Here is a 57,149-nt window from a genome sequence, read left to right as displayed (position 1 = left end):
GCCGAGACGCCTTACTGCGCCGGCAACCAGTTCACGCTGGCCGATGTCGCCACCGGCTGCGCGCTGGGCTGGCTGGCCTTCCGCTTCCCCGAGATCACCTGGCGCGACGATTACCCCAACCTGGCCCGGCTGTTCGACAAGGTGTCCGAACGGCCTTCGTTCAAGGACACCGTGCCGCATTGACGGGCACACGCATCACCATTGAAAAACGGCGCCGCGGCGCCGTTTTTCATGAGACCTTCAAACGCGATTGTTAAAGCGTCATTCCTCTTCGCCCAACTGCGACTGCAGGTAGTTCTGGATGCCGATCTTGGCGATCAGGTCGAGCTGGGTTTCCAGCCAGTCGATATGTTCCTCGGTGTCTTCCAGGATCTCCAGCAGAATGTCGCGCGACACGTAATCGCCCAGCGCTTCGGCGGCGGCGATGCCTTCCTTCACGGTCTTTTGCGAGATCTGCTCCAGCTGCAGGTCGCAGCCCAGCATTTCCTCGGTGTTCTCGCCGATCATCAGCTTGTGCAGCGCCTGCAGGTTGGGCAGGCCGTCCAGCATCAGGATGCGGTTGATCAGCTTGTCGGCATGCTTCATCTCGCCGATGGACTCGTCGTACTCCTTCTTGGCAATACGCTCGAAACCCCAGTGCTTGTACATCCGCGCATGCAGGAAGTACTGGTTGATCGCGCTTAATTCATTGGTCAGCTGCGCATTGAGCAGCCGGATGATGTTGGCGTCGCCTTTCATTGAACCCTCGGAAGTTGTATGGATGAAACGCCGAACCGGCAGAGTGGCACGTGTGGCAAGCGGTTCCGGCCAGTGTGCCTGCATGATAACCGATAGCCCCGTCAGGTATCAGCCCACATCCGCAACAGGTTGTGATAACAGCCGGTCAGCTTCACCACCGGCGGCGTGTCGCCGTCCGTGCCGCGCAGCGCCAGGATGGACATGTCGAGGTCGAACAGCAGCCGGCGCTGCGCATCGTCGCGCACCATGCTCTCCACCCAGAAGAACGCCGCCAGCCGGCAGCCGCGCGTGACCGGCTCGACGCGATGCACGCTGGAGGCCGGGTACAGGATCAGGTCGCCGGCGGCCAGCTTGACCGACTGGCTGCCGAAGGTGTCCTCGATTACCAGCTCGCCGCCGTCGTATTCCGCCGGTTCGGACAGGAAGAGCGTGGCCGACAGGTCGGTGCGGACCCAGGCGCCGGTAACCGGCGACGTGCGCACCGAGTTGTCGACATGGTTGCCGAATGCGTTCGACGCGCCGTCGTAGCGGTTGAACAGCGGCGGATAGGTCTTCTTGGGCAGCGCGCCGGTGATGAACAGCGCGCTGCGGCCCAGCGCATCGAGCACGACGGCGCGCGCCGCATGCGACGCCGGCGCGTCTTCCGGCAGCTGGCGATTGTTCTTGACCTGTTCCGACTGGGTGCCGGCGGTGATCTTGCCGTCCGCCCAGTCGGCGCCCTCCACGATGGCGCGGCAGCGGGCCAGTTCGGCAGGCGAGAGGACTTCAGGCACGCGCAGCAGCATGGCGGCAATCTCCGTTCAGAACTTGGTGGACAGCGTCAGCTGCGCCACGCGGTCGGTGCCGGGAACGATGTGGCCGGCATACACGCCTTCATAGTAACGGCGGTTGAACAGGTTGAAGATGTTGAGCTTGAGCGCCCACTTGTCGAGCTGGTACTCGGCCATCGCGTCCCAGCGCACATAGGCCGGCGCCTCGTTCGAATTGTCTGCATTGCCGTAGCGCTTGCCGACCGCCTCGACGCCGCCGCCCAGCTTGAAGCGCTCGGAGACCCGATAGGTGCTCCAGATATTGGCCGTGTAATTCGGCGTGTTGATCGGGCGCTTGCCCAGCGTGTTCTGCTGGGTGCCGGTGGCGGCGTCGATGGTCGCCTTCATCAGCGCCAGACCGCCGAACAATTCCCAGTTGGGCGTGACGCGGCCGGCAACCTCGAACTCGACGCCATCGGTATGGCGCTTGCCGGTCAGCAGGTTCTGCTCGATGCTGACAGCCAGGTCGGTATTGCGCTCATTGGTCTTTTCGGAGCGGAACAGCGCGGTGCGGAACATCACGTTGCCATCCAGCAGGTCCCACTTCGCGCCGATCTCGATGTTGCGGTTCTTTTCCGGCGGCGTGTTGGTCGAGCGGTCGTCCAGCGCGTACAACTCGCCCGACGGGTTGAACGACGTGCCGTAGGACGCGTAATAGGACGCGGTGTCCGTCGGCTGGTAGATCAGGCCGGTGCGGTAGCTCCATTGCTTGTCGTCGCGCGACAGCGGGCCGGCGGGCGCGGTGCGGTCGTAGTCGGCCGAGAAATTGTCATGGCGCGCACCGACCAGCACTTTCCACTGCTTGGTCAGGCTGACCATGTCCTGCGCATAGATGCCGACGGTGTTGGCGGTATAGCTGACCGGATTGATGCGGGTGCGGTCGCCGTAGCCTGCCGGCAGCACCGGGTAGGAATTGACATTGCCCACCGTCGCGGCAGGGTTGCCGGGCGTGGTGTTGTAGTTCCAGCGGTTCGCTTCCTCGCGCACCAGCTCGACGCCGGCCAGCATCTCGTGCTGCATGCCGCCGAGGTTCAGCTTGGTGTTGAAGTCGGTCTGGCTGGTCAGCGTGTGCTCGACGCCGCCGCGGCGCTGCGCCTGGCGGGTCACGCCGGTGGCGTCGGTGACGAACCTGGTGTTGGCGGCCAGGCGCGGCGCGATTGCCCACAGGTCGCGGTCGTAATCGGCCTTGCGCAGCACCGTGCGCAGCGTGGTGTCGTTGCTGAAGCGGTGGATCCAGCTGGCCGTCGCCATGTCGGTGTCTTCGCGCTGGTAGTCGACGTCCGGCAGGCCATAGAAGGTGTTGATGGGCACATTCAGAGGCTTGCCCTGGAAGTAGGGCACGCCGAAATCGGGCGTGCTGTCGCCCTTGAGCTTGTAATAGGACAGGTTGAATTCGTCCCTGGTGCCGATGCCCCAGCTGAACGACGGCGCCACGCCCCAGCGCTCGCTGTGCACGCCGTCGCGGAAGCTGTCGGTGTCGGTCTTCATCACGTTCAGGCGGACGGCGGCGTTCTCGCCGACGACCCGGTTCAGGTCGGCGGTGCCGCGCTTGTACGAGTCGCTGCCGACCGTGACCGCGGCTTCGTTGATGTTGGACAGGAAGGGCTTCTTGCTGACCTGGTTGACGACGCCGCCGGTCGAGCCGCGGCCGAACAGCATCGACGCCGAGCCGCGCAGCACATCGACCTGCTCGACATTGAACACCTCGCGGTTGTACTGCGCGATGTCGCGTATGCCGTCGAGGTAAAGGTCGCCTACCAGCGAATAGCCGCGCAGCGTGATGTTGTCGCCGATGCGGCCGCCTTCGCCGGCGTTGAAGGTCAGGCCGGCCACGTTGCGCAGCGCTTCCTTGAGCGTGTCCGCGCCGCGGTCCTGGATCAGCTGCTCGGTCACCACGGTGACGGCCTGCGGCACGTCGCGCAGCAGTTGCGGCGACTTGCCCACCGACGTCCTGACGCCCTGGTAGCCGGTGTTTTCCTCGCGCTGGGCATTGACGTTGATGGCCGGCAGCGCTGCGGCCTCGGCCTGCGCCGCGGGCGCCGTCTGGGATGGCTGGGCGGACTGCTGCGCATGGGCGCCGCCCGACAGGACCACGGCGGCCATCATCGCGCCGAGCGGCAGCAGGGCGGGACGGCGATTCGATGCGGAGGCGCTCAGTTCGGGATGGCTGATTCCGACGGCAAGGGGCTGCAGGGCAGGGCGTGGCGACATGCTGGTGTTCTCCTGGATAGCCTGGGCGGCTGGGCGCCCCGGCGGTAAAGGTCTGGCTGGCTATCCACGGCGGGAAATTGCTGGCTGAGATTGTTGGTATGCGGTCAAGATGCGACAACGCCTTTAATGATAACCATTCTCATTTGCATTCGCAACAAGGAAGGGATGCTGGCAGAGCGGATGCAGCGATTGCGCCACAGCACTGCCCAGCTGCGGAATGGCATCCAGGCAATAAAAACCGCGCCAGCATCTGGCGAATGTCAACTGTAAGAGTTGACAGGTTTCAACATTACTTTCGTTTCCTATACTTCCCAGCGTCAATTCCATCCCCGATTTACCTCGTCCGGCCGCCTTTAGCCGGATTCCTCGCAGGAGTGTGATTCATGTCGATTCGTCATGCGGCCCGCTGCCGCGGCCAGGGTATGACCGAGTACATCATCATCGTGGCGCTGATCGCCGTTGCCGCCATCGCGGTCTACCAGTTCTTCGGGCAGACCATACGCAGCCAGATGTCGGCCATCGCCAATGAAGTAGCCGGGCAGTCCGGCAGCGCCGCGATGGCCGCTGCCGGCGCCGCAGCCGGCAAGACCGACAACGAGCAGAAGGCCAAGGGCCTGGCCAAGTATGCCGACGGCGCCGACCAGTCCAAGTAGCGCAGCATGCAAGCCTGGCGCCGGCCATCGCTGCCCCACACCGTCGCCAGCTTGCGCCGGCAACGCGGCCAGGCGCTTATGTTCGGCATCTTCCTGCTCCTCGCGGGGATGGCCGGCCTGTTCTTTCTCTTCAATACCGGCCAGGTCGTTGCCGAAAAAACCCGGCTGGTCACGACCGCCGACGCCGTCGCCCACGGGGCGGGCGTGATGCAGGCGCGGGCGCTGAACTTCGACGCCTATGGCAACCGTGCACTGGTCGCCAACGAAGTACTGGTGGCGCAGATGGTCAGCCTTTCCTCCTGGTCGCAATATGCGCAGACCCATGCGGAAAACCTGTCATGGCAATTTCCCGAGTGTGGCGACCCCGAGGGCTACGGTGCGCTGTTCGGCGCGGCATTCCGCTATGGGCCGCTCTACGCGCTGCTGTGCTATGCCACCGTGCAATACGCTGGCGAGTACATCGCCCAGATTGCCGAGCAGGTGCCGCCGGTCGCCGAGGCTGTCGTCGCTGCAGTGGAAATAAACAAGGCGGCGATCATGGCGGCGCAGGCGCATTTGCATGCGCCCGGCAGATTCCAGGCTGCCCGCGGCAAGGTGATGCAGGAAATTGCGGATGCCAACTATGCCGGCGACGGCGTCGTCACCGCCAGCGCACAACTGGAAGGCGATGGCTGGCCTGGCTTCACCGACCACTATCGCGGCGACGAGCGCGGCCGCATCGCCGGGGTGAGCAGGGCGGCCGCAAACAGCGACGCTTTCGTGCGGCAGCGCAGCTGGACTGCAACGGCCGTATTGCCGCCATTCTGGGAATGGACCTGCGCGGTCGCCAGGCGCAAGAATTCGGTCAAGCGCCGCGGCGGCACCGAGCTGGTCAACTACGACGAGTGGAAGGCCGAGGACACCGAGTCCTATTGGGAAGTGCATAACGTCGGCCGGTTTTTTCCTCGCTGCGGCAAGGACGAGCAGCCGATAGCGTACGGCGAGCAGCAGGCGCATCCCGACGACGCGGACCAGGACGAGTCGGGCGCCGCGCTGGGCGGCTCGCCTGCCACCAATCCGGACGCGCATGGCTATGCGTCCTCGGACCAGTGGTCCAATTACACCGGCTTGCCATCGTTCTACGACCTCAGCGCCGCACAGCTGGAAGCCGGCGCGCCCGGTCCCACGCTCAGCCTGCGCGTAAAGCTGACCCGCGCGCGCGACCAGCTCGCCACGCCGGAAGGCCGCTCGGCCATAAGGCAGGCGGACGACCCTGCCGCCGCGCGGCGCAATGTGGCCGCATATCTGTCCGACCTGTCGGATGGCGAAATGAGGGCAAGCGCCGCAGTGGAAGTCTGGTTCGCGCGCCCGCCGGGCAGCACGGAAAACGGCTGGGGCATCGCGCAAGGCAAGCCGGTGGAACTGCCCAGCCTGTTCAATCCCTACTGGCAGGTGCGCCTGGTCGACCCCGCGATGACGCCGGCGGTGGCGAAATGACGCAGCCGGCGCGAACGGGTCCGGGTCCGGGAGCGCATCCCACACTGCAGCTATTGCAGCCATTGCAGTCATTGCAGCCGATGCACCGGATGCAGCCAAGGCAGCCAGGGTCCCTCCCACGACCTTTGCCGCTGCAGCCAGGCTTCGGCCAAGCCGGCCAGGCGCTTACCGAATTCCTGCTGATCAGCCTGGCATTGATCCCGCTGTTTCTTCTCATTCCGATGATAGGCAAGTACCAGGACATCGGCCATGCGGCGCAACTTGCCAGCCGCTATGCCGCCTTCGACGCGCTGCTGCGCAATGGCAGCGACAACAGCTGGAAGCCGCCGGCGACACTCGCCGCGGAACTGCGGCAGCGTTTCTTCGGCATCCCCGGCGCGGCTGTCGTCACCGATGCCCAGGAAGCCGCGCCGATCAGGAACAGCTGGAATGATCCCTACCAGCATCCGCTGATCGCATCGCCAGCCGCCATTGCGCTGTCATTCGGCGCCAGGCGCGGCGAGACGCATGCAGACGGCTATGACCATGCGCCCTCCGGCGACACCGACTTGTTCATGCTCGCGTCTCGCGCCGGCCTGGCCAGCACCGGACTCTATCGCGCCAATGTCGGCGTCAGCCTGGCCAGCCTGCCCGCCGGGCTGCGCAGCATCGAGCCCTTCGACCGGCTGAAGCTGCGCATCGAACGCCATGCCAGCGTTCTGCCCGGTCCATGGACGGCCGTTTCGCCCGAGCAGACCGAAATGCGCACCGGTGGGCTGGCCCCGCTCAATACGCCGATGCCCAATGGGTTGATCTCGGCGGCGATCGAGGTCGTGGACATGGCATCGGTGCGGCCGCCTTCGTTTGGCAAACTCGGCCAGTGGCGCGATGTCGTCCCCGGTGACCGCTTGCGCAGCGGGGAAACACGATGAAGGCGCTGCGATCCCGCGCTTGTTCGGCTGCTTGTGCGTCGTTGTTGCGGCGCTTGGGGCAGCTGCTGGTTGCGCGGCTTTCGCTGCCCCTGCCGCTATCCCTATCCCTATCCCTATCGCCGCTCCTGTTCCTGCTGTCATCCCTATTGCCGCACGCCGCCCGGGCGTCCGGCTGGCCGGAACTGCCTATGCCACCAGGCGCCCAGGCGGTCGATGTCGGTCAGGCCATGCGGATCAACGGCTTGCCGGTGCAGGTCCGCGCCTTCCTGTCGCCCGAACCGGTGCCACAACTCGTCAGCTGGTTTCAGACGCGCCTTGGCAGTCCGCTGGTCGCCAGCCGCCATGACGGCAAGACCATACTCGGCCAGCCGCGGAATGGCTATTACCTCACGGTGCAGCTGGAAGCCGCGGGCAGCGGCGCACGCGGGCTGGTCGCGCAAACCGATGTGCGAGCCGTGATGGGCGGGCGCAACGCACCCCTTGCCGCCGGTGCGCGCTGGCAGTCCCGGCTGCCGGCCGGGATGCGCATCCTGAGCCAGGTCGATGCGCGCGATGGCCGCCGCCGGTCGCAGCACCTGGTGCTGCAGTCCCGTGAACCAGTTGCCGACAGCGGCGCAGCCCTGGCCAGGCTGCTGGCGGAAGACAGCTATCTGCCGGCCGGCAGCGTATCGAGCAACGCGCCGCCGGGGCTGGTGCTGCATTTCCAGGGACCCGGCCGCGAAGCGATGGCGGTGGTGACCAATCAGCCCGACGGCACGAGCAGCGCCGTGCTCAGCACCAGTGCGGTGATCGAAGGTGCGCAATGAACCGACAGCATGGACAGTCGTCGGTCGAGTACGCCGTCATCTGCGCAGCGATTGCGCTGACGCTGGGCATAGGCATGGCCGATGGCGACAGCACGCTGCGGCAACTGGTCGATGCGTTCCGCGCCGGCTACCGCAATTTCACCCATGCCGTATCGGTCAGCGAGTAAAGCAATGAAATTGGCGATCCCCTTCCTTGTCCGCCCTGGAAAGACCGCCATCGTGCTCGGCGTTGCGCTGGTCGCCGGGGTCGTGGCCGCGCTGGCCGCAAACCGCTTTCTCACCGGGCGCATCGAGGCGATGGAAGCGCGTCACCGCGGCGCGACGGTCGAAGTCGTGGTGGCGCGCCGGCAGATGAACAAGGGCCAGGCGCTCGCCGCCGACAGCGTCGCATTGCGCACGGTGCCGAAGGACTTTGCGCATTCCAATGCGCTGACCCAGGAGAATTTTGCGAGGGCGGCCGGGCGCACGCTGGCTTACGATGTGCAGCCCGGCGAAATGCTGCTGGCCAGCCTGTTGCAGCCGACCAGGCCGCCGACGTTTTCGGCGCGGGTCGATAATGGCCGCCGTGCGATGACGGTCGCCGTCGACGAAATCAATTCCCTCTCCGGCCTGCTCGACCCGGGGGACCTGATCGACCTTCTGGTCAGCCTGGACCGACGCGGGAAAAAGGTGGCGCTGCCGCTGCTGCTGGGTGTGCAGGTGATCGCCACCGGACAGCGCCTGGCGGACGACCCGCTGACCGGCGAGCGCCGCCAATATGCGACCGTGACGCTGGACCTGACCCCATCCCAGGCCAGCGCGCTCATCGCCGGACGGGAAGGCGGCAAGCTCACGGCGCTGCTGCGCAATCCGCAGGACAGCCAGGGCGCGTCCGCCGACACGATAGACCTTGCCGCGCTGCTCGGAGACGGCAGCGCGACGGCCGAGGTGCCCGTGCTGTATGGCGGCAGCGGTGGAAAGCTGCCGTCCGACGGCATGCGGCTTGGCGCCTACAGGGAACCCGCCGCACGCGCGTTTCTGCCCACGACAGCGCAAGCCTTGCGTTTGATGAATGAAGCGTCCGCACGGCGTACAGCCGGCGGCGAGGCGGCGGATGTACCTCGGCGGGACGCGGCGAGCGCGCCGACGCCAGTGCTGACGGGCGCCGCGGTCCGCGGCGGCAATCCAAGATGATGCACCCTGAGAATTTCCCGCCGCCGGCAAGGCCGCCGTTCATTGCGTCGGTGCGCCAGTCCGTCATGGCCGTCATGGCGTCGACAGCGCGCAGGCTGGTCCTTGTCGCTGTAGCTGTCCTGACGCTGGGACTGATGCATGTGCTGCAACCCGTCTCCGCGCATGCAGCCACACCGCCGCAGCCGGCCATATCCGCATTCTCCCCACCTGCTTCCGCCCCATCGACATCCGCCCCGCCGGCTCCCGCAGCCGCGCAGCAACCGCGCAACGGCTATGCCGACCAGCTGCAGCCGCGCAGGAAGACGCCGCCCATGCTGGTCAACCAGCCTTATGCGCCGATACGCAGGAGCGACGACCAGGCCGACGTTCCCGAGATCGAGATGTTTGTCGGCGAGTCGCGGGTCTTTCCCACGCCCGGCGTTGCCCGCATCGCGGTGGGCAACGGCCAGGTCATGACCGCCGCCGCGCTCGATGGCCGGGAAACCATCCTTTTCGCCAATGCGGTCGGCACCTCGTCGCTCTTTGTCTGGAGCGAGGACGGCCGCTACCAGCGGCTCAAGATCAATATCGTGCCCGGCGACACCAGCCGCTATGCGCGCGAGATCGCCGCCTTTCTCGCCGCCATCCCCGGCGCCCGCGCCTCGGTCATCGGCGACAAGGTGATCGTCGAGGGGGACGGCCTGTCCGACTTCGAGCTGCTGAAGATCGACGAGCTGGCCAAGCGCTATCCGCAGATCGTCAACTTCACCAATCGCCTCGGCTGGGAAAAAATGATCCTGCTGGACGTCAAGATCGCCGAGTTTCCGGTCAATGAATTGCGCGAGCAGGGCATCAAGTGGACGCCCACCGGCGGCGGTGCGATCGCCGGCATCTGGTCGCCGCTGCGGCGCGGGCATGACGGGCCTTACCAGGTCAACATCCAGACCAGCGGCCAGGGGAACAGCGCGCCGATCTCGATGAAGCCGGGCGTGGACGGCGCCGTGTCGGGCGGCGTGGCGATGCCGGCCGCGCTCAATATCCTGTCCGGCCTCAGCCTCGGCCTGAATGCGCAGCTCAACCTGCTGGCGCAGAACGGGCGCGCCAGCATCCTGGCCGAACCGCAGCTGTCGGCGCGCAACGGCGCCAAGGCCAGCTTTCTTGCGGGCGGCGAGTATCCGTACACCGTATCGACCATCAACGGCCCAACCGTGATGTTCAAGTCCTACGGCGTCAAGCTCGAGATACAGCCCAGGGTCGACAGCCGCGGCACGGTGCGCGCCCACATCGACAGCGAGGCCAGTTCCATCGATGCGTCGATCTCCACGCAGGCCGGACCCGGCCTGCGCACGCGCAAGGTCAGCACCGAGTTCAACGTGGCCAGCGGCGAGACCATCGTGCTCTCCGGCCTGCTGTCCCGCGAAACCAGCACCGACATCGACAAGGTGCCGCTGCTTGGCGACCTGCCGGTGCTGGGCGCGCTGTTCCGTTCCACGCGCTTCCAGAACAAGGAAACCGAACTGGTGGTGTTCGTCACGCCGACCGTGGTCGACAGCCATACCCCCGAACTGGCGGAGAGGGCGCGCCGGGTGGGAGAAAAGCTGTCCGGGACCATGGACGCGCCGCCCTACCTGAGCCAGCCGCTGCAGCCGGGACGCGATGCCGGCAGCTTTACGCCAGCGCCCGCACCGGCAACGCCAGCCGCATCCATGCCTGCGGACGGGCCGGTGAGCGCCGGCGGCAGCCTGCTGATGGTGACCAGTCCGCAAGCCGTGCTGCGCGCCAGCCCGGTGGCGGATTCGCCGGTGCTGCTGAGCCTTGGCCGCGGCGCGGCGGTGCGCATGGGTACGCAGCCGGCCACGGACGGCGACAGAAGCCGCTGGCGCCAGGTCATGGTGGGCGAAGTGCGCGGCTGGATAGCAGCCGACGCGGTGGAGCCGGTCAGCCGCGTCGGCGCGGGCGTGCTGCGCGCGCCGCCGGAACCGGCGGCCGAGCATGCCGGGCCGCTGCTCGGACCGGTCAGCACGCCGCTGCCGCAAGCCGCGGCGGCAGAGAGCCGGCTTGCGCCGCGCAGGCTGCGCGTGATCGCGGAGCGGCTTGCGCTGCGTGTGACGCCGGACATCAATGCCCCGATGCTGCGCCAGCTACGCGCGGGCGCCGTGGTCGAAGCCCTGCCGCAAGCGCCGCGCGGGCTCTGGACGGCGGTGCAGGCAGGCGAGGAGCGCGGCTGGGTTGCCAGCCAGTGGCTGCTGCCGGTCGAGCAGCCATGACAGTACGGTGACCTGCGCAAACGGTGACTTGCGCACACGGTGGCATAGAAGAACGGTTGGACGCACCCATCGTGGGATGAAAGAACGGCGATGCAGATGAAAAGGGGAGGGCACGATGCTGGACCTGGAATTGTTCGATAGCGATGGCGGCCGGCGCGTGCTGCAGGTGCCGGATGAGTCGATCATCGGCAAGGGCGCGCAGAATGAAATCCGGCTGGAGAGCTGGCGCGTTGGCCGCGAGCATGCGCGGCTGTTTGCCACGCCGGGCGGCGTGCTGGTGGAAGATCTCGGCGGATTCGGCGGCGTGCTGGTCAATGGCGAACGGATCGACGGCCAGTACGGCCCGTTGACCCATAAGGACATGGTGTCCATCGGCCCCTACCGGCTGCGGCTTCTGGTGGCGGTCGGCAAGCCCGACTCACCGTCGCCGCTGCCATCGCTTCGTTCGGCGCCGCCCGTGCGGGGCGCAATGCCGGCGCAGCACCAAGGATTGATTCAATCATCGCCTCAGCCGCCATCGCAGCCATCACCTCAACCGCCGCATCAACCATCGCCTCAGCCATCACATAAACCCCCGCCCCAACCTCCATCCCAGGCGCTGCCCCAGGAAGCGGCATGCGCACCTGCCGCCGCGCTCCCGGCGTCCGTTGCCAATGCTGCACACATTGCAAACAGCGCCGCGCGGCAGCGCGAATTCGAATGGCGCAAGACCATGCATACCCGCCTGCTGGAAACCATGGACCTGCGCCGCCAGGATGTGCACGGCATGTCCGACCAGCAGCTTCGGCAGGAAACCGGGATCCTGGTGCGGCAGATCATGCGCGATGCCGACGCCGAGATTCCGCCCGAACTCGACCGCGAATTACTGATGGTGCAGGTGATCAACGAAGCGATCGCGCTGGGCCCGCTGGAAGAGCTGCTGGCCGATGACAGCGTGTCGGAAATCATGGTCAATCGTTATGACGAGATCTATGTCGAGCGTTCGGGCCGGCTGCACCGGCATCCGATGGCCTTCACCGGCGACCGCGCAGTGATGGGCGTGATCGAGCGCATCGTTGCGCCGCTTGGCCGCCGCATCGACGAGTCCTCGCCCATGGTCGACGCCAGGCTCAAGGACGGTTCGCGGGTCAATGCCATCATTCCGCCGCTGGCCCTGAAAGGCGCCTGCCTGACCATACGCAAGTTCGCCCGGCACAAGCTGGGCGCCAGCGACCTGGTCGGCTTCGGCGCGATCAGCCCGCAGATGGCGTCCTTCCTCGAAACCTGCGTGGTCGGGCGCAGGAACATCATCGTGTCGGGCGGCACCGGCTCGGGCAAGACCACGCTGCTCAACATCCTGTCCAACTTCATTCCCGCCGGCGAACGGGTAATCACGGTCGAGGACGCGGCCGAGCTGAAGCTGAGTCATGAGCACCTGATCAGCCTAGAGTCTCGCCCGGCCAATGTGGAAGGCAAGGGCGCGGTGCCGATACGCGAACTGGTGAAGAACACGCTGCGCATGCGGCCCGACCGCATCGTGGTCGGCGAGTGCCGAGGCGCCGAGGCGCTCGACATGCTGCAGGCCATGAACACCGGGCACGAGGGTTCGCTGACCACGCTGCATGCCAACACGCCGCGCGACGGCCTGGCGCGGCTGGAAACCATGGTGCTGATGGCCGGCATGGACCTGCCGCTGCCGGCGATACGCGAGCAGATCGCCAGCGCGGTTCATATCGTCGTCCAGCAGACGCGCTTCGCCTGCGGCAGCCGCAAGGTCACCAGCATCACCGAGATCAGCGGCATGGAGAGCGGCAAGATCCAGATGCAGGAACTGTTCCGCTTCGTCAACCTGGGTTATCGCGGCGCCGGCAACCGGGTCAGCGGCTACTTCACCGGATGCGACATGGTGCCGACCTTCTATGAAGAACTGGAGGCCGCCGGCGCCGCGCTCGACATGACGATCTTCTGCCCGGCGGACCAGTCCGGCGCCGCCTGCGGGACGGCGCAATAGCATGTCGAACAGCTTCGATGCGCGGCTGGCCGTGCTGCTGTCGATCGCTGCCGCGGCAGGGCTGCTGGCATGGCTTGCCGCCCATGCCGGTTCCAGCGCGCTGTCGCGCTACCGGACCGAGTTCACTGAACGCACGCGCTTCCAGGCCCAGGAATTCTTCCTGTTCGTCGACGCCCGGCATCTGTTCATCGGCAATATCGCGGTCATGCTGCTGGGCGCGGCGGCTGCGTGGCTCGTCACCGGCAAGCTTCTTGTTGCGCTCCCGGTATTTTTCGCGCTGGCGCTGTTTCCACGGCTGCTGTATGCCCGCATGCGCAGCCGGCGCAGGCAGAAGTTCGAGCAGCAACTGCCCGACGCGCTGATGATGCTGTCGGGCGGACTGCGGGCCGGGGTCGGGTTGAACGCGGCAATGCAGCAGCTGGTCAGCGAGGCCCATCCGCCGCTGGCACAGGAATTCCTGCTGATGCTGCGCGAACAGCGCCTCGGCGTGACCCTGGAGCAAAGCCTGAACAACCTCGCGCGCCGGATGCCGACCCAGACCACGGTGCTGGTGGTGTCGGCCATGCGAATCGCCAGCGACACCGGCGGCGGCCTTGCCGAAACCCTGGAGCGCACCGCCCACACGATACGCAGCCGCCTGCAGATGGAAGGCAAGATCGCCGCGCTGACGGCGCAGGGCAAGCTGCAGGCCTGGGTCGTGTCCCTGCTGCCGGTGCTGCTGATGCTGGTGCTCGACCAGATGGAGAAGGAAGCCATGCATTACCTGTGGCATACCCGGCTCGGCTGGGCCACGCTGGCTGGCATCGGCTTGCTCGAGGCCCTGGGCATTTATGTCATACGGCGCATCATTGCGATCGACGTATGAGCAGCGACAATGCCGTCCCCAACGTCCTGCAGGCAGATCATTCCGGCCTCGTGCTCGTGCTGATATCGATGGCGGCCGGCCTGGCGTTCGCGCTGCTGGCATGGCTGCTCAGCCGTGCGCTGGCCAGGGTGCCGCCGGACGACCGGACCTACAAGGACCCGCCGCCGCTGGGCTACCGGCTCCTGTGGCAGCCGATCAACTGGACCGCGCATTTCATCGGCGTTCGAGCCTCGCCCCGGCGCCAGGCCGCCTTGCTGGTGCGCCTCGGGCAGGCCGGCGTCGACTTCGCGATCAGCCCGCTGCAATTCACCGCCAGCCGTGTCGTCGGCGCCGCGCTCGTGGCGCTGCTGTGCTGGTGGATGCTTGCTTCGTTCGACCAGCCCGCGCCGGGCGCGGCCGGCATGCCCGCCAGCCGCTACCTTGCCGTGCTGTCCAGCGGCGCGCTGGCCGGCTGGTCCTACCCGGCCATCTGGCTGCGCGACCGCATCCATTCGCGGCGGCGCGAGCTGCTCAAGACGCTGCCGTTCTACCTCGACATCATCACCCTCTGCGTCGAAGCCGGGCTGAACATGCAGGGTGCGCTGACGCAGGCTGTCGCCAAGGGACCGAAAGGCGTGCTGCGCGACGAGTTCCAGCGACTGCTGCGTGACATCCGCGCCGGCAAGTCGCGCGCGGCCAGCATGCGCAGCCTGGCGGCCAGGTTAAACGAGTCGAGCGTCACCGCGTTCACCACCGCGGTCATCCAGGCCGAAAGCATGGGCATGAACCTTGGCCCCATCCTGCGCGCCCAGGCCGACCAGCGCCGTACCGAGCGCTTTCTGCGCGCCGAGAAGCTGGCGATGGAAGCGCCGGTCAAGCTGCTGTTCCCGCTGCTGGCATTCATCTTTCCCTGCACCTTCGTCGTATTGTTCTTTCCGATCGCCATGAAATTCATCCATTCCGGCCTATGAAGCGGGGCATGGCTCCCGTCCGTCGGCATGCTGCTGGCGCCAGTCGCGGCGCGGCCATGGTGGAATTCGCCGTGGTCTGCCCGGTGCTGGCGCTGATGGGCCTGGCGGTCTTGCAGTACAGCCTGCTGTACGTCGCCAAAAACCAGGTCAACCATGCGAGCTTCATGGCTGCGCGCGCCGGCAGCATGCACAACGCGACGGTGGAATCGATCAGCGCCGCCTACTTGCGCAGCCTGGCGCCGCTATATGGCGGGGGCAGCAACCCGGCCGAGATCGCCGCAGCCGTGGCGCGCGCGACCGCCGACATGAATGGCCGCTACCGGATCGAACTGATCAATCCGAACCGGGCCAGCTTCAGCGATTTCAACGACCCGGCCCTGCAGCGCCTGCTCAGGACCGACGCCCGCGTGATTCCGAACAGCGGCCTGGCGATGAAAGACCCGGCAGTCGTCAAGGCAGCATCGCAGCAGAATATCTTCGACGCCAACCTGCTCAAGCTGCGCATCACCCATGGCTATCAGCCCAGGGTGCTGGCGGCCGCCAGGGTGTTCGTCGCTACGCTGGCGGCCACAGATGACGGCACGGACCGTTTCAGGAGCGCGCTGCTGGCCGAAGGCCGGGTGCCGGTCGTCAACGACATCGCGCTGCACATGAACAGCGACGCAATCGAATGGGCCGACCCGGTAAGCATTCCCGGCGGGCCGCAGACCGGGACCAGCCAGTCCGGGCCGCCGCCAGGAACGGACGGGGATGGAACGGGCGGCGAAACGGGCGGCAGCGGCGGCAACCATGGCACAGGCGACGGCAAGACCACGCCGCCCGCCGCCCCTGACGGACAGGGTAATCAGGACAACTACCCCGACGGCGGCGATGACAAGGGTTGCGGCCCTGCCGCCTGCCCGGTCTGCACGGTTGAACTGCTGGCGTCCGAATCGTTTCCGCTGTCCGCCGATGTGCTGTTCGGCTTCGACGAAGCCAGCCTGAAGCCCGGTGGGCTGGAAGCGCTCGACGACCTGATCGCGGAGGCCGGCGCAGCGCAGCAGAACGGCCAGGCAATCGCCTCGGTCACCATATCCGGTCATACCGACCAGTTGGGCAGCGTCGCGATCAACCAGCGGCTGTCCGAGGCGCGGGCCGCCGCCGTGCGCGATTACCTGAAGAGCAAGGGCTTCCCGGATGTGCCGATCGCGGTGCGCGGCATGGGTTCTGCCGACCCGGTCATCGCGCAAGCCGATTGTCCGGGCAGCCGCGAGGAACAGGTTGACTGCCTCGCGCCGAACCGGCGTGTCGTCATCGACATCAGGCGCGCCGGAGGCAAGCCATGACGAACCGAAACCGGCGTCGCCGCGGATGTCCGCACAGGCCCGCAACGGCGGCCGCCAGGCTGCGTGCGGTCTCCATCGATATCGTCGCAAGCATCGCGCTGCTGCTGGCCGTCGCCATCGCTGCCATTCCGGTCTTCGCCCATGCACAGTCCTGCGGCCCCGGCATTGCCGGCTCTCCCTGCGCGACCGGGCAAACCGCTGGCCTGGACAGCACCGGCGGCGTCGGCCAGGCCGCCGGCAACCCGATCAACATCATCACCGGCAACAAGTACCAGCGGGAAGCCGACATGCCGGCATTGCCCGGCCTGCTGGGCCTGGAACTCGTGCGCCACTACAACAGCCACCTTGCCGCACCCGGCATGCCCGTCCAGGGCATCGGACACGGCTGGCGATTCTCCTATGACACCCGCCTGCATGCATTCGGCAACACGCTGCAGATCCTCCAGGCCGATGGCGCCCGCATCGTGTTTGCGCGCAGCGCCTGGAGCAGGACCATATGCACCACGTCCGACCCGGCCCAGGGCCGGGTGCGCATCGTGCGCAGCGGCGGCCAGCCGGAATATCGCTGGCGCTGGCCGAACGGCCGCGAGCTCACTTTCGACCACAAGGGCCGCCTTGGCCGCATCAGCGACGGCAACGGCATGGAGGTCGTCATCGAGCGCATGGAAGACGGCCGCATTTCCAGGGTGACCGACCCGCAGGGCCGCAGCATGACGTTCCATTACCTTCACCGGAAGGATGACCGTCCCGGCAGGTACCGGGGCGTGCAAAGCGTCGACACGCCGGTCGGCCGTTTCCTCTACGACTATGGCAACGCCGGCAATGGCCCCAGCCCCAGCCCCAGCCCGCAAGGCCATGCCACGCTAAGCGCCGTGCATCTGCCGACCTGGTACGACCCCGCCCAGCCGCGACCTGCCTTTCGCCTTGGCGACACGCCCGCCACCAGCAGCGTCAGTACGGTCAGGCGCATCTACCATCATGAAGACAGCCGCTTTCCGACCCTGCTGACCGGCATCACCGTGGACGGCGCCGGCAGCGACGGCAAGCCCCTGCGCGAACGCATCGCCACCTGGGCATATGACGGCAACGGCTTGGCGGTACTGTCGATTCGGCACGACACCGGACATACCGGCGAGGGCGGCAAGCCGGAAACAGGCAGTGTCCGCGAGAAGCTGACTTTCAAGCGCGGCGAGCCCGGGCGGACCCGCGTCACCGACGAGCAGGGCCGGACCACCACCTATCGCCACGCCATCGTCGCGGGCGCTTTTCGCGTGCTGGAGGCGCGCGGCGCCGGCTGCGCCAGCTGCGGCCCCGTCAACCTGCGCTACCGCTACGACCGGCACGGGCGCGTGGAGGAGGTCGTCACGCTGGACAAGGACGGCTTGCCGCTGGCCGGCCGCCGCCAGCAGCTCGACGCCCTTGGCCGGCCCTATGCGCTGAAGCAGCTCAGTTACCGCCATGGCCAGCAGGCGCCAGCCGTGGCGCTGGTGCTGAGGCAGCAATTTCCCTATCCCGCCCTGCCTCGAAGCGAGTCCGGCGCAGGCGGCGCGCCCTGGCATTTCGGCCCGATGCGCATTGCCAGAGACAGCGTCGTTCCCGGCAGCACGCACGAAGTCCGGATCGCCTACAACGAACGAGGGCAGGTGCTGAAGGTCGCCGAGACCGGCTACGACCCGGTCAGCCTGAGCGCCAGCACCCGCATCACCCTTTACCGCTACCAGGAGACCGGCGGCCGCAGCCTGCTGGTGGAAGTCGACGGCCCGCTGCCCAACGGCCCCGCCGGCACGCCCGCTGACTCCGACATCACCCGCTACCAGTGGGACGAACGCGGCAACTACGTCACCAGGGTCTTGCTGCCCATGGGCGCCACGCTGGACCTTGCCCACGACCCGCATACCGGCCGGACCCAGACCGTCCGCTATCGCTGGGGCCATATCGTCCGCATGAGCCGCTATACCTATGGCAGCAACGGGCAGATCACGCATCATGGCGAGACCGCCTATGCCGACGATGAAACGACCGTGCTGGCCGAACGGGACACCGGGCTGGCGAGCAATGCCCGTAACGAGATCAGCAGCATCACCTGGCCCGACGGACAGGTGGAAGAGGTGGTGCGCCGGTGGGCACGCGGCCCGGCAGAGGCCGTGCCGCCCGGCGACGCCAGCCCTGCCGACGTCGACCAGCCCGACGTACTGCGCTACACCATTGATGGCAAGTCCGCCGAGCGGCTGATCGACGATTTCGGGCAAGTCGTCGGCATCCGCAATCCGGGGCAGGGCTGGCAGTACGCGCGCTACGACGCTGCCGGGCGCATCACTGAAATGCGCGACGCACGCGGCATGGTGACCAGGGCCCGCCACGATGCGGCGGGACGGCTGCTGGACATCAACCGCGAACTGCCTGGCGATGCCTCCCCGGAACGCCTGGAATTCGGCTGGGACGGGCCATACAAGACGGTCGAAACCGTGGATACCGACCACAGGCGCATGCACACCAGCCGCTACATGCATACGCCGTGGGGCCAGGTCAGCCAGAAGCGCGTCGAGATCGCGGCGGCCACTGCGCGCGGCACGCCGGTCAGCATGACGGTAAAGGCATGGTATGACGCCGCTGGCCGCCTCAGCGCAAGGACACTGCCCGGCGGCGAACGACTGGCTTACCGCTATTACGCGACGCACCCTCACCATGGGCAGCATGCGGCGATCGAACAAATCCACTGGCCGCGTTGGCTCGACCCGCTGATAAGCAGGGCGCCCGACGCGTGGCTGGACCGGAGCGGACTCAAGACCAGGCTCGTGGCATTCGCACCACAGGAAGACTTGCCCGGAGCCGGAACGGATGCGGGCGCGCTGTCCGGTTCGGCGACCGGGCAGCAGCATGCGCCGCAGGCAGAACCCGGCATTAGTCGCGAAGCGCCCGGCGAGCAGCATGACGCAGCCGGCCTGCCGCGACACATCACGACCGCCAGGGGCAGCTTCATCCTGCGATGGAATGCGGCATCGCAGCTTGTGTCCGTGCGCACCGCAACCGCAACCGCAACCGCAACCGCCGACGCTAGCCCTGGCATTGCCGATGTCGCCGCTTATAGCTACGACGCGCATGGACGCCGCGCGAGCAAGCGCAGCGCGGCCGGCACGGAGTATTACCTGTATGAAGGCACGCAGCTGGTGGCCGTCGAAGCCCATCCGCTACGCGGTCCGTCGCGCATGGAGCAGTACCTGTACCAGGGATATCGTCCGGTCGCCTGGCTACGCGACGGCATTGCCTTTCTGCTGCAGACCGACCATCGCGGCGCAGTCAACGCAGTGACCAGCGGCGAGCCGGATGCATCCGCACGGAAAACCCTGTGGCGCGCCGCCCCCGACCCCTGGGGCAGCAGCCCCGCCGCCAGTGCCGCCGCATCACGGCAGGACCCAAGGCTGCGCCTGGTCAGCCAGTACGCCGACGAGGAAACCGGCCTGTCCTACCACATCGCCCGCTACTACGATCCGGCTACCGGCCGCTTCATCAGTCCCGACCCAGACGGCATCGCCGACACGCTGGATGGCGATGTGCCAGAAGCGTTGCGGCTCGATCTGACCGCTTATGCGGCAGGGCAGCCCAACCGATACTTCGACCCGGACGGCGCGGCCAGGCTGGTTTATTACGCGATCACGACCGGCGCGGATGGGAAGCAATTGGGAACGAAGCAGGGCTTTACCAAAGCGCGATGGGCCTTCAGCGTGGACGGCATCGAAGCCAGCGGAGATGGCGGCAGCGACGCCATAAACCAGCTGATGGAAAAATATGCGAAGAATCAGACCGGTTTGCTGTTCGACAAGGACGGTAATTTCATCGTGGGAAAGAAGTCCTCGACTTCATGGACAGGCACGACTGACGAAACCGTCGGCAACTTTACTGCGCATTATGGGAAAAACCTGATCTCCTTGCGCCAGTTCGTCATCGCCGACTACAGCAACCGGGATGCAGCGCTGCTCATCGCGAACCTGATCAAGGACAAGGATGGCGAAAACCTGTGCAAGGATGTCCCGGCCCTTCTGCCGCAAATACGTTTTGGGGCAGGCGAGGACAGACTAGTCGTAACTCGGTCAACCGGTGTCGACGCAAATAGTCCAGCCAATCTGCAGCGACTACTGAATTGCAACATCAACAAGGAAACATCTCTGCCAGTCGCCTATGCCGACGACACCGAACGTGAACGGGTGGAACGAATCGAGGCTGCGGCGGAGATGAATGAGTACTCTGCATTGAACGCAGATTGCAGCAAGGACGGCTGCCCTGGCGTAACGATTTTCGGTCAGCCGGGAGCAAACGGCGAACCAGCACGGCAATACCATGCTTCGTACGGACGCTCGCAATTCGTGGCGTCGACGTTTATTGAGACGCTGGACAAACTTTCAAGAACAGATAAGCAAGCAATAGGTATATCAGATGATATTCAAGAAAGAATCACTAAAGCGAGACAACGCGCTGTAAAAATAAACATACCAGAAACTGGGATTTTTTTGTTGGCTCGCCGGCTATCTTGCTCCGACGCAGTTTTATCTTGGGGGCCCACTAACAGCAACGAGTTTTTGAGTGAAAGTTTGAAAAAAAGTTTTTTGAGTCAAACTATGCTTGATCGCCAATCATTTATTGACATTGCTTGTTTCGTTCCGCAGGGAAATGGAAAAACTTTAGGCGAGGCAAAGAACGCATTTATGACTGAATCAATTTTTTCTGACTCTGTACTTGGGTTATGGCTAATGAGCCTGTACAAAAGTTTTGATAAATTCAATTTTATATCGAGAACGTTTATCAAGGTTAATCTCCGTGAAATTATTGCGCGAGTTGATTTAACTGGTAATTTTCTAAATGATGTCAAGCCTTTAGAAAATCCTAATAAAGCCAATCCGGCGTTCGAAAAACGTCAACGCGAAATTGAAACTGAGTTAGCGATGCGAACAGCGCGGAAGCATAATGGCGGTGGCCAACCATTTGCACAAAACATTGATCTTGTCACACGAAGTTGTAGTTATGGAAAACCATGTGATGAGGGCGACTATGTCCGCACGTTTGTTGGCACACGTGCGGGTAGAGGGGACTGGCGCAGTCTTCGTTGTGCGGAAATTAAGCCACTGCGTGGTTTGCAGATTGTTCCGCTTTCTTTATAAACTGGAAAATGAAAAATTTCGCCTTAAATAGAAATGCAGTTTTAATTTTAACACTATTTTTTTTAACAAAATTTGTGCAAGCGCAGGACAGAAGATTGTCTGAGATTTCTTTTGAGGCAAACAATATATGCAAAAAACCAACTTATTCCATACCTGATTCAATTCGGAATAAAACGTATCAAACCTATTACACGATTGGCGGATGGAAAGTATTGGACATCAATGGGGACGGTTGGTGTGACTGGGTGCGCGGTGGTTATGAAGGATACAGAACAGACCAAGAAGACGCGCCAATGCATGAATTTATATATCTTGGTACTAAACATAGTTGGCGACATTTTGGCTTGCCTAAGATTTACAATAAATCACTCAAAAGATACGTTGAAAGAGTTGACTGGGGATACCTTGGTGGAAGTGCAAGCGCTACAGTATTTTTTCAGCCGATTGTCATTTACGAAAAAAACCAGTCTAAACCTTATATTGCAACTGTTTTTCGTCCCGATGGACCCGCACCATGGCCAGACCAAGAAAGCATCAAAGTCTTTCAGTGGGATGACCAGTTCGATAAATTAAGATACGTAGACGAATCTGTTCGCCTAATAATTGTGAGATTTTTGAAAGAAAAGCTTTGCAAGCCAGTGCCTCCAGTCGCTGAGGACGGTTTTCCTTTTATGATTTCTCACGGAGATCTATGTAAAGTTCCTTAGAATGAAAATAGCTGCTGCTAAAATTGGAAGTAGCGCATATATTTATAATTCGCTTGTATATCATTGGGCTGAAATCGGTATGCGTCTTTTGCAGTTCGAAGATGTTTGAAATATTTCATCTAACTAAAAATGGGTTGTGGCAGAATAGGATGTCCATCTACTGTAACCCTACTTATCGTTGAGCCAAGCGAAATTATTTGAGATTGCTAGTTGTATATGGCCATTTATGGTTTATGCCAAAAGTGGAAATATAGAAAGAGTGGTTGATCATGGAGCCTATGAGGCTATGACGAAAATTATTACTAAAAATTGGTAAAAACGTGTGTTTTTCTTTTGCTGGAAAATTTAACTGGTCCAGCGCTCTCTTTTTCTCTACAAAGTCTGGAGTCGTTTGAAAAAGAATTAAAATGCATAAATGTGATGCCATGTAGACGACCTTCATCAGAGCTGCCACTGCCAGTATTGATATCGCCGCTTAATGAGTCTTTAAATGGTGAATATAAAATGTTTGTTCGGCACTGGCTGGATGAAGATGGTGATAGGCAACGTGAAATATATGATGTGGAAAAATTGGGTAAATCATATTACACGACTAAAATCTTTGGCTATCCAATTCGCAAGCCGCAATATGGTAAGTGGAAAGTAGGATTTGGATCGATTGGAGGATGGTTTCCACTCATTTTGCTTGATACGCTAACCAATGATCGTTACGAGGTTTTTTACTTGCGGGAATGCTGGCTATTCATCCAGATCAACCGGGCCACGGCCTGACTGTGAATCATTGCGATGGACTTTGGCAGTGGGGTACATGCTCTTTTTTCATTTTCCCAAGTTTGCAAAAGTCGATCCATTTATGTCTCCTGACGGAGACTGTAACGATTGCAGATTTGGATATGTGAATTCACAATGCCTTGGAGAGGAGAATGTATTGGCCAGTGCAGTTTCTGACGAGTGAAGAATTAAATACAAACTGCTTATTGATGTTCTTGAAAAAATAATTGAAGATGAAATTAAATAGAACTTTTATATCCGGCAGGTTAATGTCCTATGGCGATTCACCATTCTTGCTTGCGCAAGGCGATCTTTGCTTTCCCAGAAAATGAAAGCAAAAATTCCGCTAAAGCCCATCGCCAATTTACATTTCAATCTCCGCTTCCCCCACCCAGCCGTCCTCCACACCGCAAGCGGCGCACACCCGCTTGCCCTGCACATCGCTAACCGCTTCACCTCCCGCCTGCGCGGCCTCATGCTGGCGCCGCCATTGGCTGTCGACGAAGGCCTGCTTCTCACCAGATGCAGCAGCATCCACAGCGCGTTCATGCTGCAAGCCATCGATGTTATCTACCTGAGCCGCAACGACGACGTAGTGCGTTGCATGCCAGCGATGCAAGCTTGGCGCGTGAGCGCTGCCTGGAATGCTGCGCACGTCCTTGAACTTGCGAGGGGCAGCATTGATCGCTATCGGATCGCACAGGGCGATCGTTTGCATCGGTAGCCGATCACGCTCTTAACAAATAAAAAGGATTGAAAATAAGTCTTCGAGACTGTCGGGCGATTAAGCATTCTCCAAGGGGTCTTTTAATCCGTTCCGGCCTGTCTCACGTTCCAACCCAGCCAGCCGTATCGCATGACCGTATCAGGCTGCTAAACGCTGTTCCGCTGTTCCCGCCACTGCGCCGCGCCTCTTGCGCACTTCTGGCGCCGCACGACGCAGTCCGGGCGCAATCAGGGCCGTCTGACTGCCATCACATCCCAACGCTGCATTGTCAGGAGAAAAGCCGCATGCACAAGGACACAACGACGCGGCCTGCGCAAAAAGGCATCGTATCGAATCACCGCACCGTGGGCAGTCGTGCGAGGCAGCCCAGGTATGACCCGCAGGCCGCGGGCAAAGGCGGCGCAGCCGGCTGGCAGCGGACCGTGCTTGTCACCGGCGTGTCCGCCGACGCCAATGATGTGGGCGCTGCGTGCGCGGCCATGCTGGCGGGAGCCGGACACCGGGTCGTCGCGCTGACGGCGGACGGCAGCGCCCCGGGCGTGCTGGAGCAAGACATTGCAGCCGGGCGCGTCATTATTTTGCCGGATGCCGCTGGGAAGGGGCCGGGTCTGCAGAAAGCCGTCAAGGAACTGGCGGCGCCGTTCCGGTCGATCGATGCGGTCGCGACGATCATGCGTGTGCCCAGGCGCCGCCTTGCGCTGCTCGATGCCGACCTGCCCATCGCCCAACTGCGTCCGCTGGCCGATGTGTCAGGCCTGCTCGAGACCACCCGGGCGACGATAGACGCGCTGGTCGCGAGCAAGCGCGGTCACATCATCGCCGTGACGCTCAGCGAACAGCAGGGCATTGCAGACGATGCCTATCTGGATGCGCTATGCAATACGCTGCGCATGGAACTTGATGAACTGGGAATCCGCTTCACCCGCATTGCCGCCGGGCCGGTGCAACGCAAGCCAGGTCCGTCGTTCGATGCCGGAATCCGTCCAAGGTCCAACGGGATGCGGCATGGGCTGCTGTCGGCGGCCGATGTCGCGCAGGCGCTGGCCTGGGCGCTTGGCCAGCCTGGCCATGCAGCGGTGCGCGATATCGGTATCGGCCCGGCGCTGCGCTGCCAGCCGGTGCTAAGCCTGCGCGAGCGGGAAGTGCTGGAATGGACCGCCTGTGGCAAGACATCCGAAGAAATCTCCCGCATCCTCGAGCTGTCGGTCAGCGCGGTCAACTTTCACGTGAAGAACCTGCTGTGCAAGCTGCAGTGCTGCAACAAGACCGCGGCGGTTGCACGGGCTGCGCTGCTGGGCATGCTGATCTGAGCGCGGCGCCCGCAGCCTTTACTTTTTACATCATTACTTCTTTTCCGGCTCCGTGATGAAGCCGATCTTGCTCAATCCGCCGGTCTGCGCCGCCGCCATCACCTGCGCGACCTTTTCATATTGCGTGGTCCGTTCGGCGCGCAGGTGCAGTTCCGGCTGCGGCGTCTTCTGCGCGGCGGTGGCGATGCGGATCTGCAGCTGGCTGGGGTCGATCGCTTCGCGATTCCAGTAGATCTGGCCCTGCGCGTCGATGTCGAGGTTGATGTTTTCCGGCTTCAGGTCCTGCGGCTGGCTGCTCGCGCGCGGCAGGTCGATCTTGACGCTCTGGTTGATGACCGGAATCGTGATAATGAAAATGATCAGCAGTACCAGCATTACGTCGACCAGCGGCGTGGTGTTGATCTCCGGGTTGAAGTCGTCGTCCGAATCGGACAGGGAACCCATCGCCATCATGCGCTCCTGGCGACGGTCAGGCGCTTGCCTTCAGGCTGGGCGCCGTTGCTGGTGCGGGAACCGGTGACGAACAGCGCATGCAGGTCGAAACCGAACTTGTTCAGGCGGGCCAGCGTCGACTTGTTGCCGCGCACCAGCGCGTTGTAGCCGAAGGTCGCAGGGATCGCCACGGCCAGGCCCAGCGCCGTCATGATCAGCGCTTCGCCGACCGGGCCGGCCACCTTGTCGATGCCGGCCTGGCCGCTGGTGCCGATCGACACCAGCGCGTGGTAGATGCCCCAGACCGTGCCGAACAGGCCGACGAAAGGCGCGGTGGAACCCACCGAAGCCAGGATCGCCATGCCGGCCTGCAGCCTGGCCGACGATTCGTCGATGGCCTGGCGCAGCGACAGCGTCACCCAGTCGCTGACCGACAGCTGGTCATGCAGGTGTCCCTGGTGCGCGCTGTGGTGATGCATCGCTTCGACGCCGGCCTTGGCAAGGTCGGCGAATGGATTGTTGTTGCCCAGGGCCGCCACGCCTTCCTGCACATTGCTGGCGTCCCAGAACTGGCGGCCCGCGACCATCGACGCACGTCGGTAGCGCAGGATCTGCAGCGCCTTGGTGACGATGACGTACCAGGAAGCAACCGATAGAACCAGCAGCAGAATCGCGACGCCGCGGATAACGATATCGCCCTGCAGCCAGAGGCTGTCGAGTCCGTAGGGATTACCTTGCATGATGCTTCCTTGACGATGGGTACGGTGAACGTACGTTTGTTTATTGGATGGAGAAATTAATCGGGATCAGTGCATAGACGGCGACCGGCTTGCCGTCTTCCAGGTGCGGCTTGAACATCGCCCGCATCGCTGCCTGGCGGGCGGCTTCGTCCAGCCTGGCGAAGCCGGACGACTTCTGCACGTCGACCTTCTCCGGGCGGCCACGGTCGCTGACCAGCACCCGCAGCATGACCTTGCCTTCTTCGCCCATGCGCTTGGCGATGGGCGGATAGTCGGGCTGCGGCGGCTGGATGTATTCGACGCCGGAGATGGTCTTGGGCTGCGCCGGCGCGGCGGGCGCGGGAGGCGCCGGCGGTGCGGCGGGAGCAGGCTGGGCAGCGGCGGCCTGCGGTTCCGGCGCAGCCGGCGCGGGGGCGGCTGCGGGCGGCTGCTCCGGCGTGCTGATGGATTTTTCTGTCGGTTCGAGCACCGGCGCGGGCTTGGGCGGGCTGGGCTTCCTGATTGCCGGGGCCGGCTTTTCGACTGCCTTGGGCGCCGGTTTCTCGACTACTTTGGGCGCAGGCCTGGGCACAGGCTGCGGTTGCGGCGGCGCCGGCTGCTGCACCGGCGTCGGCGCGGCTTGCGGCGTGATCATCGTGGCAATGATTTCCCTGGGCACCGTCGGCGGCATCTCGGGCCGCTGCATGCCGGTCAGCAGCGCATAAAGCGCCGCCACGTGCAGCAGGATGATGGCGCCCAGGGGAAAAAGGCGCGGACCCGAGGCGGGCTGGGACATTGCCAGAGCGGACATTACAACTTTCAGGCGGCGAGTGTGTTCGGGTAGAACAGGATGGGTTGGGCCTGGACGTGTGCAGGGTGGGGCTGGTGGGCGGCGTGCAGCGGCGATGGCGCGTTCTCGGCCAGGCAGTCGCGCAGCACGCGCTTGGCGCTGGGGTGGCACTTGCCGCAGCAGGTGCCGATGTCGAGATGGTCACGCAGTTCGACCATGCTGGTCATGCCGGCGTCGACCGCCTGTCGGATCTTGCGGTCGGAGACGTTGTTGCAGATGCAGACGATCATCAGGTTTTCCTTGCAATGGCCAACGGCCGGAAATAGTCGGGTGATTCAGGTCATTCGGTTGACCAGGCGAGCGTTCGCCGCGGTCGGTTGCGGCAGGCGGCTCAGGCAGTCAGGATCAGCTTGTTCAACTGGGTCAGCCGCAAGCGGTAGATCCGTCCCTCGTGGTCGATTTCGACTTCACGCAGTTGCTGGAACAAATCTTCGCTCTTGAACCGCCGAGCAGTCGCCGGCGCGCCCGTGCCCTGGGCTGGCGGTGCTGCAGCCGGCCTGGCGTCTCGCGAAGCTTGGTCACTCATGGTTGCCTTTGTAAATGCGAACAATTCGTATTTAGATTATTCACGAAGTCAAAAGCGATGGCAAGGATTAATTGGCGCTATCGGGCCGGAAGGGCGAAAACCGTAGACGCTACAGCGGCTGCGGGAAACCAGCGTCGGGACGGCGGTTTGCTGCGCCGCCGGGGGTTAAATCAACGAAAAATGAAGGAAATCGCGCCGTTTCCGCCCGGCGCAACGATGGCCAGGCAGCGGAGCCGGCATGCCGCCGGCGATGGAGGAGGGTGACCGGTTGACGGGCGGAACACGCCTGGACGGCCAACCCGTCGCTGTCATTTGGCGGGTCACCAGGCGACGACCAGGGCGAAACGCGGCTTCAGCGCGCCTTGCAGCGCAGTGCCAGGATCAGACCACCGCGCCGAAAAGCTTTCCGACGCCGGCGGTGATCGCCATGGCGAGCGCGCCCCAGAACGTGACGCGCCAGGCGCCGGCCCAGACGCCAGCGCCGCCCACCTTGGCGGCAGCGACGCCGAGCAGCGCCAAAAAGGCAAGGGACGTGGCCGAGACGTAGGTGATCAGCGCCTGCTGCGGCGCCAGCGCCGTGACGGCAAGGGGCAGCATGGCGCCCACCGCGAAGCTGAAGGCGGAGGACAGCGCGGCCTGCAGAGGACGGGCGCTGACGATGTCTGACATGCCCAGTTCGTCGCGGGCGTGCGCGCCGAGGTCGTCATGCTCCATCAACTGATGGGCGACCTGCTGCGCCAGCTGGCGTTCGACGCCCCGCGCCACGTAGATTGCGGTCAGTTCGCGCAGCTCCGACGGGCGGTCGGCGTCGAGTTCGCGGCGTTCGCGCAGCAGGTCAGCTTTTTCCGTGTCCGCCTGCGAGTGGACCGACACGTATTCGCCGGCGGCCATGGACATCGCGCCGGCCACCAGTCCGGCGATCCCGGTCAGCAGGATGCCAGGGTGGCTGGCGCTGGCGGCGGCAACCCCGACGATGAGGCTGGCGGTCGAGACGATGCCGTCATTGGCGCCGAGCACCGCGGCGCGCAGCCAGCCTATATGTTGTGTCCTGTGTCGTTCGGTATGCCGCATGTATCCGGTTCCAGTGATCTCTGCGTAATGAATAGCGTCGTGCGTCAGCGGCTGCGCGGCAGCATGCGCAGCAGCGTGTTGTCCTTCTTCACGTAATGATGGAACAGCGCCGCCGCCGCATGGCCGCCGATCAGGAAATAACCGGCAGTCGCGCCGGCTTCATGGATTTCCTTGATCAGGTCCGCAGTATCGCTGTTTTCGGCAATCAGCGCCGGCAGCGTCAGGCCGAAGAACGGGATCGGCTTGCCGCTGGCGCTGAGCAGCAGCCAGCCAAGCAGGGGCAGGCCCAGCATCAGCGCATAGAGCGCGTAATGCATTGCATGGCCGGACAGGCTCTGCCACCTCGGCGGTTCCGGCGCGATGGGCGGCGCGCGGTCCAGCAGGTTCAGCGCGAGGCGCGCGGCCGCCAGCGCCAGCACCGACAGTCCCAGCATGAAATGCGCGTTTTTCATCAGTTCCCGGCCGGCGCTTCCCTTCGGAAAAATGCCGCGCAGCTCCATGAAGGCGTAAACCGCGACGAGCAGCGCCGCCATGACCCAGTGAAAGGCGATCGAAATCCCGCCGTAGGCCGTTGCATCGTTCCGCCATTTCATGCCGATCTCCTGAAGTTGGCGCCCTGTGGATCAGGCGCCGGTTCATTACCCTACCGGTATGCCGGCCCGCAGCCACGGAACTGGATCAAGTTTTCATCCGGCCGCGCCCGGCCCCGGCGCGAACCGGATTTCGACCAGCAGCCCGCATCCGTCCGGGCCGTCGTTCAGCGCAATGCTTGCGCCGTGGGCCGCCACGATGTTCTTGACGATGGACAACCCGAGGCCGCTGCCCGGCGTCCCGGTGTTGGAAAGCCTGACGAAGCGGTCGAACACGCGTTCCCGCATCCCGGCCGGTATGCCCGGCCCGGAGTCCGCGACGCATAAGAGCGCGTGCCGGCCGTCGGCGCGGCAGGAAAGCCTGACCGTGCCGTGCCGCGGCGTGTAGCGCATCGCGTTGTCGACGAGGTTGCGCAGCAGGACCCGGAAGCTGTCGGGATCGAGCAGGCAGCGCACGGGGGCGAGGTCGGCGACGAGGTGCAGCTGCAGCTGCTCGGCCTGCCGCCTGAATTCGGGCATCTGCTGCCCGATGGTTGCGGCCAGGTCCGCCTCGCCGAGCGCCGCCGGCCGCTGCTGCGGGTCGAGCCGCGCCAGCGTCATCAGCTGGCCCACCAGGCGGGTCGAGCGGTCCACGCTGACGTCCAGCGCGGCGATGAATTCCCGGCGCTCTTCCTCGCTGCGCGCGCCATGCAGCACCTGCAGGTTGGTCTTGATCGCGGCCAGCGGCGTGCGCAGCTCGTGCGCGGCGTCGGCGGTAAAGCGCGTCTCCCGCTCGAAGGTGCTGCTGACCTGCTCGAACAGGTGGTTGATCGCCTGCAGCAGGGGCTGCAGCTCCACCGGCGCGCCGTCCGTCTTCACCTTGCGCAGGTCGTTGGGCGTGCGGCGCGACACCTCCTCCGCCGACGCCATCAGGGGCCGCAGCACCCGGCTGACGATCCACCAGATGCCGGTGGCCATCACCGGCAGCATCAGCAGCGCAAACAGGTAGAGCTTGTAGGCGAAGCGCTCGCTGATGTCCTGGCGGTGGGCGTCCGACTCGCCGACCTGTATCTGCAGCCGGCGGCTCGCATTCCAGGCCGAATAGGTCCGCCAGTTGTCGCCCGCGATCGTCACGTTCCCGAAGCCGGCCGCGCCGGCGCCGGCGAAGGGCTGGTCGGGCGCGCCCTTGTTCTTGTAGCGCAGCACGCCGTTCGCGTCCCAGACCTGGAACAGCAGGTAGCGGCCGTCGGCGACATCGTGGCCTTCCATCGGCGGGTGCGACGGCGTCACGGCAAGTTCCTCGATCTCATGGTCCGCCAGCACCAGCAGCAGGTGCGCGGTTTCCTCCAGCGACTGGTCGAACAGCCTCTGGCTTTCCTGGCGGGTCTCGACATACAGGACGACGCTGCTGATGCTCCAGACCACCAGGGTCAGCAGCAGCAGCATGGCGAGCATGGCCCGCCGGACGGACCAGCTGGCGGGGGCATGCGACGGCGCGGGCGTTTTCGTCATTGCGCCTGCACGCTGGCCGGGCGGTCTATCGTGTAGCCGATCGCATGGACGGTGCGGATCAGCTTCCTGCCCAGCTTCCTGCGCAGGTGATGCACATGCACCTGGATCGCATTGCTTTCGACTTCCTCGCCCCATCCGTACAGCGTTTCCTCCAGCTGCGCCCGGGTCAGGGTCTGCCCGGCCTGTTCGAGCAGGCGCAGCAGCAGGGCGAATTCCTTGGGGCTCAGCAGTATCGTTTCCTCGTGGCGGCGCACGACGCGCGCGGCCACGTCGACCGCGAGATCGTCATGATGGATCATTTCGCGGGTGCGCCCGTGCGCCCGCCGCGTCGCGGAACGGATGCGCGCGGCCAGCTCGTCGAGGTCGAACGGCTTGATGACGAAGTCGTCCGCGCCGCTGTCGAGGCCGCCGACGCGGTCGGCCACCTGGTCGCGCGCGGTGACGATCAGGATCGCTTCGCGAAACCCGTCGCCGCGCAACTTCTGCAGCACGGCCAGCCCGTCGCCGCCGGGCAGCCCGAGGTCCAGCAGCAGGCATTCGTAGTGATGGGTGGCCAGCGTGGTCAGCGCGCTCGGCGCATTCTGCACCCAGTCGACCACGTGCCCGCGCTGTTCCAGGCCGATCTGGGTCGCGCGGCCGAGTTGCGGATCGTCTTCTACCAGCAATATGCGCATAAGGACTGACAAGGACCAACCTGGCTGCAGAGACGGCATGTTATCTGGGGATGCTTAAGAACTCCTTAAGCACTGGATGCCAGTATAGGGCTTACCCGCACCTTCAAGGCAGCCGCACCATGATCCAGCAAAGCCGCGCCGTCCGACCGATCCGCCTGCACCGACGGCTGCGGCTGCCGGTGGCCGCGCTGCTGGCGGCTGCGCTGCTGGCAACCGCCGGACAGACGCTTGCGCAGGGCCTGCCGCCTGCGCAGATACCGTTGAGCAAGGCGCAGATCGAGCGCTCGGGCATACAGACCGCGCCGGCGGCGCCGGCCGACGCCGGCAAGGAAGCAAGCAAGGACGCGGCGGGCGACGGCGGCCAGCGGCTGTCGGGCACCGTCGTGACGCCGCCGGGCGCGCTCGCCATCGTCAGCCCCGCCGTGGGCGGCATCGTCCAGCAGGTGCTGGTGGACACGCTGCAGGCTGTGGAGCGGGACACGCCGGTCGCCACGCTGTTCAGCCAGCCGCTGATGGAAGCGCAGCGCGATTACCTGCAGCTGGCGATCCAGGCCAGGCTGGCGCGCGAAAAGCTGGCGCGCGACGAAAGCCTGTTTGCCGAGGGCATCATCTCCCGCTCCCGGCTGCAGGACACGCGCGGCGTGGCGATGCAGGCCGAACTGGCCGCAAGCGAGCGGCGCCAGGCGCTGCGCGCCAGCGGCATGAGCGAAGCGGCGATCCGCAAGCTGGCCGGCAGCAACACCCTGGCGCCGCAGCTGACCATCGTCGCCGGCGCCCGCGGGACGCTGGTGTCGCTCGACATCCATGCCGGCCAGCGCATCGACGCCGGCATGCCTGTGGCTTCCATCAGCACCGGCGCGGCGGCCTGGATCGAGCTGCAGGCGTCGCGCCAGCAGGCAGCGCAGATCCGGGTCGGCGACCAGGTCCAGGTCGGCGAATGCGGACCGGCCAGGGTCGTCGCGATCGCGCCGCAGGTCAACGCGGCGAACCAGAACACGGTCATCCGCGCGCGCCTGCTGGGCGACCCCGCCTGTCTCAAGCCCAACCAGTTCGTCGAAGCCCGTTATGGCGGTCCCAGCGTCGTGCCGGACAGCCTCGGCGTGCCGGCGGCGGCCATCGTGCGCCATGGCGATGCGTCGTTCGTGTTCGTGCGCAATGAACAGGGCTTCGAGGCGGTGAAGGTCGACGTGGTGCAGGGCGGCGCGGGCAGGACCTGGGTCAGGCCCGTGGCCGGCAAGCTGGCTGCGGGGTCCGCCGTCGCGGTCAGGGGCGTGGTTGCCCTGAAGGGCAGCTGGCTGGGACTGGGCGCCGAAGCGATGCCCGAACCAAAACCTGCGCCTGCGCCCGAAGCCAGGCCGGCAGCCAAGCCCGCCGCCAGGCCCGCGGGAGCGCAATAGTGCTGAACCGCCTCGTCGCCTTTTCGCTGTCCCAGCGGCTGCTGGTGCTGGTGCTCGCCGTGCTGATGACGGGCGTCGGGATCGACGCGTTCCGCAACCTGCCGATCGACGCGTTCCCGGATGTCTCCAGCACCCAGGTCAAGCTGATCATGAAGGCGCCCGGCATGACGCCGGAAGAAGTCGAGGCCCGTATCGTCACGCCCATCGAGCAGGAGCTGCTCGGCATCTCGCGGCAGGTCATGCTGCGCTCCCAGTCGAAATATGCGATCGCGGACATTACCCTCGATTTCCAGGAAGGCACCGACGTGTTCTGGGCGCGGCAGCAGGTCAGCGAGCGCCTGGGCAACGTGCTCAAGGACCTTCCGTCCTCGGTCAGCGGCGGGTTGGCGCCCATCACCACGCCGCTGGGCGAGGTCTTCATGTTCACCATCGAAGGCCCGCTCGGCCCGATGGAAAAGCGCAGCCTGCTGGAATGGACGATACGGCCGCAGCTGCGCGGCATTCCCGGCGTCGCCGATGTCAATTCGCTGGGCGGGCTGGTGAAGAGTTTCGAGGTCGTGCCGGATGTCGAGGCGATGGCCGCGCGCAAGATATCGCTGGCCCAGCTGCAGGCCGCGCTGGAGGCGAACAACCGCAACGACGGCGCCGGCCGCCTTTCCGCCGGCGAGGAATCGCTCCTGGTCCGCAGCGACGGCAGCATACGCAGCCTCGACGACGTGCGCGCCATCGCCGTCCAGGTCCGCGACGGCTACGCGGTCAGGCTGGGCGACATCGCCGCCGTGCGCATCGGCCAGATGACGCGCTACGGCACCGTGACCCGGGACGGCAGGGAGGAAGCGGTCGAGGGCCTGGTGCTGGCCATGCGCGGGGCCAATGCGCAGAAGCTCGTCGACCAGGTGCGCGAGCGGCTGGCGGAAATGGAAAAAACACTGCCCGAAGGCACTACCGTCAAGGTGTTCTACGACCGCGGCAGCCTGGTCGAGCGCGCGGTCTCGACGGTCACCAAGGCGCTGGCGGAAGCCACCGTGCTGGTCGTCGTGCTGCTGTACCTGTTCCTCGGCAACGTGCGCTCGGCGCTGGTGGTGGCCTGCATCCTGCCGCTGTCCGCGCTTGCCACTTTCGTCCTGATGCAGGCCTACGGGCTGAGCGCCAACCTGATGTCGCTCGGCGGCCTGGCCATCGCGATCGGCATGCTGGTCGACGCCGCCGTGGTCGTGGTCGAGAATATCGAGGCCCATGGCAGCGACCCGGAGCGGCCCGTGCTGTCCCGGCTGAATGTCATCTACCGCGCGGTCTGCGAAGTCGCGGTGCCGGTCACGGCCGGCATCGTCATCATCATGATCGTGTTCCTGCCGCTGCTGTCGCTGCAGGGACTGGAAGGCAAGCTGTTCGCGCCGGTCGCGATGACGATCACGTTCGCGCTGGGCGCGTCGCTTCTGCTGTCGCTCACCGTCATACCGGTCATCGCGTCCTACCTGCTCAAGGCCAGCCACGGGCCGGCGCCCTGGCTGGTGCGGCGGCTGGAAGCGGGCTACCTTGGGCTGCTGGCGCGGGCGCTGCGCAACGGGCGGCTCGTGATCGGCGCGTCGGTGGCGGCGCTGCTGCTGACGGCGGCCCTGTTCCCGCTGCTGGGAAAGTCCTTCATGCCGACGCTGGACGAAGGCGACATCATCATGCAGATCGAGAAAATGCCCTCGGTCAACCTGCAGGACTCCGCCCGGATGGACCTGGCGGTGCAGCGGCGCATCCTGGAGGTGGTGCCCGAAGTGCGCAGCATCGTCGCCCGCGCCGGTTCCGACGAACTCGGCCTGGACCCGATGGGCCTGAACGAGTCCGACGCCTTCCTGGTGCTGAAGCCGCGCGACGAATGGCGCAGCCCGGACAGGGACGCGCTGATCGATGCGCTGCGCGCGGTCACCGCGGAATTCCCCGGCATGAATTTCAGCTTCACCCAGCCCATCGAGATGCGCACCTCGGAAATGCTGTCGGGCGTGCGCGGCGACCTCGCCATCAAGGTCTACGGCCCGGACAACGCGGTCCTGGCCGGCATCGGCGAGCAAATTTTGAAGCAGGTCAGGGAGATCGGCGGCAGCCAGGACGTGCTGATGGTCAGGAACGAGGGCGTGCAATACCTGCAGGTGGACATCGACCGCGAAGCCGCGGGACGGCTCGGCTTCAGCGTCGAACAGGTGCAGGACGACCTGCGCATGCTGGTGGAGGGCCGGATTGCCGGCGTCGTCATCGAGCAGGGCCGGCGCCTGCCCCTGATCATCCGCGGCAACGACCAGCTGCAGATGTCCAGGGAGCTGTTTGCGCAGCTGCGGCTGCCGGTCAGCGAAGGCAGTCCGGTGCCGCTCAGCGCGCTGGCCACGCTGCGCATGGTCGACGGACCGGTCAAGGTCGAGCATGAAAATGCGTCGCGCATGGTGGTCGTGCGCGCCAACGTGCACGGGCGCGACCTGGTCGGCTTCGTCGACGAGGCCAGGGCCAGGGTGGAGCAGGCGGTCAGGCTGCCCGCCGGATACCGGCTGTCGTGGGGCGGGCAATTCGAGAACCAGCAACGCGCCGCAGCGCGGCTGATGGTGGTCGTGCCGATCGCGCTGGCGCTGATCTTCTTCCTGCTGTTCACGACGCTGGGCAGCATCAGGCAGTCGCTGCTGGTGTTCGTCAACATCCCGTTTGCGCTGCTGGGCGGCGTGATCGCGCTGGCCGCGACCGGCGAATACCTGTCGGTGCCGGCGTCGATCGGCTTCATCGCGCTGATGGGCATCGCCGTCCTCAACGGCCTGGTGATGATCACCTGCTTCAACCAGATGGTGGCGCGCGGCGCGGCGCTGGCCGACGTCGTTTCCGAGGGCGCGCGCCGGCGCTTCAGGCCGGTGATGATGACCGCCAGCATCACCGGCTTCGGGCTGATACCGCTGCTGCTGGCCACCGGGCCGGGCTCCGAGGTCCAGCGCCCGCTCGCCATCGTGGTCATCGGCGGCCTGGTGTCGGCCACCATGCTCACGCTGATCCTGCTGCCCATCCTGTTCCAGCGCTATGGCGTGCCGGCGCCGGACGAAAGACTGCCATGACAGACGAATCCCTGCACGATGCGCTGCTCACGCTGGCCATCCCCGTTGCGCTGGAAGAGGATGTGCTGGACTTCCTGCTGCGGCACCCGGAATGGGCCGGCGGCTTTTCCGTGGTAGATGCGGAAGGCATGGGGCAGGGCGCGTCGCTGCTGTCGGCGATGGAAAAGGTGCAGGGACGCGCGCGGCGCAAGCTGGTGCTGATCGCCGGCGCCGAAGCCGGCCTGCGCCTGCTGGTCGCCGCGCTGGGCCGCGAACTGCGCAACCGGGACGTTGCCTGGTGGATCGCGCCCCTCATCGCTTTTGGAAGGCTGCAATGACATCCCCATCACGCCTGCTGCTGATACTGCTGGCGCTGCTCGCAGCGCTGTCCGGCAATGCGGCTGCCGCTACCGCGTATGCCAGCGAGCATGCCGCGGCAAGCGAGCCGCTGTCTGTCCTGCCGCCCGAGCCGGTCGCGCGGCAGGCGCTGGCCAGCCTGCCGCAGCTGCGCTCCAGCACGTTCAACATCGACCTGGCCGCCTCCAGCCGCACCCGGCTGCAGGCCGGTCCGCATGAATGGTCGGTCCGTGCAGGGCTGGGCCGCCGCACCGACGAAACCGGCAAGCGGTTCAATGAACAGGAACTGGTGATCGAGCGGCCGGTGCGCTGGTTCGGCAAGGCGGACAAGGATGCCGCGATCGGCGACAAGGGTACGGTCATCGCGCAGGCGGCGTACGAGGACGCCTGGCACGAGGCGGGCCGCAGCCTGATGAAGGAATGGTTCGATGCGCTGCGCGAGATCGCGGCGACCGCCAGGCTGGCCGAGCAGCAGGACATCACGCAGCGCCTGCGGGGCATCGCCGAAAAACGCGTCCGCGCCGGCGACGCCGCGGAACTCGAACTGCTGCAGGCCGACACCGAGAGCCAGCGCGTCGCCGCGCTGGTGCAGCAGTCGCGGCTGCGCGCCGACCAGGCCCTGCAGCTGCTGGCGTCGACTTACCCCGGCCTGCCGCAGCCGCAGGCCGGCGCGCTGCCGGCGCCGCCCGCGCCGCGTGAAACGGCCGACTTCTGGTTCGACAAAATCACCGGCGACAACCACGAGCTGACGCTGGCGCGGGCTGAAGCGGACCTGTACCAGCTGCAGGCCAGCCGCAGCGCCAGCGACCGCATGCCCGACCCGACCGTCGGCGTGCGCGCCAGCCGCGAACGCGGCGGGCGGGAAAACATTTATGGCGTGATCATCGCCTTCCCGCTGCCGGGCGCGGCGCGCACGGCCGACGCCGACAGCGCCGCGCTGCGGGCCGCGATGGCGTCGGAACGGCTGGCGCAGGCGCAGGTCAGGGTCGCGCTCGCCGCGCGGCGCCTGGTCACGGAAACCAGCCGCAGCCACGAGATCTGGCTGACCATGCAGCGCATCGCCGAGCAGAGCCAGCGCCAGGCCGCGACCATGATGAAGGCCTACCAGCTGGGCGAAGCCACTCTGCCGGAAGCATTGCTGACGCGCCGCCAGGCGCAGGACGCGGCGCTGCTCGCCGAATCCGCGCAGGTCGACGCGCTGGCCGCCCATGCCCGGCTGCTGCTCGATGCGCACCTGCTATGGTCGGTCGATTGAGGGGAAGGCAGGAAAAGGGAAGGGCTGCGGACGGCCGCAGCCCCTGACGTCACGCCGCCGACAGCGCCCCGGCATCGCGTATGATGCCGCCGCCCAGGCAGACATCGCCCTGGTACAGCACCGCCGATTGCCCCGGCGTCACCGCCCACTGCGCTTCGTCGAAGTCCAGCAGGAAGCCGTCTTCGCCCGCGCGCTGGCGGCAGGCCACATCGGCCTGGCGATAGCGGGTCTTGGCCGACAGCATGCCGGCATCCGGCGGCACGCCGGCGACCCAGCTGGTCTGCGCGGCGGCGAGCGTGCCCGACAGCAACCACGGGTGGTCGTGTCCCTGCACCACGTACAGCGTGTTGCTGGCGATATCCTTGCGTGCGACATACCAGGCGTCATGGCTGCCGTCGTCGTTGCGGTTGGCCTTGCTGCCGCCCAGGCCGATGCCCTTGCGCTGGCCCAGCGTGTAGAAGCTCAGGCCGACATGCTCGCCCACGGTCTTGCCGTCCGGCGTCTTCATCGGGCCGGGCTGGTAGGACAGGTAGCGGTTCAGGAACTCGCGGAACGGCCGTTCGCCGATGAAGCAGATGCCGGTCGAGTCCTTCTTCTTCGCATTCGGCAGCCCCAGCCGTTCCGCGATGCGGCGCACCTCGGTCTTGGGGATCTCGCCCAGCGGGAACAGGGTCCGGGAAAGCTGCGCCTGGTTCAGCCGGTGCAGGAAATAACTCTGGTCCTTGCTCGCGTCCAGCGCCTTGAGCAGCTCGAAGCGGCCATCGCCGGCTTCCCGCACCCGGGCGTAGTGGCCGGTGGCGATCAGGTCGGCCCCCAGTTTCATCGCATGGTCGAGAAAAGCCTTGAACTTGATCTCGGCATTGCACAGCACGTCCGGGTTGGGCGTGCGGCCGGCCTGGTACTCGCGCAGGAATTCGGCGAACACCCGGTCCTTGTATTCGGTGGCGAAATTGACCGCCTCGATGTCGACGCCGATGACGTCGGCCACGCTGACCGCATCGATCCAGTCCTCGCGGGTCGAGCAGTATTCCGAATCGTCGTCGTCTTCCCAGTTCTTCATGAACAGGCCGACCACGTCGTAGCCCTGTTCCTTCAGCATCCAGGCCGCGACCGAGGAATCGACGCCGCCGGACATGCCTATGACCACTTTTTTACGCATGGGGCGCTCCCAGGATGCTGGAATGGTGATAAAGCAGCGACAGCGGCGCCCGCTTGCCGGCCAGGTAATCGTCGACGCACTGCATCACGAGGTCGCTGCGGTGCCGCGGGCGGGTCGCCAGCAGTTCATCGTAGGTCATCCAGAGCGTGCGCAGGATGCCTTCGTCCAACGGGCTGTCCACGCTGGCGCCGAGCTGGCCGCGAAATGCAAAGCGCAGGTAGGTGACTTCGGTGTTGGTGCGCGAGGACAGGTAGCGCGACAGGTAGACGCCGACCAGCTCGGTCGGCGTGAATTCATGCGCGGCTTCCTCCATCGTTTCCCTGGCGACCGCCTGTTCCAGGGTTTCATTCGGGTCCAGGTGGCCGGCGGGCTGGTTGAGGCGCACGCCTTCGCTGGTTTCTTCCTCGACCAGCAGGAACCGCCCGTCGACTTCGATGATGGCGGCGACAGTAACCGATGGTTTCCAGATATCACTCATAAAACGTCCTCTATTAGGGACGCCATTTTACCGTGGACCCGCATCTATTTGCTGCGAGCATGACGCAGAGCAGCATTTTCTCGCAAAGAACGGCATGGATTGTCCTTGACAGCGAGCAGGAAAGCCAAAAAAAGAACGGTTGTTCCTTTTTTGGAAAGACGTGTAAGATCGACACCAACAAAATAACCAGGAGGTAGGCATGAGGATAGGCATTCCGGCCGAAACACGGCCGGGCGAGACACGGGTGGCCGCCACCCCGGAGACGGTCAAGAAGCTGGTCGCGGCCAGGCACCAGGTCATCGTCCAGTCCAACGCCGGCGTGTCGTCCAGCGTCACCGACGAAGCCTATGCCGCAGCCGGCGCCGAGATCGGCAGCGCAGCCGATGCCTTCGGCGCCGACATGGTCCTGAAGGTGCGCGCGCCCGGCCCCGACGAACTGGCGGCGATGCGGCCCGGCACGGTGCTGATCGGCATGCTCAACCACTTCGACACCGAGAACACCGCCGTCATGGCGCAGCACGGCCTGTCCGCGTTCGCGCTCGAAGCCGCGCCCCGCATCAGCCGCGCGCAGTCGATGGACGTGCTGTCCTCCCAGGCCAACATCGCCGGCTACAAGGCCGTGATGATGGCCGCCAACACCTACCAGCGCTTCATGCCGATGCTGATGACCGCCGCCGGCACCGTGAAGGCCGCGCGCGTGCTGATCATGGGCGTCGGCGTGGCCGGCCTCCAGGCCATCGCCACGGCCAAGCGCATGGGCGCGGTGATCGAAGCCTCCGACGTGCGCCCGCCGGTCAAGGAGCAGGTAGAGTCGCTGGGCGCGAAGTTCATCGACGTGCCCTTCGTCACCGACGAGGAAAGGGAAATCGCCCAGGGTTCGGGCGGCTATGCCCGTTCGATGCCGGCCGACTGGATGCGGCGCCAGGCCGAACTGGTGCATGAGCGCGCCAAGCTGGCCGACATCATCATCACCACCGCGCTGATCCCGGGCCGCAAGGCGCCGGTGCTGATCGGCGAGGACACCGTCAAAGCCATGAAGCCCGGCTCGGTCATCGTCGACATGGCGGTGGAGCAGGGCGGCAACTGCCCGTTGTCCGAGCTCGGCAGGACGGTGACGAAATATGGCGTGCACATCATCGGCGAACCCAACCTCGCAACCCTGGTGGCGGCCGACGCGTCGGCGCTCTATGCGCGCAACGTGCTCGACTTCCTGAAACTGATCGTCGACAAGGACGCGGCGCTCGCCATCAACCGCGACGACGAGATCGTCGCGGCGACGCTGTTGTGCCACGGCGGCGAAATCCTTCGAAAACAATAAGGCAGGAGACATCATGGAAGTCAGCCACACCATCATCAACCTCATCATCTTCGTGCTGGCCATTTATGTCGGCTACCACGTGGTCTGGACCGTCACCCCGGCGCTGCATACGCCGCTGATGGCGGTCACCAATGCCATTTCCGCCATCATCATCGTCGGCGCAATGCTGGCCGCCGGCCTGACCGAGGGCCTGATCGGCCAGGTCATGGGAACCATCGCGGTCATCCTGGCGGCAGTCAACGTGTTCGGCGGCTTCCTGGTCACGCAGCGCATGCTGGAAATGTTCCGCAAGAAGGAACCCAAGGCAGTGGCGAAACCGGCTGCGGCGCTGGCCCACGAGGGAGCCAAATAATGGACATGGCTTTCGTAAGCATGAACCTGGTGACGATGCTGTACCTGATCGCATCGGTCTGTTTCATCCAGGCCCTGAAAGGCCTGTCGCATCCGTCGTCGGCGCGGCGCGGCAATGCATTCGGCATGAGCGGCATGGCAATCGCCACGGTGACCACGATCGTGCTGATCATCAAGCTGCAGGCACAGGCGGCGACCGGCAACCTCGGCTTCGGCCTGGTGCTCGGGGGCGTCATTGTCGGCGGCGCGATCGGCGCCTTCCTGGCCAAGCGCGTCGAGATGACCAAGATGCCCGAGCTGGTGGCGGCGATGCACTCGCTCATCGGCCTGGCAGCGGTCTGCATCGCGGTCGCCGTCGTGGCCGAACCCTGGGTCTTCAACATCACCACGCGTGAAGCGCCGATTCCCTTCGGCAACCGGCTGGAGCTGTTCATCGGCACCTTCGTCGGCGCAGTGACCTTCTCCGGTTCGGTCATTGCGTTCGGCAAGCTGTCGGGCAAGTACAAGTTCCGCCTGTTCCAGGGCGCGCCGGTCAGCTTCAAGGGCCAGCACATGGTCAACCTGATCCTCGGCGTGGCCATGATCGCGCTGGGCCTGATGTTCTGCTTCGCACCCGGCACCGCTCCTGCCTGGACGCCGTTCCTGCTGATGGCGGCCATCGCCTTCGTGCTGGGCGTGCTGATCATCATCCCGATCGGCGGCGCCGACATGCCGGTGGTGGTGTCCATGCTCAACAGCTATTCGGGCTGGGCCGCGGCCGGCATCGGCTTCTCGCTCAACAACTCGATGCTGATCATCGCCGGCTCGCTGGTCGGCTCCTCCGGCGCGATCCTGTCCTACATCATGTGCAAGGCGATGAACCGTTCGTTCTTCAACGTGATCCTGGGCGGCTTCGGCGGCGACACCGCGGCTGCCACCGGCGGCGCGCAGGTGGCGCGGCCGGTGAAGTCCGGTTCGGCCGACGACGCGGCTTTCCTGATGGGCAATGCGGAAACCGTGATCATCGTTCCCGGATACGGCCTGGCGGTGGCGCGGGCGCAGCATGCGCTGAAGGAATTGACCGAAAAGCTGACGCACAAGGGCGTCACGGTGAAGTACGCGATCCACCCGGTCGCCGGCCGGATGCCGGGGCACATGAACGTGCTGCTGGCCGAAGCCGAGGTGCCGTACGACCAGGTGTTCGAGATGGAAGACATCAACAGCGAGTTCGGCCAGGCGGACGTGGTGCTGGTGCTGGGGGCGAATGACGTGGTCAACCCGGCTGCCAAGGATCCGAAGTCGTCGATTGCGGGGATGCCTATCCTGGAGGCCTACAAGGCCAAGACTGTCATCGTCAACAAGCGGTCGATGGCGGCGGGTTATGCGGGGCTGGACAACGAGCTGTTCTACATGGACAAGACCATGATGGTGTTCGGCGATGCGAAGAAGGTCATCGAGGATATGGTCAAGGCGGTGGAGTAGGCGTTTAGTAAATGGGCCGGCAAATGGGCCGGCTCCGCGCAGCGACAGTTGCGGTTAGCCCCGCGCAGCGACAGTTGCAGTTGCCGTCCCGCGTAGCGACAGTTGCCGTTGCCTTTGAATTGGCTGTTGCAGTTGTCGTTGCGGTTGCCGTTGCAGTGAATCCCCGTTAGATGGCGACGCGTCGCCAGCGCCTGAAACGGATAAAGAAGCGTCCGCTGTCTGAGCGAAGCGAGTTTCGGACGCTTCCCGTTTCAGGTGCTGGCGGCGCGTGCAGTCCGCGCAGCGGACCGCCATCGTAGGGGTCGCCTTTTTTGCCCCACTTTTTTGGCGAAGCAAAAAAGCGGGTCGGCTGCCGGGCCGAACACCCGGCTACTCCCCACGGCAGTGAAGCCTCAACGTTTCACCCGTCAGCAGACGCAGCATCGGCGCCTTGCGCTGTGGCGCGTATTCCTGACGTGCAGCCGTTGTCAACTGCAAAAGCGGCTTCGCGACGGTGCGCCTGCTGGCAGATGAAGCAATACCGTCTAGCCTGCCGGACGACCTAGCCGGGTTTCGGCCCGGCAGCCGACCTACTTCTCTTGCTTCGCCAAGAGAAGTAGGCAAGAGAAGGCGACCCCGATGATGGCGCCCCGCTGCGCGGGGTGCACACGCCGCCAGCACCGAAATCGGGAAGCGTCCGAAACTCGCTTCGCTCAGACAGCGGACGCTTCTTTATCCGATTTCGGCACTGGCGACGTGTCGCCATCGACGGGGATTCACTGCAACGGCAACGGCCACTTCACAAGCAACGGCCACGGCAACTGCAACTGCAACTGCAACTGTCGCTGCGCGGAACGTCAACAGCAACGGCAACTGTCGCTGCGCGGAACGTCAACGGCAATAAGCGCTGCGCCGAGCCAGCCAAAACCGTTCCTTCCCGTCACCCTGCCCCAACAATAGCAATCCATCAGAAGCCACGCCCATGAAGCCTTGCCCGAGGCTCAATCCCCTATAAAGTATCGAACCCGATACAAATTGACACCAGGGCCCGCATGGAACTGAGACATCTCCGCTATTTCATCGTCGTCGCCGAAGAAGGCCATTTCACGCGGGCCGCGCAACGGCTCGGCATCAAGCAGCCACCGCTGAGCCAGCAGATCATGGCGCTGGAATCCGAGCTGGGCTTCGAACTGTTCCGGCGACATCCGAAAGGCGCAGAACTCACTGCCGGCGGCATCGTGTTCCTGAAGGAGGCGCGGGCGTTGCTCAAGGGGGTGGCGGAGGCTGCTGCACGAGCTGCGCGAGCTGCACATGGCGCGGAAGGAACGCTGACCGTGGGCTTCACGAGCTCTGCTGCGGCGCATCCTTTGATACCTCGAGCGTTGCGCGCTTACAGGGATAACTGGCCTGGCGTCAGTCTCGTGTTCAGGGAAGGCAATGCGGCCGAACTCACCGAGGCGCTGACGGCTGGCACGCTGGATATCGGCATCCTGCGACTGCCGGTCAGTCATCCGCCCGGGCTGTCGTTTCTGTCGCTGCTGGAGGAGGAAATGCTGCTGGTGCTGCCGGTGGGCCATCCGGCGCTGGCGCGCAGCCGGGCCGGTGCGATGCCGAGCATCAGCCTGAAAGCGTTGAAGGACGATTTGTTCATCCTGGTGCGCCGGCATGGCGCGCCGGGGATGTATTCCAATCTCGTCGCCGCATGTGAACGCAACGGGTACACGCCGCGCATTGCCATCGAAGTGGACCGCATGCTGACCAACATCAGTCTGGTCGCCGCAGGCGCCGGCGTGTCGGCGGTGCCGGCATCGATGCAGGGCTTCCACCAGGATCAGGTGGTGTATTGCCGGATTCGCGACGGCGGCCCTGAATTGCGCGCGCCGTTGACCCTTGTGTGCCGCGACAGCGGGCTGTCGCCCGCCGCCAGCCATTTTGTCGAGCTTGCCAGGACGGCGGCACGGCCGGGTGCGGCGATCTAGCCGGATGATGCGCGTTCGTGTTCCCGGGCCGATGCTGCAGGTGCTGTGCGCGCTGGCGCTGGGCCTGCTGCTTGGCTGGGCCGAACCGGCGCTGGCAGTGCGGTTCAAGCCGCTGTCAGACGGGTTCATCTTCGTCATCGGGCTGCTGGTCGTGCCTATCGTCTTCGTCACGGTGACAAGCGGCCTTGCCGGCATGGGCAGCCTGCGCCGGATGGGCAGGACCGGGTTCTGCGCGCTGCTGTATTTCGAGGCGATGTCGGCGCTGAGCCTGGCGACGGGGCTGTGCGCCGGCTGGCTGGTGCAGCCGGGCGAGCGGCTCGATGCCATCGGCGCCGGCGCACCGGCCGCGGCGGCGCCGACGGCGGGCGTGGCCTGGGCGCACATGCTGGGCGCAAGCCCGGTATTGCAGGCGCTGCTGGCGGCGCTGGCATGCGCGCTGCTGCTGACAGCATTCGGCCGTCGCGCCGCTGGCGTGCAGCGCGCCTGCCAGCGTGCCGCGAACGGCCTGTTCCGGCTTGTGCGCCTCGTGCTGAAGGCCGCGCCGCTCGCGGCTTTTGGGGCCATTGCCTATGCGGCGGGCCGGCATGGTCCGGGCTCCATAGGCGCGTTGGCCACGCTGGTGGCAGCACTGTACCTGGCAAGCGCGTTATTCATCGTGACGGCCATGGGCGCCATCGCCTGGCTGTGCGGTTTCAGTTTGCCGCGCCTGCTGCTGGCCCTGCGGGAAGAGCTGGTGCTGGCGGCGACCACCAGTTCGTCGGTCGCTGCGATGCCCGGACTGATGCAGAAGCTCGAAAAAGCGGGCTGCCCCCGGACGCTGGTGGCGGCCGTGGTGCCGGCCGGGTATTCATTCAATCTCAATGGCAGCAATATCTACCTGGGCATGGGACTGGTGTTTCTCGCGCAGCTGCAGCATGCGCCGCTATCGTGGGGCATCTGCGCCAACATGCTGGCCATGCTGATGCTGATGTCCAAAGGCGCAAGCGGCGTTGCCGGCGCCGCTTTCATGGTGCTCGCCGCATCCGCTGCCGTGCTGCCAGCCGGAAGCGAAGCAGGCCTGGCGCTGCTGCTGGGGGTGGAACGGCTGCTGAAATGCCGGGTGCTGGCCAATCTCACGGGCAATGCTGTCGCCTGCCTGGCGATTGCTGCATGGAGCGGTCAGCTGGATTACCGTGCGCTTGTCGAGAGCGGTATCGGACGGCGCCAGGTAGCGAGTATTTGAATACGTTTAAAGTATCGAAAAGTGACAATGCAGATATTTTACGTATTCATATTGCTTTGTTAGCATGTCTTCACGCCTCCGCTCGGGGCGATAAAACTAGTCCAAATATCAAGGAGACATCATGAGCAACTTATCCAAGCTGGGACGGCTGTTGCCGCGCCTTGTGCTGGCGGCCTGCGCGGGCGCGCTGGCCCAGGCGGCGTTTGCCGCGCCGACCTCGATCCTGTTCGTCGGCAACAGCTACACCTTCGGCCGCGTCGATCCGGTGATGAGCTACAACGCCGCCAATGTGCACGACCTGACAGCCGGCTTCAACACCATCAGCTCGGCCGGTTCCAATCCCTGGGAGCCGCATCCATGGGGCGGCATCGCCGGCCTCTTCAAGCAGTTCGCGGTGCAGAAAGGGCTGGACTACGATGTCTCCATCTCTGCACGCAATGCCGCCTCGCTGCGCGGCCAGTATTTGAACACGGCCAATGCCGCCTGGGACCTGCGCGGCAACGTCGCATCCCGGCCATGGGACATCGTCGTGCTCCAGGAGCAGAGCGACGCGGCGCTGCCGGTAGGCAGCGGCAAGAACGCCAACCCGGCCGCTTTCCGCGCCTATGCCAACAAGTTCGAGGATTTCGTCCACGATGGCGCTGCGCAGAACTACACCGAGACCGCGCTGTACGGCGGCCTGGCCGCGTGCGTCGCCACCGGCCAAACGGCCACGCAATGCAATACGGTGCGCAAGATCGCCGCCAATCCGAATGCCAACCCGAATGCAAAGGTCTATCTGACCGAAACCTGGGCTCGCCCCGACATGGTGTTCGAGCATCTCGTCACCAAGGCCGACACGACGTCGGCGGACGGGCGGCCCATCAGCGCGGGCACGGGCAATGCAACGCTTTACTATCCGGCGCTGGCCGACATGACCGCCGACCTGCATGCGGCGTTTTACGGGCTGGCGGCGGACAATCCCGATTACGCCGGCGTGCTGCCGGCGGGCGACGCCTTCCAGCGTGCGCTGGACATGGGGCTGGCCAAGGCAGACGGTTTCTACGATGCGTCCGGCGTCTATGTGCCGAACCAGCCGGGCGACCTGATGAACCTGTGGTGGGACGACTATCTGCATGCGAGCAAATACGGCTCCTACCTCGATGCGCTGGTGCAGTTCGGCGCGATCACGGGTTTCGATCCGCGTTCGCTGGGCAGGGATGAAATTGCCGCGCGCGACCTGGGGATTTCCGCCGCCGATGCCTTTGCCCTGCAAAACGTCGCCGCCTTGCAGCTGGGCCTGGCCGAAGTGCCCGAGCCCGGAATGCTGGGCATCGTTGGCCTGGGCATCGGCCTGATGGCTTTCATCCGTCGCAGGAACAGCGATTCGTCGTTCCTGCCCCCGCGGGCCAGGCAGTGAGCTAGCGCCGGCCGAACATCATCTGTTCGGCCAGCAGGCTTTTCACGGGCCGCACCATGTCCATCAGGCCCAGTGATATGCCCAGCAGTCCCTGGCTGAATGCGCCATCCGGGGCGCTGGAAAAGACGCGGGCCATCGCGTCGGTCAGCGCGATGGTGGCGCGGCGGTCCGGGCTGCGCCGGGAAACGTAGCGTTGCAGCGCCAATGGCGTGGCGTCGGTCGCCAGCATGCGGGACAGCACCGCGGCGTCGCGCAGGCCGAGGTTCAGGCCCTGGCCGGCGACCGGGTGCAGGGTCTGGGCAGCGTTGCCGATGGCGACCATGCGCGCGGTGTGATGCGCGCCGGCGTTCAGGCCCAGCGGGTAGCTGATGCGCGGCGTGGCGCTCAGGATGCGGCCGAGGCGGTGGCCGAATGCCTGCTGCAGCTGCGCCAGGAAGGCGTCGTCCGGCAGCGCGGCGACCTGGCCGGCGCGGGCGGGGCGCAGGCACCAGACCAGCGCATAGCCGTCGTCCTGCGGCAGCAGCGCCAGCGGACCTTCGTCGGTGAAGCGCTCGAATGCGCGCGCCTCTATCGGCGCGCTGACGGTGACATGCGATATGACCGCGGTCTGGTTGTAGTCGCGGCTGATGGGCTTGCCGGGCTGGTCGGCGAACAGGCCGCCTTCGGCCTGGACCATGATCCGGCCATGCAGGCTGCGGCCGTCCGCCAGCAGCAGCGCGACGCCGTCGGCGGTTTCCTCGCGGGACGCAATAAGCATCGGCCGCAGCACATGCACGCCGGCCGCGGTGGCGGCGGCCGACAGGGCCCGCACCAGCGCGCCGTAGCGGCTGACATAGCCGAGCTCGGGCAATGAAAACTCCGCGGCCGTCATCAGGGTGCGGCCAAAATGGCCGCGCCGCGACACGTGGATCTCGCGGATGGGCGTGGCTCCCGCGGGCCAGGCCCGTATCTCTTCGAGCAGCTGGCGGCTGCCCCAGGACAGCGCCAGCGAACGCGGGTCATGCACTGCCTGCTCGAGCGGCCTGGCGTCGATCAGCGCGATGCGCTGCGGCGGCATGCCCTGCCGCACCAGCATCGCGGCCAGCGCCAGGCCCACCGGCCCGGCGCCGCCGATCAGGATGTCATGGTCGCCGGCCGTAGCCATGTTCAACCCCGCATCACGGCTTCGATCTCGGCCACCGTCTTCGGCGCCTCGGCGGTGATGATGTCGCAGCCGCCTGCGGTCACCACCGCGTCGTCCTCGATGCGGATGCCGATGTTCCAGAACTGCTCGGGCACGCCGTCGGCCGGACGAACGTAGATGCCGGGCTCCACCGTCAGCGCCATGCCGGGCTGCAGCGTGCGCCACGGCTTTTCCTGGCCGGCGGGCGCGGGGTCGCGGTATTCGCCGACGTCATGCACGTCCATGCCCAGCCAGTGGCCGGTGCGGTGCATGTAGAACTGGCGGAAGTCGCCGTTGGCGATGACGTCGTCCAGCGTGCCGACCTTGCCGCGGTCGAGCAGGCCGGTGTCCAGCATGCCCTGGGCCAGCACCTTCACGGCGGCGTCATGGCCATCGGTGAAACGCTTGCCGGGCCTGATCTCGGCGATGGCCGCGGCCTGCGCCGCCAGCACGATCTCGTACAGCGCCTTCTGCGGGCCGCTGAAACGGCCGCTGGCCGGGTAGGTGCGGGTGATGTCGGACGCATAGCCGTCGAGCTCGCAGCCGGCGTCGATCAGCACCAGGTCGCCGTCCTGCAGCACCGCGTCGCCGGCGCGGTAATGCAGCACGCAGGCGTTGGCGCCGGTGGCGACGATGGACGTGTAGGCCGGGAACTGCGAGCCGTTGCGGCGGAACTCGTGCAGCAGTTCGGCCTCGACCTGGTATTCGCGCAGGCCGGGTTTCGACATGCGCATCGCCCGCTCATGCGCGGCCGACGAGATCAGCGCGGCGCGGCGCATGATGGCGATCTCGCCGGCGTCCTTGACCAGGCGCATCTCGTCGAGCAGCAGGTTGACGTCGAACGCGGCGGACGGCGCGCCGACGCCGGCGCGCACCTGCGCGCGCACCGACTGCAGCCAGCCCTGCACCTGCGCGTCGAGCTTCGCATTGCTGCCCAGCGCATAGAAGATGGCCGGCGCATTGGCCATCAGCTTCGGCACCTCCGTGTCGAGCGCGGCGACCGGGTGCGCGGCGTCCAGGCCGAACTGTTCGCGCGCGGCGTCCGGGCCATAGCGGTAGCCGTCCCAGATCTCGCGCTCCATGTTCTTTTCGCGGCAGAACAGGATGGACTGGCCGCCGGCCGCATTCGCCACCAGCACCAGCACCGCTTCCGGCTCGGTGAAGCCGGTCAGGTAATAGAAGTAGCTGTCATGCCGGTAGGGGAAGTCGGCGTCGTTGTTGCGCAGCGCCTCGGGCGCGGTGGGGATGACGGCGATGCCGCCGCCCCTGGCCTGCATCTGTTCTATCAGTCGTGCGCGTCTTGCTGCGTAAGCTTCGGTCATGGCTGTCCTTGGTTGTCGCTTATTGTCCCTTGGGCGGCACGACCAGCGGCGCATTGAGCGCGGCGAGCTGGTCGGGCGTGCCGACGTTTTCCCACATGCCGTTGTACAGCTCGCCGCCGACCAGCCCCCTGGCCGCATAGTCGTGCAGCAGCGGCCCGAGCTTGGCGCGTTCGCCCGGCACGATGCCGTCGAACATCTCGGGCCGGTACACGCCGATGTTGGCGAAGGTATGCTTGGGCGCGCCGTCCGAGCGTATCGTGTAGTTGGAAAGCGCGAAATCGCCTTGCGGGTGGAACGGCGGATTCTTCACCAGGTAGAGCCAGGCGATGTCGCGCTTGTCTGCCGGATGCGGATTGCCCCAGACGTCGTTGTCCTGCAGGGCGTCGAGCACCTGGGTGAAGTCGAAATGCGGCGCATAGATGTCGCCGGACAGCGCGACGAAGGGCGCGTCGCCCAGCAAACCGTCCGCGCGCGCGCGGGCGATGCCGCCGGCGGTTTCCAGCGCCGTGCCTTCGGGCGAGTAGGCGATGCGGGCGCCGTAACGGCTGCCGTCGCCCAGCGCTGCCTCGATCATGTGGCCGAGGTGCGCATGGTTGATGACGATGTCGGTGATGCCGGCCCGCACCAGGTTCAGCACCTGCCACAGGATCAGCGGCCGGCCGCGCACTTTCAGCAACGGCTTCGGGCAGGCGTCGGTCAGGGGCCGCATCCGTTCGCCGCGGCCGGCGGCAAGGATCATTGCTTTCATCGCCGGCTCAGAAGGTGTAGCCGACGCCCGAGCTGGTGTTTTCCAGCACGTCGAGGATGCGGATCAGCGGCGCCAGCTCGCGGTAGCGGCCTGCGGTCTTGCGGGTGTATTCCATCACCAGCGGCATGTCGTCGAGATAGGCGGCCTTGCCGTCGCGGTGATAGAGGCGGGCGAAGATGCCCAGCACCTTCAGGTGCCGCTGCAGGCCCATGAACTCGAAGTCGCGGTAGAAGCTGTCGATGTCGTTGGCTACCGGCAGCCCGGCGCGGCGCGCCTTCTCCCAGTAGCGTATCGCCCAGTCCAGCACCAGTTCCTCGTCCCACTGAATGTAGGCGTCGCGCAGCAGCGAGACCAGGTCGTAGGTGATGGGGCCGTAGACCGCGTCCTGGAAGTCGAGGATGCCGGGGTTGCCGGCGTCCAGCACCATCAGGTTGCGCGAATGGTAGTCGCGGTGCACATAGACCTGCGGCTGGGCCAGGTTGTTGGCCAGCAGCGCGTCGAACACCTTCTGCAGCGACGCCTGCTGCTTGTCGTCCAGCGTCACGCCGCGGTGTTTGGCGACGTACCAGTCGGGGAAGAGCTGCAGCTCGCGCAGCAGCAGCGCGCGGTCGTATTCGGGCAGCATGTCCGGCTGGCTCTGCGCCTGCAGCAGCACCAGCGCGTCGATCGCGTCGAGATAGAGCTTGTGCGCGGTGTCGGCGTTGAGCTGGCGCAGGTAGGTGGTCGAGCCCAGGTCGGTCAGCAGCAGGAAGCCGTGTTCCGCGTCCTGCGCCAGCACCTGCGGCACCGACACCCCGGTCTGCCCGAACAGCTCGGCGACACGGACGAAGGGACGCACGTCTTCCTGCGGCGGCGGCGCGTCCATCAGGATGTAGCTGGCGCCGTCGGCGGCGTCGATGCGGAAGTAGCGGCGGAAGCTGGCGTCGGCGGAGGCCGGGCGCAGCGTATCGATGCGCAGCGCGGGCTCGGCCAGCGTGGCGAGCCACTGGCCGGCCTGGGTCAGTCGCGGGTCGTTGGGGGCTTGCAGGGGCATGGTGCGGTCTTGGCGTTCGTCTGAAAATGATTCGTGGGCGTTCCGGGAGCGGGCCGAGGGTCGACTGCTGAAGCCGCCCGCTAAAGCGGGCCGGACTGCGGAGTTCTCATATAATAAGGGATTACCTACCAACCCCAAACCATAACGCACCATGAAATCGCGTCTTTTTCCGGCTGGCTGCGTTGCGCCCGTCGTGGATAGCCAGCTATTCACTCCCCCCGCGCCTTGCCAGACGAAAAAATCCACCGGTTTCATTCGGCAGGTCATGGCGCGGGACTGGTATCCAACGACAAAATCCGCTCCTTCTATGGTGTTGCCGCTCCTCTGCCCATGACTCGCCGCCCCCGCTTTTCTCCTTCCGGACGACTGGTTCGCGCACTGACGGTTGCCCTGACGGCGGCCTCCATTCCCCTCCTTGCCGACGCCCAGTCCGCGCCGAGGCGCCCGGTCGACGACCCGAACGCGCCGACCAACCTGGGCGCCGAACGCATGACCGGCCGTCCCGACCGCGAAGTCATCCTGGAACAGGATGCCGAAGTGACCCGCGGCGAGACCACGCTCAATGCCGACCGCGCCACCTACGACGTGGTCGAGGACCGGGTCAAGGCCACCGGCAACGTGCGGCTGAAACGTTTCGGCGACCGCTATACCGGCGACGAGATGGACCTGAAGCTCGATACCGGCGAAGGCTACGTCGAAAACCCGACCTACCACCTGGGCATCCGCAATGCGCAGGGCAAGGCCGACCGCATCGACTTCGAGGCCCGCGACCGCGCGGTGGTGCAGAACGGCACCTACAGCACCTGCGAGGGGCCGGACCCCGACTGGTACCTGCAGACCGGCACCATGAACCTCGACACCGGCCGCGACATCGGCACCGCGTCGCGCGCCGTCGTCTACTTCAAGGGCGTGCCGCTGTTCGGCTCGCCCTACCTGACCTTCCCGCTGTCGGATGCCCGCAAGTCCGGCTTCCTCGCGCCCACCATCGGCGCGACCAGCCGCGGCGGCCTGGAAGTGTCGACGCCGTATTACTTCAATATCGCGCCCAACCGCGACCTGACGCTGTATCCGCGCCTCATCGCCCGGCGCGGCCTGCAGCTGGGCGCGCAGGCGCGCTACCTCGGCGACGGCTATGCCGGACGCACGCGCATCGAGGGCATCATGAACGACAGGGTGACCGGCGAAAGCCGCGGCGCGCTGAGCGCGCTGCACACCCAGACGCTGGCGCCGGGACTGACGTTCAATGCCAACGTCAATGCCGCGTCCGACAACGAGTATCCAAATGACTTTCCGGGCAGCATCACCAATACCCGCGAGCGGCTGCTGCTGCGCGACCTCAGCCTGAGCTATGCGCAGCCCTACTGGAGCGCGATCGCCCGCACCACCAACTACCAGGTGCTGCAGGACCCGCTGGTGCCCATCGGCCGCCCGTACGACAGGCTGCCCCAGCTGGGCGTAACCGCGGCGCGCCAGGGTGTCGGCGGATTCGACCTCGGGGTGGTGTCGGACTTCACCCGTTTCTATCACCCCGACCTGGTCCGCGGCGACCGCAGCGTGATCAACCCGCGGGTGTCCTACCCGATCATCGCGCCCGGCTATTTCATCACGCCCAGCGCCTCGGTCCATTCCAGCAGCTACAGCCTGAACAATGTCGCCACCGGCAACCCGACCACGCTGAGCCGCACGCTGCCGACGTTCTCGATCGACAGCGGGCTGGTGTTCGAGCGGGAAACCAGCTTCCTCGGCCGCCAGGCGACGCAGACGCTGGAGCCGCGGCTGTTCTACGTCTACACGCCCTACAAGGACCAGAGCAAGTTTCCGCTGTTCGACACCACGCTGGCCGAATTCAATTTCTCGCAGATCTTCAGCGAAAACCGCTACGTCGGCAACGACCGCATCAGCGACGCCAACCAGCTGACCGCGGCCGTGGTGTCCCGCTTCATCGAGGAAGACGGCGTGGAGCGGGTGCGCATGGCCGTGGGCCAGCGGTTTTATTTCAACCAGCAGCGGGTGACCAATGAGCAGGCGATCGCCAGCGCCGGCGCGGTCAACGCCGGCGGCAGCGCCAGCGAGAACAAGTCCGACCTGCTGGCGGCCGTGTCGGGCCAGCTGACCCAGGCGCTGGCGGTGGACGCCGGCGTGCAGTACAGCCAGAGCATCGGGAAGACCAATGCGTCCAGCTTCGGCGTGCGCTGGCTGCCCGGGCCGCAGCGTGTGCTGAACCTGCAGTTCCGCAAGGACGTGCCGACCGGCGTCGACCTGGTCGACCTGTCGGGCCAGTGGCCAATCGCCAACCGCCTTTATGGCGTAGCGCGTGTAAACTACTCAAGACTTGAAAACCGGGTGTCCGAGGGACTGGCTGGCCTGGAGTACAAGGACGACTGCTGGGTGTTCCGCGTGGTTGCCCAGCGTACGCCTACCGCCACCAACGTCGCCACGACGTCCCTGTTCTTCCAGCTCGAGCTGACCGGCCTGTCCAGCCTTGGCTCCAACCCCCTGACGGCGCTGCGCAATAGCGTGCCCGGCTACACACGAGTGAACGAGCCGGTGCGCTGAGCGCCTGCCTCACCACCACGAATGAAGGTCCCATGAAAATCCAACGCACCTCACGCTCCAAACCGAACCCTGTCCGCCGTGTGCGACTGATGCCGGCGCTGCTGTGTGCGCTGCTGGCAGCGCCGCCATCCTGGTCGCAATCGCTGAAAGTGCCCAATGCCGCGCCCGGCAGCGGCGCCCCGCGGCTCGGCGCCACCGCGCCGGCCCCGGCCGCGACATCCCCCGCGCCGTCGTCAACCGCTACGTCCACCAGCGCCCAGCGCGTGCGCCCGATCGACGCCATCGTCGCCGTGGTCAACAATGAAGTCATTACCGGGCAGGAACTCGAGGCGCGCATGCAGACGGTCGAGGCGCGGCTGAAGAGCCAGGGCGTCACCGTGCCGCCGCGTGCGCAGTTCCAGCAGCAGCTGCTCGAACGGATGATCGTCGACCGCGCGCAGCTGCAGCTGGCCAAGGAAAGCGGCCTGCGGGTCGAGGACCCGCTGCTCGACGCGGCGGTCGCCCGCATCGCCGAGCAGAATGGCCTGACGCTGGCCGATTTCCGCAAGCGCATCGAGGCCGATGGCGTCACGTTCAGCCGCTTCCGCGAAGACATCCGCAATGAAATCCTGCTGCAGCGCCTGCGCGAGCGCGAGGTCGACAGCAAGGTGCAGATCACCGAATCCGAGATCGACAATTTCATGGCCGCCGGCGGCGCTGCGCAGGGCGCGCAGCCGGAGGTCAACCTGGCCCAGATCCTGGTGCGCATCCCCGAAAACGCCAGCGCCGAGCAGATCTCCCAGCGCCGCCAGCGAGCCGAGGAAGCGCTGCAGCAGCTGCGCAGCGGCGCCGACTTCGCCCGCGTGGCGGCAACCTACTCCGACGCGGCGGATGCGCTCAAGGGCGGCGAGATAGGCTGGCGCACGCTCGACCGGCTGCCGCAGATCTTCGTCGACGCGATCGCCGACCGGCGCGAGAACGAGCTGGTGGTGGCCAAGAGCGCCAATGGCTTCCATATCCTGCGCGTGCTCGGACGGCGCACGTCCACGCCCGCCAAGGCCGGCGCGCCGGTGGCGGCAGTGACCCAGACCCATGCGCGGCACATCCTCATCAAGGTCAACCAGGTGGTGCCTGCCAATGAAGCGCGGCGCAAGCTGACCGAACTGAAGGAGCGGCTGGACAACAAGGCGGCGACCTTCCCCGAACTGGCGCGCCTGTATTCCAACGACGGCTCGGCCGCCAAGGGCGGCGACCTCGGCTGGCTCTATCCGGGCGACACCGTGCCCGAATTCGAGCGCGCGATGGATGCGCTGCAGCCCGGCCAGGTCAGCGAACCGATCGAGTCGCCGTTCGGCTATCACCTGATCCAGGTCATCGAGCGCAAGACCAACGATGTCTCGCAGGAACGCCAGCGCACGCAGGCCCGCCAGGCGCTGCGCGAGCGCAAGATCGAGGAAGAGACCGAGGAGTGGCTGCGCCAGCTGCGCGACCGTACCTATGTCGAGTACCGCGCCGAGGAACTCGGGGCTGCCGCGGGCAGGAAATGATGCCCGCAGGCGCCATTGCGCCGGTTGCGATCACGACCGGCGAGCCGGCCGGCATCGGCCCCGAGATCGCGATCCGCGCCGCCTGGGACTTGCGCAATGAAGTGCGCACCGTGCTGGTCGGCGACTCGGCTTTCCTGGCCATGACCGCGGCCGCCATCGACCCGGCGATCCGCCTGGTGGCGCTGTCGCAGATGGCGGTGCGGAACGACGGCCTGCCCGACTTCCCGCCGGACCGGATCGCCGTCATCGACTGCACGCTGGGCGCGCATGTCAGTCCGGGCGTGCTGGACCCGAACAATGGCCGCTATGTGCTCGAGACGCTGGACGTCGCCATCGAGGGCGCGCAGCGCGGCTGGCTGTCGGCGATGGTCACCGCGCCGCTGCAGAAGAGCACGATCAACGACGCCGGCGTCGCGTTTTCCGGGCATACCGAGTATCTCGCCGAAAAAACCGGCACGCCGCATGTGGTGATGATGCTGGCGTCGCTGGCCAGCACGCCGCCGCTGCGGGTGGCGCTGGCCACCACCCACCTGGCGCTGAAGGACGTGCCGGCCGCGATCACCGGCGACAGCCTCGCGCGCACGCTGAACATCGTCGACGCCGACCTGCGGCGCAAGTTCGGCATCGCGTCGCCGCGCATCCTGGTCACCGGACTCAACCCGCATGCCGGCGAGAACGGCTACCTCGGCCGCGAGGAAATCGACGTCATCATCCCCGCGCTGCAAGCCGCCCGCGAGCGCGGCATCGACGCCCGCGGGCCTTACCCGGCAGACACGCTGTTCCAGCCCAAGTACCTCGAGGAGGCGGACTGCGTGCTGGCGATGTACCACGACCAGGGCCTGCCCGTGCTCAAGCACGCCAGCTTCGGCCGCGGCGTCAACATCACGCTGGGCCTGCCCATCGTCCGCACCTCGGTCGACCACGGCACCGCGCTCGACCTGGCCGCGGCCGGGCTGGGCCGGGCCGAACATGGCAGCATGGTGGAAGCCATCCGCACCGCGGCCCGGATGGCCGCTGCAATCAGCAAGGTTCAATGAAGCACATACCCCGCAAGCGTTTCGGCCAGAATTTCCTGACCGACCAGTCCGTCCTGCATGACATCATCACGGCGATCGACCCCAAGCCCGGCGACGTCATGGTCGAGATCGGCCCCGGCCTGGCCGCGATGACCCGGCTGCTATTGGAGCGCCTGGACGAACTGCACGTGGTCGAACTCGACCGCGACCTGGTCGAACGGCTCAACAAGACCTTCGACCCGAAGCGGCTGCATGTGCATTCCGGCGACGCGCTGAAGTACGACTTCGCCGCGCTGGCGCCGGCGGGCGGCAAGCTCCGGGTGGTCGGCAACCTGCCTTACAACATCTCCAGCCCGCTGCTGTTCCACCTGGCCGAGATGGCGCCGCTGGTGCAGGATCAGCATTTCATGCTGCAGAAGGAAGTGGTGGAGCGGATGGTGGCGCCGCCGGGCAGCAAGACCTATGGCCGGCTGTCGGTCATGCTGCAATGGCGCTATCACATGGACCTGCTGTTCGTGGTGCCGCCGACGGCCTTCGATCCGCCGCCGCAGGTGGATTCGGCGATCGTGCGGATGATTCCGCTGGCTGCGCCGCTGGCTTGCCATGGCGCGCGGCTGGAGGCGGTTGTGCAGAAGGCGTTTTCGCAGAGGCGGAAGGTGTTGCGTAATTGCGTGGCGGGGATGTTTACCGAGGCCGACCTCGAGAGCGTGGGGATCGATCCGCAGGCGCGGGCGGAGACGGTGGGGCTGGAGGCATATGTGGCGCTGGCCAACTTGCCAGTGCGGCAGTAGCAAGGACGGTTCACGCGGTCTTTGCGTTTAGCTACGCGCAGCGACCGTTGCTGTTGACGTTCCGCGTAGCGACAGTTGCTGTTGCAGTTAGCTCCGCGCAGCGACTGTTGACGTTGATGTTCCGCGTAGCGACAGTTGCAGTTGCAGTTGCCCGCGCAGCGACCGTTGCGGTTGCAGTTGCAGTTGCCGTTGCGGTTGCAGTTGCAGTTGCGGTTGCAGTTGCAGTTGCCTTTGAAGTGGCCGTTGCTGTTGCAGTGAATCCCCGTTAGATGGCGACGCGTCGCCAGTGCCTGAAACGGATAAAGAAGCGTCCGCTGTCTGAGCGAAGCGAGTTTCGGACGCTTCCCGTTTCAGGTGCTGGCGGCGCGTGCAGTCCGCGCAGCGGACCGCCATCGTAGGGGTCGCCTTTT

General features: G+C 65.5%; 51 protein-coding genes (1 of these 51 running past the window's edge). 31 read left to right on the top strand and 20 right to left on the bottom strand.

Features of this window, described 5'->3' with window-relative positions; translation table 11 throughout:
• Positions 1-183: the 3' end of a glutathione S-transferase C-terminal domain-containing protein gene (locus tag QOL82_RS16505; RefSeq protein ID WP_283443397.1), read on the top strand. It extends 426 nt beyond the left edge of the window; only the last 183 of its 609 coding nucleotides appear in the window; the start codon falls outside the window, past its left edge; the stop codon is at positions 181-183.
• A 78-nt stretch (positions 184-261) separates the two neighbouring features.
• On the opposite strand, the gene bfr is transcribed toward QOL82_RS16505, so the two are convergent.
• From bfr to QOL82_RS16485, 4 genes are all read right to left on the bottom strand, one after another.
• The gene (gene bfr, locus QOL82_RS16500) at positions 262-738 is read right to left on the bottom strand and encodes a bacterioferritin (RefSeq protein ID WP_283443396.1); all 477 of its coding nucleotides are present in this window, start codon (positions 736-738) and stop codon (positions 262-264) included.
• Between the two features lie 101 nt (positions 739-839).
• Positions 840-1,523 (bottom strand): Fe2+-dependent dioxygenase, encoded by a 684-nt coding sequence (locus QOL82_RS16495; RefSeq protein ID WP_283443395.1) that lies wholly within the window; start codon positions 1,521-1,523, stop codon positions 840-842.
• 15 nt (positions 1,524-1,538) lie between these two features.
• On the bottom strand, positions 1,539-3,758 hold the full coding sequence (locus QOL82_RS16490; RefSeq protein WP_283443394.1) for a TonB-dependent receptor: 2,220 nt from the start codon (positions 3,756-3,758) through the stop codon (positions 1,539-1,541).
• Between the two features lie 123 nt (positions 3,759-3,881).
• On the bottom strand, positions 3,882-4,085 hold the full coding sequence (locus tag QOL82_RS16485) for a hypothetical protein (protein ID WP_283443393.1): 204 nt from the start codon (positions 4,083-4,085) through the stop codon (positions 3,882-3,884).
• Between the two features lie 56 nt (positions 4,086-4,141).
• Here QOL82_RS16485 and QOL82_RS16480 point away from each other — a divergent pair, with 56 nt between their 5' ends.
• The 16 genes from QOL82_RS16480 to QOL82_RS29280 all read left to right on the top strand — a co-directional run bounded on the left by QOL82_RS16480 (position 4,142) and on the right by QOL82_RS29280 (position 24,821).
• Positions 4,142-4,411, top strand: coding sequence for a hypothetical protein (locus QOL82_RS16480; RefSeq protein ID WP_283443392.1), 270 nt, complete (start codon positions 4,142-4,144; stop codon positions 4,409-4,411).
• 6 nt (positions 4,412-4,417) lie between these two features.
• Positions 4,418-5,887, top strand: a complete 1,470-nt coding sequence (locus tag QOL82_RS16475; protein ID WP_283443391.1) for a pilus assembly protein TadG-related protein — start codon at positions 4,418-4,420, stop codon at positions 5,885-5,887.
• A gap of 125 nt (positions 5,888-6,012) precedes the next feature.
• Complete coding sequence (locus tag QOL82_RS16470; protein ID WP_283443390.1) at positions 6,013-6,798, top strand: hypothetical protein; 786 nt, start codon at positions 6,013-6,015, stop codon at positions 6,796-6,798.
• 188 nt (positions 6,799-6,986) lie between these two features.
• Positions 6,987-7,604, top strand: coding sequence for a hypothetical protein (locus tag QOL82_RS16465; protein ID WP_283443389.1), 618 nt, complete (start codon positions 6,987-6,989; stop codon positions 7,602-7,604).
• On the top strand, positions 7,601-7,771 hold the full coding sequence (locus QOL82_RS16460) for a hypothetical protein (RefSeq protein ID WP_283443388.1): 171 nt from the start codon (positions 7,601-7,603) through the stop codon (positions 7,769-7,771). Before QOL82_RS16465 ends, QOL82_RS16460 begins: the two co-directional genes overlap by 4 nt.
• Before the next feature lie 4 nt (positions 7,772-7,775).
• Positions 7,776-8,777, top strand: coding sequence for a Flp pilus assembly protein CpaB (cpaB, locus tag QOL82_RS16455; RefSeq protein ID WP_283443387.1), 1,002 nt, complete (start codon positions 7,776-7,778; stop codon positions 8,775-8,777).
• The gene (locus QOL82_RS16450; protein ID WP_283443386.1) at positions 8,774-11,023 is read left to right on the top strand and encodes a pilus assembly protein N-terminal domain-containing protein; all 2,250 of its coding nucleotides are present in this window, start codon (positions 8,774-8,776) and stop codon (positions 11,021-11,023) included. The genes cpaB and QOL82_RS16450 overlap by 4 nt, the downstream gene beginning before the upstream one ends.
• 115 nt (positions 11,024-11,138) lie before the next feature.
• Positions 11,139-13,013 (top strand): TadA family conjugal transfer-associated ATPase, encoded by a 1,875-nt coding sequence (locus QOL82_RS16445; RefSeq protein WP_283443385.1) that lies wholly within the window; start codon positions 11,139-11,141, stop codon positions 13,011-13,013.
• Between the two features lies 1 nt (position 13,014).
• Complete coding sequence (locus tag QOL82_RS16440) at positions 13,015-13,878, top strand: type II secretion system F family protein (protein WP_283443384.1); 864 nt, start codon at positions 13,015-13,017, stop codon at positions 13,876-13,878.
• Positions 13,875-14,828: a type II secretion system F family protein gene (locus QOL82_RS16435; protein WP_283443383.1), complete on the top strand. Its 954-nt coding sequence runs from the start codon at positions 13,875-13,877 to the stop codon at positions 14,826-14,828. The genes QOL82_RS16440 and QOL82_RS16435 overlap by 4 nt, the downstream gene beginning before the upstream one ends.
• Before the next feature lie 8 nt (positions 14,829-14,836).
• Complete coding sequence (locus QOL82_RS16430) at positions 14,837-16,153, top strand: OmpA family protein (RefSeq protein WP_283443382.1); 1,317 nt, start codon at positions 14,837-14,839, stop codon at positions 16,151-16,153.
• Entirely contained in the window at positions 16,150-21,306 is a 5,157-nt protein-coding gene (locus tag QOL82_RS16425) for a DUF6531 domain-containing protein (RefSeq protein ID WP_283443381.1), read from the top strand. Before QOL82_RS16430 ends, QOL82_RS16425 begins: the two co-directional genes overlap by 4 nt.
• 8 nt (positions 21,307-21,314) lie before the next feature.
• The gene (locus QOL82_RS16420; protein WP_283443380.1) at positions 21,315-22,013 is read left to right on the top strand and encodes a hypothetical protein; all 699 of its coding nucleotides are present in this window, start codon (positions 21,315-21,317) and stop codon (positions 22,011-22,013) included.
• Positions 22,014-22,346: 333 nt separating this feature from the next.
• A complete protein-coding gene (locus QOL82_RS16415) occupies positions 22,347-22,784 on the top strand; it encodes a hypothetical protein (RefSeq protein ID WP_283443379.1) in 438 nt (145 codons plus the stop codon).
• 328 nt (positions 22,785-23,112) lie between these two features.
• Positions 23,113-23,508, top strand: a complete 396-nt coding sequence (locus QOL82_RS29285) for a DUF192 domain-containing protein (RefSeq protein WP_430438500.1) — start codon at positions 23,113-23,115, stop codon at positions 23,506-23,508.
• A 287-nt stretch (positions 23,509-23,795) separates the two neighbouring features.
• Entirely contained in the window at positions 23,796-24,821 is a 1,026-nt protein-coding gene (locus QOL82_RS29280; protein ID WP_283443377.1) for a LuxR C-terminal-related transcriptional regulator, read from the top strand.
• 33 nt (positions 24,822-24,854) lie between these two features.
• Here QOL82_RS29280 and QOL82_RS16400 read toward each other — a convergent pair whose 3' ends face one another.
• From QOL82_RS16400 to QOL82_RS16360, 9 genes are all read right to left on the bottom strand, one after another.
• Positions 24,855-25,271 carry an ExbD/TolR family protein gene (locus tag QOL82_RS16400; protein WP_283443376.1) on the bottom strand — a complete coding sequence of 139 codons (417 nt, stop codon included), beginning with the start codon at positions 25,269-25,271 and terminating at the stop codon, positions 24,855-24,857.
• On the bottom strand, positions 25,271-25,993 hold the full coding sequence (locus QOL82_RS16395; RefSeq protein WP_283443375.1) for a MotA/TolQ/ExbB proton channel family protein: 723 nt from the start codon (positions 25,991-25,993) through the stop codon (positions 25,271-25,273). The genes QOL82_RS16400 and QOL82_RS16395 overlap by 1 nt, the downstream gene beginning before the upstream one ends.
• Before the next feature lie 40 nt (positions 25,994-26,033).
• Positions 26,034-26,783: an energy transducer TonB gene (locus QOL82_RS16390; protein WP_283443374.1), complete on the bottom strand. Its 750-nt coding sequence runs from the start codon at positions 26,781-26,783 to the stop codon at positions 26,034-26,036.
• A gap of 8 nt (positions 26,784-26,791) precedes the next feature.
• Complete coding sequence (locus QOL82_RS16385; protein ID WP_283443373.1) at positions 26,792-27,052, bottom strand: (2Fe-2S)-binding protein; 261 nt, start codon at positions 27,050-27,052, stop codon at positions 26,792-26,794.
• A gap of 101 nt (positions 27,053-27,153) precedes the next feature.
• The gene (hemP, locus tag QOL82_RS16380; protein ID WP_283443372.1) at positions 27,154-27,348 is read right to left on the bottom strand and encodes a hemin uptake protein HemP; all 195 of its coding nucleotides are present in this window, start codon (positions 27,346-27,348) and stop codon (positions 27,154-27,156) included.
• Between the two features lie 381 nt (positions 27,349-27,729).
• Positions 27,730-28,419, bottom strand: a complete 690-nt coding sequence (locus QOL82_RS16375; protein WP_283443371.1) for a VIT1/CCC1 transporter family protein — start codon at positions 28,417-28,419, stop codon at positions 27,730-27,732.
• A 44-nt stretch (positions 28,420-28,463) separates the two neighbouring features.
• Positions 28,464-29,012 carry a cytochrome b gene (locus QOL82_RS16370; RefSeq protein ID WP_283443370.1) on the bottom strand — a complete coding sequence of 183 codons (549 nt, stop codon included), beginning with the start codon at positions 29,010-29,012 and terminating at the stop codon, positions 28,464-28,466.
• 93 nt (positions 29,013-29,105) lie between these two features.
• On the bottom strand, positions 29,106-30,500 hold the full coding sequence (locus QOL82_RS16365; protein WP_283443369.1) for an ATP-binding protein: 1,395 nt from the start codon (positions 30,498-30,500) through the stop codon (positions 29,106-29,108).
• The gene (locus QOL82_RS16360) at positions 30,497-31,174 is read right to left on the bottom strand and encodes a response regulator (protein WP_283443368.1); all 678 of its coding nucleotides are present in this window, start codon (positions 31,172-31,174) and stop codon (positions 30,497-30,499) included. The genes QOL82_RS16365 and QOL82_RS16360 overlap by 4 nt, the downstream gene beginning before the upstream one ends.
• 119 nt (positions 31,175-31,293) lie before the next feature.
• On the opposite strand from QOL82_RS16360, the gene QOL82_RS16355 reads away from it, so the two are divergent.
• From QOL82_RS16355 to QOL82_RS16340, 4 genes are read left to right on the top strand one after another with little or no spacing between them, the layout of a single operon-like run.
• Entirely contained in the window at positions 31,294-32,571 is a 1,278-nt protein-coding gene (locus QOL82_RS16355) for an efflux RND transporter periplasmic adaptor subunit (RefSeq protein WP_283443367.1), read from the top strand.
• Positions 32,571-35,648, top strand: coding sequence for an efflux RND transporter permease subunit (locus tag QOL82_RS16350; protein WP_283443366.1), 3,078 nt, complete (start codon positions 32,571-32,573; stop codon positions 35,646-35,648). The genes QOL82_RS16355 and QOL82_RS16350 overlap by 1 nt, the downstream gene beginning before the upstream one ends.
• Entirely contained in the window at positions 35,645-35,965 is a 321-nt protein-coding gene (locus QOL82_RS16345; RefSeq protein ID WP_283443365.1) for a DUF3240 family protein, read from the top strand. Before QOL82_RS16350 ends, QOL82_RS16345 begins: the two co-directional genes overlap by 4 nt.
• Complete coding sequence (locus QOL82_RS16340; RefSeq protein WP_283443364.1) at positions 35,962-37,239, top strand: TolC family protein; 1,278 nt, start codon at positions 35,962-35,964, stop codon at positions 37,237-37,239. Before QOL82_RS16345 ends, QOL82_RS16340 begins: the two co-directional genes overlap by 4 nt.
• A 49-nt stretch (positions 37,240-37,288) precedes the next feature.
• On the opposite strand, the gene mnmA is transcribed toward QOL82_RS16340, so the two are convergent.
• Both mnmA and QOL82_RS16330 read right to left on the bottom strand, forming a co-directional pair.
• The gene (mnmA, locus tag QOL82_RS16335) at positions 37,289-38,398 is read right to left on the bottom strand and encodes a tRNA 2-thiouridine(34) synthase MnmA (protein ID WP_283443363.1); all 1,110 of its coding nucleotides are present in this window, start codon (positions 38,396-38,398) and stop codon (positions 37,289-37,291) included.
• On the bottom strand, positions 38,391-38,876 hold the full coding sequence (locus QOL82_RS16330; protein WP_283443362.1) for an NUDIX hydrolase: 486 nt from the start codon (positions 38,874-38,876) through the stop codon (positions 38,391-38,393). Before QOL82_RS16330 ends, mnmA begins: the two co-directional genes overlap by 8 nt.
• 199 nt (positions 38,877-39,075) lie before the next feature.
• Here QOL82_RS16330 and QOL82_RS16325 point away from each other — a divergent pair, with 199 nt between their 5' ends.
• The 6 genes from QOL82_RS16325 to QOL82_RS16300 all read left to right on the top strand — a co-directional run bounded on the left by QOL82_RS16325 (position 39,076) and on the right by QOL82_RS16300 (position 46,585).
• Positions 39,076-40,194, top strand: coding sequence for a Re/Si-specific NAD(P)(+) transhydrogenase subunit alpha (locus QOL82_RS16325; protein ID WP_283443361.1), 1,119 nt, complete (start codon positions 39,076-39,078; stop codon positions 40,192-40,194).
• Positions 40,195-40,207: 13 nt separating this feature from the next.
• The gene (locus tag QOL82_RS16320) at positions 40,208-40,546 is read left to right on the top strand and encodes an NAD(P) transhydrogenase subunit alpha part 2 (RefSeq protein WP_283443360.1); all 339 of its coding nucleotides are present in this window, start codon (positions 40,208-40,210) and stop codon (positions 40,544-40,546) included.
• Between the two features lie 5 nt (positions 40,547-40,551).
• Positions 40,552-42,006 (top strand): NAD(P)(+) transhydrogenase (Re/Si-specific) subunit beta, encoded by a 1,455-nt coding sequence (locus QOL82_RS16315; RefSeq protein ID WP_283443481.1) that lies wholly within the window; start codon positions 40,552-40,554, stop codon positions 42,004-42,006.
• A gap of 1,031 nt (positions 42,007-43,037) precedes the next feature.
• Complete coding sequence (locus tag QOL82_RS16310; RefSeq protein ID WP_283443359.1) at positions 43,038-43,964, top strand: LysR family transcriptional regulator; 927 nt, start codon at positions 43,038-43,040, stop codon at positions 43,962-43,964.
• Between the two features lie 4 nt (positions 43,965-43,968).
• Positions 43,969-45,186 (top strand): cation:dicarboxylate symporter family transporter, encoded by a 1,218-nt coding sequence (locus QOL82_RS16305; protein ID WP_283443358.1) that lies wholly within the window; start codon positions 43,969-43,971, stop codon positions 45,184-45,186.
• A gap of 121 nt (positions 45,187-45,307) precedes the next feature.
• Positions 45,308-46,585: a PEP-CTERM sorting domain-containing protein gene (locus tag QOL82_RS16300; protein WP_283443357.1), complete on the top strand. Its 1,278-nt coding sequence runs from the start codon at positions 45,308-45,310 to the stop codon at positions 46,583-46,585.
• A gap of 1 nt (position 46,586) precedes the next feature.
• On the opposite strand, the gene QOL82_RS16295 is transcribed toward QOL82_RS16300, so the two are convergent.
• Genes QOL82_RS16295 through QOL82_RS16280 form a run of 4 tightly spaced genes read right to left on the bottom strand, consistent with a single transcriptional unit; the run spans position 46,587 to position 50,850 of the window.
• Entirely contained in the window at positions 46,587-47,729 is a 1,143-nt protein-coding gene (locus QOL82_RS16295; protein WP_283443356.1) for an FAD-dependent monooxygenase, read from the bottom strand.
• Between the two features lie 2 nt (positions 47,730-47,731).
• Positions 47,732-49,069: an aminopeptidase P N-terminal domain-containing protein gene (locus QOL82_RS16290; RefSeq protein WP_283443355.1), complete on the bottom strand. Its 1,338-nt coding sequence runs from the start codon at positions 49,067-49,069 to the stop codon at positions 47,732-47,734.
• 19 nt (positions 49,070-49,088) lie between these two features.
• Positions 49,089-49,817 (bottom strand): N-acetylmuramate alpha-1-phosphate uridylyltransferase MurU, encoded by a 729-nt coding sequence (murU, locus tag QOL82_RS16285; RefSeq protein WP_283443354.1) that lies wholly within the window; start codon positions 49,815-49,817, stop codon positions 49,089-49,091.
• Positions 49,818-49,824: 7 nt separating this feature from the next.
• Entirely contained in the window at positions 49,825-50,850 is a 1,026-nt protein-coding gene (locus QOL82_RS16280) for an aminoglycoside phosphotransferase family protein (protein ID WP_283443353.1), read from the bottom strand.
• Positions 50,851-51,180: 330 nt separating this feature from the next.
• Between QOL82_RS16280 and QOL82_RS16275 the strand changes: the two genes are divergently transcribed.
• The 4 genes from QOL82_RS16275 to rsmA are packed head-to-tail and all read left to right on the top strand — an operon-like array spanning position 51,181 to position 56,739.
• Complete coding sequence (locus QOL82_RS16275) at positions 51,181-53,406, top strand: LPS-assembly protein LptD (RefSeq protein ID WP_283443352.1); 2,226 nt, start codon at positions 51,181-51,183, stop codon at positions 53,404-53,406.
• A gap of 32 nt (positions 53,407-53,438) precedes the next feature.
• The gene (locus tag QOL82_RS16270) at positions 53,439-54,932 is read left to right on the top strand and encodes a peptidylprolyl isomerase (protein WP_283443351.1); all 1,494 of its coding nucleotides are present in this window, start codon (positions 53,439-53,441) and stop codon (positions 54,930-54,932) included.
• Entirely contained in the window at positions 54,932-55,969 is a 1,038-nt protein-coding gene (pdxA, locus tag QOL82_RS16265; protein WP_283443350.1) for a 4-hydroxythreonine-4-phosphate dehydrogenase PdxA, read from the top strand. The genes QOL82_RS16270 and pdxA overlap by 1 nt, the downstream gene beginning before the upstream one ends.
• Positions 55,966-56,739: a 16S rRNA (adenine(1518)-N(6)/adenine(1519)-N(6))-dimethyltransferase RsmA gene (rsmA, locus tag QOL82_RS16260; RefSeq protein WP_283443349.1), complete on the top strand. Its 774-nt coding sequence runs from the start codon at positions 55,966-55,968 to the stop codon at positions 56,737-56,739. The genes pdxA and rsmA overlap by 4 nt, the downstream gene beginning before the upstream one ends.
• Before the next feature lie 87 nt (positions 56,740-56,826).
• On the opposite strand, the gene QOL82_RS16255 is transcribed toward rsmA, so the two are convergent.
• Positions 56,827-57,149 (bottom strand): hypothetical protein (locus QOL82_RS16255; protein ID WP_283443348.1); only part of this gene is annotated, 323 nt, incomplete at its 5' end.

This window comes from Noviherbaspirillum suwonense (assembly GCF_900182955.1).
GTDB classification, from domain to species: domain Bacteria; phylum Pseudomonadota; class Gammaproteobacteria; order Burkholderiales; family Burkholderiaceae_D; genus Noviherbaspirillum_A; species Noviherbaspirillum_A suwonense.
The sequence above is the reverse complement of the archived record's forward strand: the minus strand, read 5'-3'. Positions and strand labels throughout refer to the sequence as shown.

Bases quoted from the DNA above. Each gene is read 5' to 3' on its own strand.
- QOL82_RS16345 (WP_283443365.1), top strand. From the start codon at position 35,645: ATGACAGACGAATCCCTGCACGATGCGCTGCTCACGCTGGCCATCCCC.
- QOL82_RS16280 (WP_283443353.1), bottom strand. From the start codon at position 50,850: ATGCCCCTGCAAGCCCCCAACGACCCGCGACTGACCCAGGCCGGCCAG.
- rsmA (WP_283443349.1), top strand. From the start codon at position 55,966: ATGAAGCACATACCCCGCAAGCGTTTCGGCCAGAATTTCCTGACCGAC.
- QOL82_RS16490 (WP_283443394.1), bottom strand. From the start codon at position 3,758: ATGTCGCCACGCCCTGCCCTGCAGCCCCTTGCCGTCGGAATCAGCCAT.
- QOL82_RS16315 (WP_283443481.1), top strand. From the start codon at position 40,552: ATGGCTTTCGTAAGCATGAACCTGGTGACGATGCTGTACCTGATCGCA.
- QOL82_RS16295 (WP_283443356.1), bottom strand. From the start codon at position 47,729: ATGGCTACGGCCGGCGACCATGACATCCTGATCGGCGGCGCCGGGCCG.
- QOL82_RS16290 (WP_283443355.1), bottom strand. From the start codon at position 49,069: ATGACCGAAGCTTACGCAGCAAGACGCGCACGACTGATAGAACAGATG.
- QOL82_RS16310 (WP_283443359.1), top strand. From the start codon at position 43,038: ATGGAACTGAGACATCTCCGCTATTTCATCGTCGTCGCCGAAGAAGGC.
- QOL82_RS16365 (WP_283443369.1), bottom strand. From the start codon at position 30,500: ATGACGAAAACGCCCGCGCCGTCGCATGCCCCCGCCAGCTGGTCCGTC.
- QOL82_RS16320 (WP_283443360.1), top strand. From the start codon at position 40,208: ATGGAAGTCAGCCACACCATCATCAACCTCATCATCTTCGTGCTGGCC.
- QOL82_RS16475 (WP_283443391.1), top strand. From the start codon at position 4,418: ATGCAAGCCTGGCGCCGGCCATCGCTGCCCCACACCGTCGCCAGCTTG.
- QOL82_RS16395 (WP_283443375.1), bottom strand. From the start codon at position 25,993: ATGCAAGGTAATCCCTACGGACTCGACAGCCTCTGGCTGCAGGGCGAT.
- QOL82_RS16465 (WP_283443389.1), top strand. From the start codon at position 6,987: ATGCCACCAGGCGCCCAGGCGGTCGATGTCGGTCAGGCCATGCGGATC.
- QOL82_RS16375 (WP_283443371.1), bottom strand. From the start codon at position 28,419: ATGCGGCATACCGAACGACACAGGACACAACATATAGGCTGGCTGCGC.
- QOL82_RS16450 (WP_283443386.1), top strand. From the start codon at position 8,774: ATGATGCACCCTGAGAATTTCCCGCCGCCGGCAAGGCCGCCGTTCATT.
- QOL82_RS16360 (WP_283443368.1), bottom strand. From the start codon at position 31,174: ATGCGCATATTGCTGGTAGAAGACGATCCGCAACTCGGCCGCGCGACC.
- QOL82_RS16495 (WP_283443395.1), bottom strand. From the start codon at position 1,523: ATGCTGCTGCGCGTGCCTGAAGTCCTCTCGCCTGCCGAACTGGCCCGC.
- QOL82_RS16275 (WP_283443352.1), top strand. From the start codon at position 51,181: ATGACTCGCCGCCCCCGCTTTTCTCCTTCCGGACGACTGGTTCGCGCA.
- QOL82_RS16270 (WP_283443351.1), top strand. From the start codon at position 53,439: ATGAAAATCCAACGCACCTCACGCTCCAAACCGAACCCTGTCCGCCGT.
- QOL82_RS16390 (WP_283443374.1), bottom strand. From the start codon at position 26,783: ATGTCCGCTCTGGCAATGTCCCAGCCCGCCTCGGGTCCGCGCCTTTTT.
- QOL82_RS16440 (WP_283443384.1), top strand. From the start codon at position 13,015: ATGTCGAACAGCTTCGATGCGCGGCTGGCCGTGCTGCTGTCGATCGCT.
- hemP (WP_283443372.1), bottom strand. From the start codon at position 27,348: ATGAGTGACCAAGCTTCGCGAGACGCCAGGCCGGCTGCAGCACCGCCA.
- QOL82_RS16485 (WP_283443393.1), bottom strand. From the start codon at position 4,085: ATGGAATTGACGCTGGGAAGTATAGGAAACGAAAGTAATGTTGAAACC.
- QOL82_RS16355 (WP_283443367.1), top strand. From the start codon at position 31,294: ATGATCCAGCAAAGCCGCGCCGTCCGACCGATCCGCCTGCACCGACGG.
- QOL82_RS16325 (WP_283443361.1), top strand. From the start codon at position 39,076: ATGAGGATAGGCATTCCGGCCGAAACACGGCCGGGCGAGACACGGGTG.
- QOL82_RS16480 (WP_283443392.1), top strand. From the start codon at position 4,142: ATGTCGATTCGTCATGCGGCCCGCTGCCGCGGCCAGGGTATGACCGAG.
- bfr (WP_283443396.1), bottom strand. From the start codon at position 738: ATGAAAGGCGACGCCAACATCATCCGGCTGCTCAATGCGCAGCTGACC.
- QOL82_RS16330 (WP_283443362.1), bottom strand. From the start codon at position 38,876: ATGAGTGATATCTGGAAACCATCGGTTACTGTCGCCGCCATCATCGAA.
- mnmA (WP_283443363.1), bottom strand. From the start codon at position 38,398: ATGCGTAAAAAAGTGGTCATAGGCATGTCCGGCGGCGTCGATTCCTCG.
- QOL82_RS29285 (WP_430438500.1), top strand. From the start codon at position 23,113: ATGAAAGCAAAAATTCCGCTAAAGCCCATCGCCAATTTACATTTCAAT.
- QOL82_RS16400 (WP_283443376.1), bottom strand. From the start codon at position 25,271: ATGGCGATGGGTTCCCTGTCCGATTCGGACGACGACTTCAACCCGGAG.
- QOL82_RS16420 (WP_283443380.1), top strand. From the start codon at position 21,315: ATGAAAAATTTCGCCTTAAATAGAAATGCAGTTTTAATTTTAACACTA.
- QOL82_RS16460 (WP_283443388.1), top strand. From the start codon at position 7,601: ATGAACCGACAGCATGGACAGTCGTCGGTCGAGTACGCCGTCATCTGC.
- QOL82_RS16385 (WP_283443373.1), bottom strand. From the start codon at position 27,052: ATGATCGTCTGCATCTGCAACAACGTCTCCGACCGCAAGATCCGACAG.
- murU (WP_283443354.1), bottom strand. From the start codon at position 49,817: ATGAAAGCAATGATCCTTGCCGCCGGCCGCGGCGAACGGATGCGGCCC.
- QOL82_RS16445 (WP_283443385.1), top strand. From the start codon at position 11,139: ATGCTGGACCTGGAATTGTTCGATAGCGATGGCGGCCGGCGCGTGCTG.
- QOL82_RS16435 (WP_283443383.1), top strand. From the start codon at position 13,875: ATGAGCAGCGACAATGCCGTCCCCAACGTCCTGCAGGCAGATCATTCC.
- QOL82_RS16305 (WP_283443358.1), top strand. From the start codon at position 43,969: ATGATGCGCGTTCGTGTTCCCGGGCCGATGCTGCAGGTGCTGTGCGCG.
- QOL82_RS16300 (WP_283443357.1), top strand. From the start codon at position 45,308: ATGAGCAACTTATCCAAGCTGGGACGGCTGTTGCCGCGCCTTGTGCTG.
- QOL82_RS16425 (WP_283443381.1), top strand. From the start codon at position 16,150: ATGACGAACCGAAACCGGCGTCGCCGCGGATGTCCGCACAGGCCCGCA.
- QOL82_RS16340 (WP_283443364.1), top strand. From the start codon at position 35,962: ATGACATCCCCATCACGCCTGCTGCTGATACTGCTGGCGCTGCTCGCA.
- pdxA (WP_283443350.1), top strand. From the start codon at position 54,932: ATGCCCGCAGGCGCCATTGCGCCGGTTGCGATCACGACCGGCGAGCCG.
- cpaB (WP_283443387.1), top strand. From the start codon at position 7,776: ATGAAATTGGCGATCCCCTTCCTTGTCCGCCCTGGAAAGACCGCCATC.
- QOL82_RS29280 (WP_283443377.1), top strand. From the start codon at position 23,796: ATGCACAAGGACACAACGACGCGGCCTGCGCAAAAAGGCATCGTATCG.
- QOL82_RS16430 (WP_283443382.1), top strand. From the start codon at position 14,837: ATGGCTCCCGTCCGTCGGCATGCTGCTGGCGCCAGTCGCGGCGCGGCC.
- QOL82_RS16370 (WP_283443370.1), bottom strand. From the start codon at position 29,012: ATGAAATGGCGGAACGATGCAACGGCCTACGGCGGGATTTCGATCGCC.